This is a genomic window from Micromonospora sp. NPDC023966, from assembly GCF_040639095.1.
Classification (GTDB): Bacteria; Actinomycetota; Actinomycetes; order Mycobacteriales; family Micromonosporaceae; genus Micromonospora.
The window spans coordinates 112,190-166,331 of sequence record NZ_JBEZZJ010000011.1 but is presented as its reverse complement, the minus strand read 5'-3'; the positions used below and the strand labels follow the sequence as shown (position 1 = coordinate 166,331).

63 protein-coding genes and 1 riboswitch (2 of these 64 cut by a window edge) are annotated in these 54,142 nt (G+C 73.2%); of the genes, 13 read left to right on the top strand and 50 right to left on the bottom strand.

Going from position 1 to position 54,142, the window contains the following annotated elements; genetic code table 11:
* Window positions 1–18 carry the end of an ABC transporter ATP-binding protein gene (locus AB0F68_RS17310; RefSeq protein WP_357338919.1) on the top strand. It extends 729 nt beyond the left edge of the window, so only the last 18 of its 747 coding nucleotides appear in the window; the start codon falls outside the window, past its left edge; it ends in the stop codon at window positions 16–18.
* A gap of 5 nt (window positions 19–23) precedes the next feature.
* Here the strand turns inward: AB0F68_RS17310 and glmM are convergent, their stop codons facing one another.
* The 7 genes from glmM to AB0F68_RS17275 all read right to left on the bottom strand — a co-directional run bounded on the left by glmM (window position 24) and on the right by AB0F68_RS17275 (window position 5,430).
* Window positions 24–1,379, bottom strand: a complete 1,356-nt coding sequence (gene glmM, locus AB0F68_RS17305) for a phosphoglucosamine mutase (protein ID WP_357338908.1) — start codon at window positions 1,377–1,379, stop codon at window positions 24–26.
* Between the two features lie 117 nt (window positions 1,380–1,496).
* Entirely contained in the window at window positions 1,497–1,961 is a 465-nt protein-coding gene (gene rpsI, locus AB0F68_RS17300; protein ID WP_088991922.1) for a 30S ribosomal protein S9, read from the bottom strand.
* Between the two features lie 20 nt (window positions 1,962–1,981).
* A complete protein-coding gene (rplM, locus tag AB0F68_RS17295; RefSeq protein WP_357338898.1) occupies window positions 1,982–2,425 on the bottom strand; it encodes a 50S ribosomal protein L13 in 444 nt (147 codons plus the stop codon).
* Between the two features lie 193 nt (window positions 2,426–2,618).
* Complete coding sequence (locus AB0F68_RS17290; RefSeq protein WP_357338896.1) at window positions 2,619–3,989, bottom strand: nitrate/nitrite transporter; 1,371 nt, start codon at window positions 3,987–3,989, stop codon at window positions 2,619–2,621.
* A 123-nt stretch (window positions 3,990–4,112) separates the two neighbouring features.
* Entirely contained in the window at window positions 4,113–4,436 is a 324-nt protein-coding gene (locus AB0F68_RS17285; RefSeq protein ID WP_357338894.1) for a type II toxin-antitoxin system PemK/MazF family toxin, read from the bottom strand.
* A complete protein-coding gene (locus AB0F68_RS17280; RefSeq protein ID WP_357338873.1) occupies window positions 4,396–4,686 on the bottom strand; it encodes a DUF6364 family protein in 291 nt (96 codons plus the stop codon). Before AB0F68_RS17280 ends, AB0F68_RS17285 begins: the two co-directional genes overlap by 41 nt.
* Before the next feature lie 48 nt (window positions 4,687–4,734).
* Complete coding sequence (locus AB0F68_RS17275) at window positions 4,735–5,430, bottom strand: class I SAM-dependent methyltransferase (RefSeq protein WP_357338871.1); 696 nt, start codon at window positions 5,428–5,430, stop codon at window positions 4,735–4,737.
* A gap of 234 nt (window positions 5,431–5,664) precedes the next feature.
* On the opposite strand from AB0F68_RS17275, the gene AB0F68_RS17270 reads away from it, so the two are divergent.
* The 5 genes from AB0F68_RS17270 to AB0F68_RS17250 are packed head-to-tail and all read left to right on the top strand — an operon-like array spanning window position 5,665 to window position 13,108.
* A complete protein-coding gene (locus AB0F68_RS17270; protein ID WP_357338986.1) occupies window positions 5,665–7,683 on the top strand; it encodes a molybdopterin oxidoreductase family protein in 2,019 nt (672 codons plus the stop codon).
* A complete protein-coding gene (locus tag AB0F68_RS17265; RefSeq protein ID WP_357338869.1) occupies window positions 7,680–9,122 on the top strand; it encodes an FAD-dependent oxidoreductase in 1,443 nt (480 codons plus the stop codon). Before AB0F68_RS17270 ends, AB0F68_RS17265 begins: the two co-directional genes overlap by 4 nt.
* A 37-nt stretch (window positions 9,123–9,159) precedes the next feature.
* Entirely contained in the window at window positions 9,160–11,685 is a 2,526-nt protein-coding gene (gene nirB / locus AB0F68_RS17260) for a nitrite reductase large subunit NirB (protein WP_357338867.1), read from the top strand.
* A complete protein-coding gene (gene nirD / locus AB0F68_RS17255) occupies window positions 11,682–12,020 on the top strand; it encodes a nitrite reductase small subunit NirD (RefSeq protein WP_357338865.1) in 339 nt (112 codons plus the stop codon). Before nirB ends, nirD begins: the two co-directional genes overlap by 4 nt.
* The gene (locus AB0F68_RS17250; protein ID WP_357338862.1) at window positions 12,020–13,108 is read left to right on the top strand and encodes a uroporphyrinogen-III synthase; all 1,089 of its coding nucleotides are present in this window, start codon (window positions 12,020–12,022) and stop codon (window positions 13,106–13,108) included. Before nirD ends, AB0F68_RS17250 begins: the two co-directional genes overlap by 1 nt.
* Before the next feature lie 19 nt (window positions 13,109–13,127).
* Here AB0F68_RS17250 and AB0F68_RS17245 read toward each other — a convergent pair whose 3' ends face one another.
* The 4 genes from AB0F68_RS17245 to AB0F68_RS17230 all read right to left on the bottom strand — a co-directional run bounded on the left by AB0F68_RS17245 (window position 13,128) and on the right by AB0F68_RS17230 (window position 17,570).
* Window positions 13,128–13,745 (bottom strand): ATP/GTP-binding protein, encoded by a 618-nt coding sequence (locus AB0F68_RS17245; RefSeq protein ID WP_091318041.1) that lies wholly within the window; start codon window positions 13,743–13,745, stop codon window positions 13,128–13,130.
* Window positions 13,726–14,088: a DUF742 domain-containing protein gene (locus AB0F68_RS17240; RefSeq protein ID WP_091318039.1), complete on the bottom strand. Its 363-nt coding sequence runs from the start codon at window positions 14,086–14,088 to the stop codon at window positions 13,726–13,728. Before AB0F68_RS17240 ends, AB0F68_RS17245 begins: the two co-directional genes overlap by 20 nt.
* Before the next feature lie 66 nt (window positions 14,089–14,154).
* A complete protein-coding gene (locus tag AB0F68_RS17235; protein WP_091262735.1) occupies window positions 14,155–14,562 on the bottom strand; it encodes a roadblock/LC7 domain-containing protein in 408 nt (135 codons plus the stop codon).
* Window positions 14,559–17,570: a sensor histidine kinase gene (locus AB0F68_RS17230; protein ID WP_357338838.1), complete on the bottom strand. Its 3,012-nt coding sequence runs from the start codon at window positions 17,568–17,570 to the stop codon at window positions 14,559–14,561. The genes AB0F68_RS17235 and AB0F68_RS17230 overlap by 4 nt, the downstream gene beginning before the upstream one ends.
* A 449-nt stretch (window positions 17,571–18,019) precedes the next feature.
* On the opposite strand from AB0F68_RS17230, the gene AB0F68_RS17225 reads away from it, so the two are divergent.
* Window positions 18,020–19,201, top strand: a complete 1,182-nt coding sequence (locus tag AB0F68_RS17225; protein WP_357338835.1) for an ABC transporter substrate-binding protein — start codon at window positions 18,020–18,022, stop codon at window positions 19,199–19,201.
* Window positions 19,202–19,252: 51 nt separating this feature from the next.
* Here AB0F68_RS17225 and AB0F68_RS17220 read toward each other — a convergent pair whose 3' ends face one another.
* Complete coding sequence (locus AB0F68_RS17220; RefSeq protein ID WP_357338984.1) at window positions 19,253–20,050, bottom strand: ABC transporter permease; 798 nt, start codon at window positions 20,048–20,050, stop codon at window positions 19,253–19,255.
* 151 nt (window positions 20,051–20,201) lie between these two features.
* Complete coding sequence (locus AB0F68_RS17215; protein ID WP_357338833.1) at window positions 20,202–21,230, bottom strand: ABC transporter substrate-binding protein; 1,029 nt, start codon at window positions 21,228–21,230, stop codon at window positions 20,202–20,204.
* Window positions 21,231–21,516: 286 nt separating this feature from the next.
* On the opposite strand from AB0F68_RS17215, the gene AB0F68_RS17210 reads away from it, so the two are divergent.
* From AB0F68_RS17210 to AB0F68_RS17195, 4 genes are all read left to right on the top strand, one after another.
* Complete coding sequence (locus tag AB0F68_RS17210) at window positions 21,517–22,302, top strand: ABC transporter ATP-binding protein (RefSeq protein ID WP_357338831.1); 786 nt, start codon at window positions 21,517–21,519, stop codon at window positions 22,300–22,302.
* A gap of 2 nt (window positions 22,303–22,304) precedes the next feature.
* Entirely contained in the window at window positions 22,305–23,255 is a 951-nt protein-coding gene (locus tag AB0F68_RS17205; protein WP_357338826.1) for an LLM class F420-dependent oxidoreductase, read from the top strand.
* Window positions 23,252–23,560 (top strand): cupin, encoded by a 309-nt coding sequence (locus tag AB0F68_RS17200; protein ID WP_148793507.1) that lies wholly within the window; start codon window positions 23,252–23,254, stop codon window positions 23,558–23,560. The genes AB0F68_RS17205 and AB0F68_RS17200 overlap by 4 nt, the downstream gene beginning before the upstream one ends.
* Before the next feature lie 65 nt (window positions 23,561–23,625).
* Window positions 23,626–26,877: a hypothetical protein gene (locus AB0F68_RS17195; RefSeq protein WP_357338821.1), complete on the top strand. Its 3,252-nt coding sequence runs from the start codon at window positions 23,626–23,628 to the stop codon at window positions 26,875–26,877.
* Window positions 26,878–26,923: 46 nt separating this feature from the next.
* Here the strand turns inward: AB0F68_RS17195 and thiC are convergent, their stop codons facing one another.
* From thiC to AB0F68_RS17160, 7 genes are all read right to left on the bottom strand, one after another.
* Window positions 26,924–28,516: a phosphomethylpyrimidine synthase ThiC gene (thiC, locus tag AB0F68_RS17190; RefSeq protein WP_357338797.1), complete on the bottom strand. Its 1,593-nt coding sequence runs from the start codon at window positions 28,514–28,516 to the stop codon at window positions 26,924–26,926.
* A 17-nt stretch (window positions 28,517–28,533) separates the two neighbouring features.
* The gene (gene thiD, locus AB0F68_RS17185; protein ID WP_357338794.1) at window positions 28,534–29,322 is read right to left on the bottom strand and encodes a bifunctional hydroxymethylpyrimidine kinase/phosphomethylpyrimidine kinase; all 789 of its coding nucleotides are present in this window, start codon (window positions 29,320–29,322) and stop codon (window positions 28,534–28,536) included.
* Window positions 29,319–29,960, bottom strand: a complete 642-nt coding sequence (locus AB0F68_RS17180) for a thiamine phosphate synthase (protein ID WP_357338786.1) — start codon at window positions 29,958–29,960, stop codon at window positions 29,319–29,321. The genes thiD and AB0F68_RS17180 overlap by 4 nt, the downstream gene beginning before the upstream one ends.
* A 74-nt stretch (window positions 29,961–30,034) precedes the next feature.
* A complete protein-coding gene (locus AB0F68_RS17175) occupies window positions 30,035–30,814 on the bottom strand; it encodes a thiazole synthase (protein WP_357338783.1) in 780 nt (259 codons plus the stop codon).
* Window positions 30,811–31,011 (bottom strand): sulfur carrier protein ThiS, encoded by a 201-nt coding sequence (gene thiS, locus AB0F68_RS17170; protein WP_357338778.1) that lies wholly within the window; start codon window positions 31,009–31,011, stop codon window positions 30,811–30,813. Before thiS ends, AB0F68_RS17175 begins: the two co-directional genes overlap by 4 nt.
* Window positions 31,002–32,090, bottom strand: coding sequence for a glycine oxidase ThiO (gene thiO, locus AB0F68_RS17165; RefSeq protein ID WP_357338776.1), 1,089 nt, complete (start codon window positions 32,088–32,090; stop codon window positions 31,002–31,004). Before thiO ends, thiS begins: the two co-directional genes overlap by 10 nt.
* Window positions 32,084–32,710, bottom strand: coding sequence for a thiamine phosphate synthase (locus tag AB0F68_RS17160; RefSeq protein WP_357338774.1), 627 nt, complete (start codon window positions 32,708–32,710; stop codon window positions 32,084–32,086). Before AB0F68_RS17160 ends, thiO begins: the two co-directional genes overlap by 7 nt.
* Window positions 32,705–32,814, bottom strand: a riboswitch (TPP riboswitch). (Overlaps the previous gene by 6 nt.)
* Before the next feature lie 121 nt (window positions 32,815–32,935).
* Between AB0F68_RS17160 and AB0F68_RS17155 the strand changes: the two genes are divergently transcribed.
* Window positions 32,936–33,850, top strand: coding sequence for a DUF559 domain-containing protein (locus AB0F68_RS17155; RefSeq protein ID WP_357338751.1), 915 nt, complete (start codon window positions 32,936–32,938; stop codon window positions 33,848–33,850).
* Window positions 33,851–34,107: 257 nt separating this feature from the next.
* Here the strand turns inward: AB0F68_RS17155 and AB0F68_RS17150 are convergent, their stop codons facing one another.
* Genes AB0F68_RS17150 through AB0F68_RS17135 form a run of 4 tightly spaced genes read right to left on the bottom strand, consistent with a single transcriptional unit; the run spans window position 34,108 to window position 38,216 of the window.
* Complete coding sequence (locus tag AB0F68_RS17150) at window positions 34,108–35,070, bottom strand: aldo/keto reductase (RefSeq protein ID WP_357338749.1); 963 nt, start codon at window positions 35,068–35,070, stop codon at window positions 34,108–34,110.
* 25 nt (window positions 35,071–35,095) lie between these two features.
* Window positions 35,096–35,893 carry a nucleotidyltransferase domain-containing protein gene (locus AB0F68_RS17145; protein ID WP_357338747.1) on the bottom strand — a complete coding sequence of 266 codons (798 nt, stop codon included), beginning with the start codon at window positions 35,891–35,893 and terminating at the stop codon, window positions 35,096–35,098.
* A complete protein-coding gene (locus AB0F68_RS17140; protein ID WP_357338745.1) occupies window positions 35,890–37,569 on the bottom strand; it encodes an ATP-binding cassette domain-containing protein in 1,680 nt (559 codons plus the stop codon). The genes AB0F68_RS17145 and AB0F68_RS17140 overlap by 4 nt, the downstream gene beginning before the upstream one ends.
* A 41-nt stretch (window positions 37,570–37,610) precedes the next feature.
* Window positions 37,611–38,216, bottom strand: a complete 606-nt coding sequence (locus AB0F68_RS17135; protein ID WP_357338981.1) for a methyltransferase — start codon at window positions 38,214–38,216, stop codon at window positions 37,611–37,613.
* Between the two features lie 126 nt (window positions 38,217–38,342).
* On the opposite strand from AB0F68_RS17135, the gene AB0F68_RS17130 reads away from it, so the two are divergent.
* Window positions 38,343–39,524, top strand: a complete 1,182-nt coding sequence (locus AB0F68_RS17130) for a hypothetical protein (protein ID WP_357338743.1) — start codon at window positions 38,343–38,345, stop codon at window positions 39,522–39,524.
* Window positions 39,525–39,582: 58 nt separating this feature from the next.
* Here the strand turns inward: AB0F68_RS17130 and truA are convergent, their stop codons facing one another.
* The 26 genes from truA to rpsC all read right to left on the bottom strand — a co-directional run.
* Entirely contained in the window at window positions 39,583–40,416 is an 834-nt protein-coding gene (gene truA, locus AB0F68_RS17125) for a tRNA pseudouridine(38-40) synthase TruA (RefSeq protein ID WP_357338741.1), read from the bottom strand.
* Between the two features lie 73 nt (window positions 40,417–40,489).
* A complete protein-coding gene (rplQ, locus tag AB0F68_RS17120; RefSeq protein WP_357338736.1) occupies window positions 40,490–41,053 on the bottom strand; it encodes a 50S ribosomal protein L17 in 564 nt (187 codons plus the stop codon).
* A 34-nt stretch (window positions 41,054–41,087) separates the two neighbouring features.
* Window positions 41,088–42,110: a DNA-directed RNA polymerase subunit alpha gene (locus AB0F68_RS17115; protein WP_007073009.1), complete on the bottom strand. Its 1,023-nt coding sequence runs from the start codon at window positions 42,108–42,110 to the stop codon at window positions 41,088–41,090.
* 96 nt (window positions 42,111–42,206) lie between these two features.
* Window positions 42,207–42,833, bottom strand: a complete 627-nt coding sequence (gene rpsD, locus AB0F68_RS17110; RefSeq protein WP_151463663.1) for a 30S ribosomal protein S4 — start codon at window positions 42,831–42,833, stop codon at window positions 42,207–42,209.
* Window positions 42,834–42,846: 13 nt separating this feature from the next.
* Entirely contained in the window at window positions 42,847–43,254 is a 408-nt protein-coding gene (rpsK, locus tag AB0F68_RS17105; RefSeq protein ID WP_148430066.1) for a 30S ribosomal protein S11, read from the bottom strand.
* A gap of 18 nt (window positions 43,255–43,272) precedes the next feature.
* Entirely contained in the window at window positions 43,273–43,653 is a 381-nt protein-coding gene (gene rpsM, locus AB0F68_RS17100) for a 30S ribosomal protein S13 (protein WP_154228713.1), read from the bottom strand.
* 264 nt (window positions 43,654–43,917) lie between these two features.
* The gene (gene rpmJ, locus AB0F68_RS17095; protein ID WP_088982067.1) at window positions 43,918–44,031 is read right to left on the bottom strand and encodes a 50S ribosomal protein L36; all 114 of its coding nucleotides are present in this window, start codon (window positions 44,029–44,031) and stop codon (window positions 43,918–43,920) included.
* 93 nt (window positions 44,032–44,124) lie between these two features.
* Window positions 44,125–44,346 carry a translation initiation factor IF-1 gene (gene infA, locus AB0F68_RS17090; RefSeq protein ID WP_007073013.1) on the bottom strand — a complete coding sequence of 74 codons (222 nt, stop codon included), beginning with the start codon at window positions 44,344–44,346 and terminating at the stop codon, window positions 44,125–44,127.
* 340 nt (window positions 44,347–44,686) lie between these two features.
* Window positions 44,687–45,106: a DUF1707 domain-containing protein gene (locus AB0F68_RS17085; RefSeq protein WP_357338718.1), complete on the bottom strand. Its 420-nt coding sequence runs from the start codon at window positions 45,104–45,106 to the stop codon at window positions 44,687–44,689.
* Window positions 45,107–45,245: 139 nt separating this feature from the next.
* Entirely contained in the window at window positions 45,246–46,097 is an 852-nt protein-coding gene (map, locus tag AB0F68_RS17080) for a type I methionyl aminopeptidase (protein ID WP_357338716.1), read from the bottom strand.
* A 90-nt stretch (window positions 46,098–46,187) separates the two neighbouring features.
* Window positions 46,188–46,841, bottom strand: a complete 654-nt coding sequence (locus AB0F68_RS17075) for an adenylate kinase (protein ID WP_109946694.1) — start codon at window positions 46,839–46,841, stop codon at window positions 46,188–46,190.
* A complete protein-coding gene (gene secY / locus AB0F68_RS17070; protein WP_357338713.1) occupies window positions 46,842–48,167 on the bottom strand; it encodes a preprotein translocase subunit SecY in 1,326 nt (441 codons plus the stop codon).
* A gap of 235 nt (window positions 48,168–48,402) precedes the next feature.
* Entirely contained in the window at window positions 48,403–48,846 is a 444-nt protein-coding gene (rplO, locus tag AB0F68_RS17065; RefSeq protein ID WP_091262788.1) for a 50S ribosomal protein L15, read from the bottom strand.
* A complete protein-coding gene (gene rpmD / locus AB0F68_RS17060) occupies window positions 48,846–49,028 on the bottom strand; it encodes a 50S ribosomal protein L30 (protein ID WP_007073018.1) in 183 nt (60 codons plus the stop codon). Before rpmD ends, rplO begins: the two co-directional genes overlap by 1 nt.
* Window positions 49,028–49,642, bottom strand: a complete 615-nt coding sequence (gene rpsE / locus AB0F68_RS17055; RefSeq protein WP_091262790.1) for a 30S ribosomal protein S5 — start codon at window positions 49,640–49,642, stop codon at window positions 49,028–49,030. Before rpsE ends, rpmD begins: the two co-directional genes overlap by 1 nt.
* 33 nt (window positions 49,643–49,675) lie before the next feature.
* Window positions 49,676–50,065 (bottom strand): 50S ribosomal protein L18, encoded by a 390-nt coding sequence (rplR, locus tag AB0F68_RS17050; RefSeq protein ID WP_357338701.1) that lies wholly within the window; start codon window positions 50,063–50,065, stop codon window positions 49,676–49,678.
* Window positions 50,062–50,604 (bottom strand): 50S ribosomal protein L6, encoded by a 543-nt coding sequence (gene rplF, locus AB0F68_RS17045; protein ID WP_357275522.1) that lies wholly within the window; start codon window positions 50,602–50,604, stop codon window positions 50,062–50,064. Before rplF ends, rplR begins: the two co-directional genes overlap by 4 nt.
* Window positions 50,605–50,620: 16 nt before the next feature.
* Entirely contained in the window at window positions 50,621–51,028 is a 408-nt protein-coding gene (rpsH, locus tag AB0F68_RS17040) for a 30S ribosomal protein S8 (protein WP_013288624.1), read from the bottom strand.
* 96 nt (window positions 51,029–51,124) lie between these two features.
* Window positions 51,125–51,310, bottom strand: a complete 186-nt coding sequence (locus AB0F68_RS17035; protein ID WP_007465272.1) for a type Z 30S ribosomal protein S14 — start codon at window positions 51,308–51,310, stop codon at window positions 51,125–51,127.
* 1 nt (window position 51,311) lies between these two features.
* Entirely contained in the window at window positions 51,312–51,881 is a 570-nt protein-coding gene (gene rplE / locus AB0F68_RS17030; RefSeq protein WP_091317981.1) for a 50S ribosomal protein L5, read from the bottom strand.
* Entirely contained in the window at window positions 51,881–52,201 is a 321-nt protein-coding gene (gene rplX, locus AB0F68_RS17025) for a 50S ribosomal protein L24 (RefSeq protein WP_007465276.1), read from the bottom strand. The genes rplE and rplX overlap by 1 nt, the downstream gene beginning before the upstream one ends.
* Window positions 52,198–52,566: a 50S ribosomal protein L14 gene (gene rplN / locus AB0F68_RS17020; RefSeq protein ID WP_007465279.1), complete on the bottom strand. Its 369-nt coding sequence runs from the start codon at window positions 52,564–52,566 to the stop codon at window positions 52,198–52,200. Before rplN ends, rplX begins: the two co-directional genes overlap by 4 nt.
* A gap of 97 nt (window positions 52,567–52,663) precedes the next feature.
* A complete protein-coding gene (gene rpsQ / locus AB0F68_RS17015; protein WP_357338687.1) occupies window positions 52,664–52,945 on the bottom strand; it encodes a 30S ribosomal protein S17 in 282 nt (93 codons plus the stop codon).
* Window positions 52,942–53,178 carry a 50S ribosomal protein L29 gene (gene rpmC / locus AB0F68_RS17010; RefSeq protein ID WP_007073028.1) on the bottom strand — a complete coding sequence of 79 codons (237 nt, stop codon included), beginning with the start codon at window positions 53,176–53,178 and terminating at the stop codon, window positions 52,942–52,944. The genes rpsQ and rpmC overlap by 4 nt, the downstream gene beginning before the upstream one ends.
* On the bottom strand, window positions 53,178–53,603 hold the full coding sequence (gene rplP / locus AB0F68_RS17005) for a 50S ribosomal protein L16 (RefSeq protein WP_073834927.1): 426 nt from the start codon (window positions 53,601–53,603) through the stop codon (window positions 53,178–53,180). Before rplP ends, rpmC begins: the two co-directional genes overlap by 1 nt.
* Window positions 53,604–53,606: 3 nt before the next feature.
* Window positions 53,607–54,142: the 3' portion of a 30S ribosomal protein S3 gene (gene rpsC / locus AB0F68_RS17000; protein WP_107076466.1), read on the bottom strand. 334 nt of this gene lie beyond the right edge of the window; only the last 536 of its 870 coding nucleotides appear in the window; its start codon lies beyond the right edge, outside the window; the stop codon is at window positions 53,607–53,609.

The window sequence follows — 54,142 nt, the reverse complement described above, 5'->3', positions numbered from 1 at the left end:
ACGCGGCTGCGTCTGTAACCGGGTCAGGCCACCGGGCTGGCGCTGTGGACCTGATCCGCGATGCGCTCGGCGACGGCCCGGGCGGTCGCCTCGGTGGCGGCCTCGACCATGACACGCACCAGCGGCTCGGTGCCGGACGGGCGGAGCAGCACCCGGCCGGTCTCGCCCAGCTCTGCCTCGGCCCGCTCCACCTCGGCGCGGACGCCCGGTGCGGCGGCGCCGACCGTGCGGTCGCCGACCGGCACGTTGATCAGCACCTGGGGCAGCTTGGTGACCACGGCGGCCAGGTCGGCGAGGGACCTGCCGGTGGCGGCCATCCGCGACATCAGGTGCAGGCCGGTGAGCACGCCGTCGCCGGTGGTCGCGTACGCCGGCATCACGATGTGCCCGCTCTGCTCGCCGCCCAGCGCCAGCCCGGAGGCGCGCAGCTCCTCCAGCACGTACCGGTCGCCGACCTTGGTCTCGACCAGCCGGATGCCCTGCGCGGACATGGCCAGCCGCAGGCCGAGGTTGCTCATCACGGTGGCGACCAGGGTGTCCTGGGTCAGCTCGCCGGCCTCCCGCATGGCCAGGGCGAGGATCGCCATGACCTGGTCGCCGTCGACCTCCTCGCCGTCGGCGGTGACCGCGACGCAGCGGTCGGCGTCGCCGTCGTGGGCGATGCCGAGGTGCGCGCCGTGCTCGACGACGGCGGCGCGCAGCGCGTCGATGTGGTTGGAGCCGCAGTCGTCGTTGATGTTCAGGCCGTCCGGCTCGGCGTAGATGGCGATCACCTCGGCGCCGGCCTCCTGGTATGCCACCGGGGCGACCTCGGCGGCCGCGCCGTTGGCGCAGTCGACCACGACCTTGATCCCCTCCAGCCGGTGCGGCACGGTGCCGACCAGGTGCTGGACGTAGTGGTCGGCGCCGTCGAGCAGGTCGTGCACCCGGCCGACCCCGGCGCCGATCGGGCGCTCCCAGGCGGTGGTGGCGTTCGCCTCGACGGCGGCCTCGATCCGCATCTCGATCTCGTCGGGCAGCTTGTGCCCGCCGGCGGCGAAGAGCTTGATGCCGTTGTCCGGCATCGGATTGTGCGAGGCGGAGAGCATCACGCCCAGGTCTGCCTTGGCCTCGGCGGTGAGGAACGCGACCGCGGGGGTGGGCAGCACGCCGACCCGGACCACGTTGGCGCCGGCGCTGGTCAGCCCCGCGACCACGGCGGCCTCCAGCATCTCGCCGCTGGCCCTGGTGTCCCGGCCGACCACGGCGAGCGGCGGATGGCTCTTGTCGGTCTCGGCCAGTGTGTGGGCGGCGGCCACCGCCACCGCGAGCGCCAACTCCGGGGTGAGATCCGCGTTCGCCCGCCCGCGTACGCCGTCCGTGCCGAACAACCGGCCCATACCCGCCAACCTCCGATGAACTGCCGTTGAGAGGAGAAAAGCGGAACGGCCGGGCCACCTCCCCGGGAAGGGAGGCGGACCCGGCCGTCCGTCAGAAGTACAAGGCGCTGCTGGTGATCAGCGCTTCGAGTACTGGGGAGCCTTACGGGCCTTCTTGAGGCCGTACTTCTTGCTCTCCTTGACCCGGGCGTCACGGGTCAGGAAGCCGGCCTTCTTCAGGGCCGGGCGGTCGTCGGGCTCGCTGACGATCAGCGCCCGGGCGATGGCGAGCCGCAGCGCGCCGGCCTGGCCGGTGGTGCCGCCGCCCCGCAGGTTGGCGATCACGTCGAAGGCCTCGGGCTTCTCGGCGGTGACCAGCGGGTCCTTGATGAGCTGCTGGTGCACCTTGCTCGGGAAGTAGGCCTCGAGGTCGCGGCCGTTGCAGGTGATCTTGCCGCTGCCCGGGACGATGCGGACCCGGACGATGGCCTCCTTGCGCCGACCCACGGTCTGGATCGGGCGGTCGCCACGAGGCGCGCGGGCGACGGGCGCCGGCGCCTCGGTGGCCTCGGGGGCAACCTCGGTGGCGGTGATGTCGGTCATGCTGCTTCCTTCGCCCGCGCTCACTGCGCGATCTGCTTGATCTCGAACGGCACCGGCTGCTGCGCGGCGTGCGGGTGCTCGGCACCGGCGTAGACCTTCAGCTTCTTGAGAATCTGACGGCCCAGCTTGTTGTGCGGGAGCATGCCCTTCACGGCCAGCTCGATGGCCCGCTCGGGCCGCTTGGTCAGCAGCTCGTCGTAGCCGACCTGCTTCAGACCACCCGGGTAGCCGGAGTGGCGGTAAGCGATCTTGGTCTGCCGCTTGTTGCCGGTCAGCGCGACCTTGCCCGCGTTCACGATGACGACGAAGTCGCCCGTGTCGACGTGCGGCGCGAAAGTCGGCTTGTGCTTACCACGCAGCAGCGTGGCGGCGTGGGTCGCGAGGCGGCCCAGCACGACATCAGAGGCGTCGATGACGTGCCACTGACGCTCGATCTCACCCGGCTTCGGGCTGTACGTACGCACAGGTCTACCTTGTCTCGTCGTCGGTCTGGGGTCGCGCGCCGAGGTGACCAGGCGCGCACGAACGACCAAGCGTACCTGATGCGGCACGCCTAAGAATGTCGTACAACAGCAGGCAACGATACCCGGCCGCCCGGCGGCAGGTCAAAACGGGGTGTCACCCCGCGTGGCCTGCGCCTTTTCCCCATGGCGGAGGTCACACGCCGGACAGCTTACGCGGCCCCGGCCGCAGGTACACCACCCAGGTCACCAGAAAGCAGAGCGCGTACCAGCCGATGAAGGCCAGGTAGGCGGCGTCGGCGGTGCCGGCAGTCAGGAACGACTGCCGGAACGCCACGTTCACCAGCACCCCGCCCGAGGCGCCGACCGCCCCGGCGATGCCGATCAGCGCCCCGGAGAGCCGCCGGGCCCGCCGCTCGGCCCCCTCCCGGCCCCCGGTCAGCTCCGCCTCGGCCAAGGCCCGGGCCCGGAAGATCGCCGGGATCATCTTGTAGGTCGACCCGTTGCCGACCCCGGAGAAGACGAACAGCGCCAGGAACCCGGCCAGGTAGAGCGGGAAGGACCGGTCCCGGGCGGCGTACAGGACCAGCGCGGCGCCGAGGGCCATCGCCACGAAGTTCCAGAAGGTGACCCGGGCCCCGCCGAGCCGGTCGGCGAGGTGGCCGCCGAACGGCCGGATCAGCGAGCCGATCAGCGGCCCGAGGAAGGTCAGCCAGGCGGCGTCGACCGGGGTCGGGAACCGGTCGTGGAACTGGAGCTGGAGCACCTGGCCGAAGGCGAAACCGAAGCCGATGAACGAGCCGAAGGTGCCGATGTAGAGCAGGGACATCACCCAGGTGTGCGGGTCGCGGGCCGCCGCGCGCAGGGCGCCGGGCTCGTTGCGCGCCCCGGGGACGTTGTCCAGCCCGCGCGCCGCGGCGAGCGCCGCGAGCACGATCAGCGGCAGGTAGACCGCCGGCACCAGCCGGGGGTACGCGGCTCCGGCGCTGGCCAGCACCGCCAGCCCGACGAGCTGTACGGCCGGCACGCCGAGGTTGCCGCCGCCGGCGTTGAGCCCGAGCGCCCGGCCCTTGAGCCGCTCGGGGAAGAACAGGTTGATGTTGGCCATGGAGGAGGCGAAGTTGCCGCCGCCGACGCCGGTCAGGCAGGCCAGCACCATGAGCGTGGCGTACGACACGCCGGGCTCGATCAGCACCGCCATGGGCACGGCCGGCACCAGCAGCAGCAGCGCGCTCACGATGGTCCAGTTCCGCCCGCCGAACCGGGCCACGGCCAGCGTGTAGGGCAGCCGCAGCACCCCTCCCAGCGCGGCCGGCACGGCGGTGAGCAGGAACTTCCCGGCCGGGTCGAGGCCGTACTCGGGGCCCAGGAAGAGCACCATCACCGACCAGAGGCTCCACACGGAGAAGCCGACGTGCTCGACGAAGATCGAGACGTACAGGTTGCGGCGGGCGACCGGCGCGCCGGTCGTGGCCCAGAACTCCGGGTCCTCCGGACGCCATTCGGTGATCCGTCCCGAGCGCCCGGCGGCGGCCGGGGCCAGGGTGGGGGAAGCGAGCGTGCTCACGGCGACTCCTCCTCGTCGATGACGAGGGGGACGCTAGGAACGGGCGGTTTCCCGGCCGTGCCCGTCGCGGGTCGGTCCGGAAACGGAGATCGCACGTCCGCCGGAGGGCGGCGGTGAAACGCCTCAGATCTCCTGGAGGATGCGCAGCGCGCGGCCGACCCGCTGCATGGTCTCGGTGTCGGCCACGTCCACGCACTCGGTGAACCACTTCTTCATGGGCGAGGAGAGCCGGTCAGGCATCACCACGTAGCCGCCCATCCGCACGGCCAGGGGCGAATCACGCAGCAGTGACTCGTCGACCACCTCGACCACGATCACGATCGGCACGGCGGTGGAGTTGTAGACGTCGGAGCTGATGACCAGGCCGAGCCGTTCCCGGGCGCCGGAGATGCGCCAGATCTCTCCCCTACGCAACACGCGGGCGCCCGCCCCCGAACAGCGCGTCATCGACCAGTGCGACCTCCTGGGCGTCGGCCAGGGCGGCGGACTCCAGGTCCAGACCGGCGCGGGCGACCGCCTCGGCGTGCGCGGTGAAGACCTCGCGCAGCGCCTTCTCGCGGGCGGCCTGGTCCATCCAGGCGGAGAGGGAGAGCCCTTCCCGCTTGGCGAACCGGCGCGCCTCCTCGATCGTCTCGTCGGAGAACGACAGTGTCACCTTGGCGGTCATGCCGGACAGATTACCCATCGGTATGACCATCAGTCATCCCCGCTTGCGCCCGTCGCCGAACCGGACAGCCGGTCACGCTCAGGGACGGCGACCGCCGAACACCGCGAACCGCCACTCCTTGAAGAAGCAGTCCACGTCGACCAGCCCGGCCTCCGCGAGCCAGCGGCACTGGTCGGCCACCGGCGCCGGCCGGTCGCGCCGCATCCGCTCCCGGGCCCCGGCGATCTCCGCGGCGTCCGAACCCAACTCGGTGATCCGGGCCGTCCAGACCTCGTCGTAGCGCCGGTCCAGGGCCGGGGTCGGCCCGGCCACCTGCTCGGCGTTGACGAAGACGCCGCCCGGCGCCAGCGCCTCGGCCGCCCGCCGGTAGAGCGCCCGCTTGCCGTCGTCGTCGAGATGGTGGATGGCCAGCGCGGAGACCACCGCGTCGTAGCGGCCGGCGGGCAGCGGGTCGGCCAGGTCGGCCAGCACCGTGCGGTGCGGCACCCCGCGGGCGGCCAGGTGGCCGGTGGCCACCGCGAGCATGCCGGGCGCCGCGTCGACCAGGGTCAGCCGGACCCCTGGGATCGCCGCCGTCAGCAGCAGGGAGAGCAGGCCGGTGCCCGCGCCCAGGTCCAGCACCTCGGGGGTACGCCCCGCGGCGAGCGCCGCCCGCAGCGGCGGCGCGGCCACCTCGACCGCCGTGCCGTAGAAGGCGTCGAAGCAGGGCACCAGCCGGCGCCGGGCCGCGTCGTAGCTCCCCGCCACCGCGTCGAACGCGTCCGCCACACTCATCGCGCCTCCCAATATCCGAGATACTCGTCCCACATTCTAGGCCGTTCCGACCGGTCCGTCACTCCCGTGCGGTGTGAGGTGCTCTTGACAGGACCGAAACAGAAGGGACCCGGAGCGGAAACCGCCCCCCGGCACGCTTCCGACATGACAGACGGTGCACGCCTGGCGACGCGACCGGGGGTACGACCCCGGGAGGCGGCCACGCACTGCCCGTACTGCGCGCTCCAGTGCGGCATGGTGCTGCGCGACACCGGGGAGCGGATCGAGGTCGGGCCCCGGGACTTCCCCACCAACCGCGGCGGCCTCTGCCAGAAGGGCTGGACCGCCGCCGACCTGCTCGACCACCCGGACCGGCTGACCACCCCCCTGCTGCGTGGCCGGCCCGGGGGCGAGCTGCGCCCGGCGAGCTGGGACGAGGCCCTCGACCGGGTGACCGCCGGGCTGCGGGCGGTCCAGGAGCGGCACGGGCGGGACGCGGTCGCGGTCTTCGGCGGCGGCGGGCTGACCAACGAGAAGGCGTACGCGCTCGGCAAGTTCGCCCGCGTGGCGCTGGGCACCCGGCACATCGACTACAACGGACGCTGGTGCATGTCCTCGGCCGCGGCGGCCGGGATGCGTGCCTTCGGCGTCGACCGGGGGCTCCCGTTCCCCCTCGCCGACCTCGGCCGGGCGGACACCCTGCTGCTGGTCGGCGCGAACCCGGCCGAGACCATGCCGCCGCTGATGCGCCACGTCGCCGACCAGCGCGAGCGGGGCGGCCGGCTGATCGTGGTCGACCCCCGGCTCACCGCCACCGCCCGCCAGGCGGACCTGCACCTGCAACCGCTGCCCGGCACCGACCTGGCGGTGGCCAACGCGCTGCTGCACATCGCGCTCACCGAGGGCTGGCTCGACCGGGCGTACGTGGCCGACCGGACCACCGGCTTCGACGAGGTCCGGCGGACCGTGGCCGGCTGCTGGCCGGCCGAGGTGGAGCGCCTCTCCGGGGTGCCGGTGGCCGACCTGGAGGCGACCGCCCGGGCCCTGGCCACCGTGGACCGCGCGGTCATCCTCACCGCCCGGGGGGCGGAGCAGCACGCCAAGGGCGTGGACACGGTCACGGCGTTCATCAACCTGGCGCTCGCCCTGGGCCTGCCCGGCCGCCCCGGCTCCGGGTACGGCTGCCTCACCGGGCAGGGCAACGGGCAGGGCGGCCGGGAGCACGGGCAGAAGGCCGACCAGCTTCCCGGCTACCGGCGGATCGATGACCCGGCGGCCCGCGAGCACGTGGCCGGGGTGTGGGGGGTCGACCCCGCGGCGCTGCCCGGAGCCGGCGTTCCGGCCTACCAGCTCCTCGACTCGCTCGGCACCGCGCACGGCCCCCGGGCGCTGCTGGTCTTCGGCTCCAACCCGGTGGTGTCCGCGCCCCGCGCGGCCCGGATCGAGTCCCGGCTACGCGACCTGGACCTGCTGGTGGTGGCCGACTTCCTGCGCTCGGAGACCGCCGACCTGGCCGACGTGGTGCTGCCCGTCGCCCAGTGGGCCGAGGAGGACGGCACGATGACCAACCTGGAGGGTCGGGTGCTGCGCCGCCGCGCGCTGCGCGAGCCGCCCCCCGGGGTCCGCTCCGACCTCGCCGTCCTCGCCGGGCTGGCGGCCCGCCTCGACGCGCCCGGCGCGTTCCCTACCGACCCGGCGGCGGTCTTCGCCGAGCTGCGCCGCGCCTCGGCCGGCGGGCCGGCCGACTACGCCGGGGTGAGCTGGGACCGGATCGACGCGGACACCGGCGTCTTCTGGCCCTGCCCGGACGAGGACGGCCCCGACACCCCGCGCCTCTTCGCCGACCGGTTCCCCACCCCCGACGGTCGGGCCCGGTTCCGCGCGGTGACCCACCGGCCGGCCGCCGAGCCGGTCTGCGCCGAGTACCCGCTGCACTTCACCACCGGCCGGGTGCTCGCCCACTACCAGTCCGGCGCGCAGACCCGGCGGGTCGCCGCGCTGCGCAGGGCCGCCCCCGGCGGCTTCGTCGAGCTGCACCCCGACCTGGCCGGCCGGCTCGGCGTGGCCGAGGGCGAGGAGGTCCGGGTGGTCTCCCGCCGGGGCGAGCTGCGCGCGCCGGCCCGGCTCAGCGCGGCGATCCGGCCGGACACCGTCTTCGCGCCGTTCCACTGGCCGGGCGCGGCGCGGGCCAACTCCGTCACCAACGACGCCGTCGACCCGGTCTCCGGGATGCCCGAGTTCAAGATCTGCGCCGTCCGGGTGGAGAAGGCATGACCGAGCGAATCGTCATCGTGGGATACGGCATGGCGGGCGCCCGCCTCGCCGCCGAACTGCACGCCCGGGACGGGGACCGCAAGGTCACCGTGCTCGGGGCGGAACCGCACCGGGCGTACAACCGGATCATGCTCTCCACCCTCCTCGCCGGGAAGATCGACGAGCCGGACGTGGAGCTGGCCGAGGTCGCCGGGCAGGGCGCGGACGTGCGCACCGGCACGGCCGTCACCGCCATCGACCGGGCCGCCCGCGAGGTACGCACCGCCGACGGCGACCGGCACGGCTACGACCACCTGGTCCTGGCCACCGGCAGCCGGGCCCTGGTGCCCCCGCTGCCCGGGCTCGACCCGCTCCCCGACCGGGTGGTCCCGTTCCGCACCCTGGACGACTGCCGGCGGATCCTCGCCGCCGCCCGGGGCGCCCGCAGCGCGCTGGTGCTCGGCGGCGGGCTGCTCGGGCTGGAGGCGGCCCGCGGGCTCGCCGCCCGGGGCCTGGCCGTGACCGTGGTGCATCCGGTCGGGCACCTGATGGAACGGCAGCTCGACCAGCCGGCCGGAGCGGTTCTCGCCGGCACCCTCGCCGGGCTCGGGGTGCGCACCCGGCTGGGCGTCACGGCGACCGGGGTGGCCGCCGACGCCGACGGCGTCCGCCTCGACCTCGGCGACGGCGACTCGCTCGCGGCCGACCTGCTGGTCCTCTCCTGCGGCGTACGGCCGGAGACCGCGCTGGCCGCCGCCGCCGGGCTGGCCGTGGAGCGGGGCGTGGTGGTGGACGACCGGATGCGCACCAGCGACCGGCGGATCTCGGCCATCGGTGACTGCGCCCAGCACGACGGGACGCTGACCGGCCTGGTCGCCCCGGCGTGGGCGCAGGCCCGGGTGGTGGCCGAGGTGCTGACCGGCGACGACCCGCTGGTGCGCTACCGGCCGCGGCCGGTGGTGACCCGGCTCAAGGCGGCCGGCATCGACCTGGCCGCCATGGGCGACGCGGCCGGCGCGCCGGACGGGGGCGGGCCGGTCGAGGAGCTGACCTTCGCCGACCCGGCCCGGGGCACGTACGCCCGGCTGCGGATCCGCGACAAGCGGCTGACCGGGGCGATCCTGCTCGGCGACAACCCGGCGGTCGGCACGGTGGTGCAGCTCTTCGACCGGGGCGCGCCGGTGCCGGTGGACCGGCGGTCGCTGCTGCTCGGGCGGGCGTTCGGCGCCGCCCCGGCCACCCCCGCCGCGTCCCCGGCGCTGATGCCGGACGCGGCCACGGTGTGCCAGTGCAACGACGTCAGCAAGGGCGCCCTGGTGGCGTGCTGGCGCGCCGGCGCCCGGACCGTCGCGGAACTGTCCGCGGCGACCCGGGCGGCCACCGGCTGCGGCGGCTGCCGCGACGCGGTGGCCGGCATCGCCGGGTGGCTCGCCGAGGTCGATCCGGTGGCGGCGCGATGAGGCATTTCAGCGGGAGCACCACTGTGGAGGTGACGGGATGAGTGGCGGCAGGTTGGTGGTCGTCGGCAACGGCATGGTCGGGCAGCGCTTCGTCGAGGCGTTGCGGGCCCGGGACCAGGAGCGACGCTGGCAGGTCACGGTGCTCGGCGAGGAGCGGCGGCCGGCGTACGACCGGGTGCGGCTCTCGGCCTTCTTCGACGGCGTGAGCGCCGAGGAACTGAACCTGCACACCCCCGACGACGGGGTGGAGCTGCGGCTGGGCGAGCCGGCGCTGGCCGTCGACCGGGCGCGGCGGGTGGTGCGGACCGCGTCCGGCGAGCACCCGTACGACGCGCTGGTGCTGGCCACCGGCTCGTCCGCGTTCGTGCCCCCGGTCGACGGCACCGGCCTGCCGGGGGTCTTCGTCTACCGGACGCTGGACGACCTGGCGGCGATCCGGGCGCACGCCGAGGGCCGGCGCACCGGGGCGGTGATCGGCGGCGGGCTGCTCGGCCTGGAGGCGGCGAACGCGCTGCGCCTGCTGGGCCTGGACACCAGCGTGGTCGAGTTCGCGCCCCGGCTGATGCCGGTGCAGGTGGACGAGGCGGGCGGGGCCATGCTCCGCCGCTACGTCGAGGAACTGGGCGTCACGACGTACCTCGGGGTGGCCACCAGCGCGCTGCGCCCCGGCCCGGACGGGACGGTCGGCGCGCTGGAACTCTCCGACGGGCGCACCGTCGAGGCGGACCTGGTCGTGGTGGCCGCCGGCATCCGGCCCCGGGACGAGCTGGCCCGGGCGGCCGGGCTGCCGCTCGGCCCGCGCGGCGGGGTGCTGGTCGACGCGGGCTGCCGGACGGCGGACGAGCGGATCTGGGCGGTCGGCGAGTGCGCCGCCGTGGACGGCACCTGCCACGGCCTGGTGGCCCCCGGCTACGCGACCGCCGAGGTGGTCGCCGACCGGTTGCTCGGCGGGGCGGCCACCTTCCCCGGCGCGGACACCGCCACCAAGCTCAAGCTGCTCGGCGTGGACGTGGCCTCGTTCGGCGACGCGCACGGCGTCACCCCCGGCTGCCTCGACGTCACCTTCACCGACCCGGCCACCCGGGCGTACGCGAAGCTGGTCCTCTCCGACGACGCGAGGACGCTGCTCGGCGGCGTGCTGGTGGGCGACGCGAGCGCCTACCCGACGCTGCGGGCGAGTGTCGGCGGGCCGCTGCCCGCTCCCCCGCTGGCGCTGCTGGCCCCGGCCGGCGGCGCGGGCGCCGGGGCCGGGGCACTGCCGGCCGCCGCGCAGGTCTGTTCCTGCAACGCGGTGACCCGGGGCGACCTGGACGCGGCGATCGCCGCTGGGGCGACCGACGTGCCGGCGTTGAAGGCGTGCACCCGGGCCGGGACGAGCTGCGGCTCCTGCGTACCGATGCTGAAGCAGCTCCTCGACGCGGCCGGGGTGCGGCAGTCCACCGCGCTCTGCGAGCACTTCGACGCCAGCCGGCAGGAGCTGTTCGACATCGTCCGGGTCCGGGGCATCCGCACCTTCTCCCGGCTCATCGCCGAGCACGGGCGCGGGCGTGGCTGCGACATCTGCAAACCGGTGGTGGCCTCGATCCTCGCCTCGCTCGGCGCCGGGCACGTGCTCGACGGCGAGCAGGCGTCCCTCCAGGACACCAACGACCACTTCCTGGCCAACCTGCAACGCGACGGCAGCTACTCCGTGGTGCCGCGGATTCCCGGTGGCGAGATCACCCCGGAGAAGCTGATCGTGATCGGCGAGGTGGCCCGGGACTTCCGGCTCTACACCAAGATCACCGGTGGGCAGCGGATCGACCTGTTCGGCGCCCGGGTCGAGCAGCTCCCGCAGATCTGGCGCCGGCTGGTGGACGCCGGCTTCGAGTCCGGCCACGCGTACGGGAAGGCGCTGCGCACGGTGAAGTCCTGCGTCGGCGAGACCTGGTGCCGGTACGGCGTGCAGGACTCGGTCGGGCTGGCCGTCGCGCTGGAATTGCGCTACCGGGGCCTGCGCGCCCCGCACAAGCTGAAGTCGGCGGTCTCCGGCTGCGCCCGGGAATGCGCCGAGGCGCGCAGCAAGGACTTCGGCGTCATCGCCACCGAGACCGGCTGGAACCTCTACGTCGGCGGCAACGGCGGCTTCCGGCCCCGGCACGCCGACCTGTTCGCCACCGACCTGTCGACGGAAGCGCTGATCCGGCTGATCGACAGGTTCCTGATGTACTACATCCGCACCGCCGACCGGTTGCAGCGCACCGCCGCCTGGATCGAGGCGATGGACGGCGGCCTCGACCACCTCCGGTCGGTGATCGTGGACGACTCGCTCGGGCTCTGCGCCGAACTCGACGCGGCCATGGCCCGGCACGTCGCCGCGTACTCCGACGAGTGGCGGGACGTGCTGGAGGACCCGGAGCGGCTGCGCCGCTTCACCTCCTTCGTCAACGCCCCCGACGTGCCCGACCCGTCCATCACCTTCGCGGTGGAACGCGGCCAACCGGTGCCCGCCCGCGGCGCCCCGCCGGGCGCCGACGGTCACCGCCCGCCGGTCGCGCTGGGCCTGCCGGAGGTACGGCGATGAAGACGCTGGACTGGACGGCGGTCTGCCCGCTGGACCGACTGGACCCGGACCGGGGCGTGGCCGCCCTGGTCGACGGGGTCCAGGTGGCCCTCTTCCGCACCGGCGGCGAGCTGTACGCGGTCGACAACCTCGACCCGGTCGGCGGCGCGCAGGTGATGTCCCGGGGGATCGTGGGCAGCCGGGCCGGCCTGCCGACGCTCGCCTCCCCGCTGCACAAGCAGGTCTACGACCTGACCACCGGGCGCTGCCTGGACCTCCCGGGCGTGGCGCTGCGGCGGCACGAGGCGCGCTGCCGGGACGGACTGGTCGAGGTGCGGTTGCGACAGGAGGGCTGATGCGGGAGGAGCTGGCCGGCTTCACCATCGGGGTCACCGCGGACCGGCGGCGCGACGAGCTGGCCGCGCTGCTCCAGCGGCGCGGCGCGCGGGTGGTGCTCGCCCCGGCGCTGCGGATCGTGCCGCTGGCCGACGACACCGACCTGCGCGAGGCCACCCGGGCCTGCCTGGAGCACCCGCCGGACGTGCTGATGGCCAACACCGGCATCGGGATGCGCGGCTGGCTGGAGGCGGCCGAGGGCTGGGGGCTGGCCGAGCCGCTGCGCGGCGTGCTGACCCGGTCGTACGTGGTGACCCGCGGCCCCAAGGCGACCGGGGCGATCCGGGCCGCCGGGCTGCGCGAACACTGGTCCCCCGCCTCCGAGAGCTGCGACGAGGTGGTCGAGCACCTGGTCCGGCGCGGGGTGGCCGGCCAGGTCATCGCGTTGCAACTGCACGGTGAGCGGCAGCCGGAGTGCACCGAGGCGCTGGAGTCGGCCGGGGCCACCGTCATCGAGGTGCCCGTCTACCGCTGGGCGCCGCCGACCGACCCGGCGCCGCTGCACCGGCTGATCGACCTGGTCGCCGGGCGGCTGGTCGACGCCGTCACGTTCACCTCCGCCCCGGCGGCCGAGGCGCTGCTGCGGGCGGCCGGTGACCGGACCGAGACGGTGCTGGCGGCCCTGCGCGGGGACGTGCTGGCCAGCTGCGTCGGGGCGGTCACCGCCGAGCCCCTGGTGCGGCGGGGGGTGCCGGTGAGCGCGCCGAACCGGGCCCGGCTCGGCGCGCTGGTCCGGACGATCGTCGACGAGCTGCCCCGCCGGACGGTGACCGTGAAGGCCGGTGGGCACCTGCTGACCCTGCGCGGCCACGCCGCGGTGGTGGACGGCGAGCTGCGCCCGCTCGCGCCGGCCCCGATGGCGGTGCTGCGGGCGCTGGCCGCCTCACCGGGGAAGGTGCTGTCCCGCACCGCCCTGCTGCGTACCCTGCCCCGGGGCGCGGACGAGCACGCGGTGGAGATGGCGGTCGCCCGCCTGCGGGTCGGGCTCGACGCCCCCCACGTGGTGCAGACCGTGGTCAAGCGCGGCTACCGGCTGCGGGTGGACTGACCCGCCGCCGGGCGGCCCGTCAGCCGACCGGGGTCGCGAAGCCGTGCTCGGCCTGGAGCCGGAGCATGGCGTGCTCGACCACGGTCACCAGCACCTGCTTGACCGACTCGCGCCGGCGGGCGTCGCACATCACCAGCGGCACGTCCGGCGAGATCGCCAGCGCCTCGCGGACCTCCTCCAGCTCGTAGTGCGGCGCGTCGTCGAACCGGTTCAGCGCCACCACGTACGGCAGGTTGCGGTTCTCGAAGTAGTCCAGCGGCGCGAAGGCGTCGGTGATCCGGCGGGTGTCCACCAGCACGGCCGCGCCCACCGCTCCCCGGATGATCTCGTCCCACATGAACCAGAAGCGGGTCTGGCCCGGCGTGCCGAAGAGATAGAGGATCAGGTCCTCGGCCATGGTGATCCGGCCGAAGTCCATGGCGACCGTGGTGGTCTCCTTGCCCGGCACCTTCGACGGGTCGTCGATGCCGACGCCCGCGGCGGTCATCAGCGCCTCGGTGGTCAGCGGCTGGATCTCGGAGATCGCGCCCACCAGGGTGGTCTTGCCCACCCCGAAGCCGCCCGCGATGACGATCTTCGCGGAGATGATCTCCCGGCTGCGGCTCGCCCCGGCGGGGTCATAGTTCGCGAAGTCCACTTAGCACCCTTCCAAGCAGGTTCATCCGCGCCGCGAACCCCGTCGCGGGAGCGGCAGTGTGTAGCGTCAGCAGGCCCTCGGCCACCAGGTCGGCGACCAGCACCCGGGTGACGCCCAGCGGCATCCGGGTGTACGCGGCGATCTCCGCCAGCGACTGTGCCCGGCCCTCGCAGACCGAGGCGATGCGGTACTTGTCGTGGCCGGCGAACCGCGCCTCGGCCGACTGGGTGGGCGTGCACGACAGCACCGCCTCGAGCGCGATGTTCTGCAACGGCTCGGTGCGGCCACGGGTGACCGCGTACGGCCGCACCAGCGCGCCACGCGGATCTCGTCGTGGTTCCATCTCGCGATCACCTCCCCTCGTACGGAGCCGGACGGGCTCCGGATCACCAGGTCACCGGGCGGCCGGTCAGGGCCGGACGGCGTCCCTCGGCAGCGGGACCAGCGCCTGGCCGACCCGTTCCACCAGCAGTGCCATCTCGTAGCCCACCTGGCCGACGTCGCAGCTCCGCGCGGCCAGCACGGCCATCGAGGAGCCGTCGCTGATGGACATGAGGAAGAGGTATCCACTGTCCATCTCGATGACGGTCTGGAGCACTCCGCCGGCGCTGAACATGCGGGCGGCGCCCTCGGTCAGGCTCACCACGCCGGAGGTGATCGCGGCGAGCTGGTCGGCCCGATCCCCCGGCAGGTCGCGGGAGGAGGCGAGCAGCAGCCCGTCCGCGGACACCGCCACCACGTGGGCGATGCCCGCCACGCTGTCGGCGAAGTTGGTGAGCAGCCAACCCATGTCCTGCATGGCCGCTGGCCTGTTCATCGGTTCGTCTCCTTGGTCGAGGTGCTGTTCAGGTCCGCGCCGGCCGTCCGGCCCCGCTGCACACCGCGGTGGTAGGCCGACAGCAGACCGCGTACTTCGTCCGGGGTGCGCCGGGCGCTGGCCCGGCTGCCCTTCGGCTCGATGCCGCCGGGCACGAGCTGGGCCTGCGGCACCCGCTTGGGCAGGCCGGAACGGGTGGTGCCGCCGTTGGCGGGTTCCGCGGCCCGGCTGGCCCGCGACCACCCCTCGTCGGCCGCCGTCCGCCAGGCCGACGGGTCGACCGGCGGCGGCGTCGGTGCCGGCGCGGGGACGGCCGCGGCGGGCGGCGACGGGACCGCCGGCGGGACGTAGGGCGGTGGTGTGGTCAGCCCCGCCGCCTGGACGCCCGGGGTGCGGGTCGGCAGCGGCGGCGGCAGCGGCGACGCGCCGGCGGGCTGCGCGGTCGCGGCGGGCTGCGCCGGTGCCGGCGGCGGCTCGTCGTCGAACCGGGGGCGGGTGAAGATCGTGGTCTCGTCCTCGCCGTGCGAGCGGAACCAGACCGCCTCCATCTCCCGGAAGATCGGCGCCTCGGCCGCGCGGGCGACCACCGGGGCCGCCGGGGCGGGCTCGACCGCCGGGGCCGCGGCGGCCGGCTGGTAGGCCGGCGGGGCCGGGGTGGTGGTCGCCGCCGCCTCCCCGCCGGGCGTCCGCTTGGGCAGCGCGGGGCGCGCCGCGGTCGACCCGCCCGTGGACCAGCCGGCGCCGGAGACCGGTGCCGGGGCGGCGGGGGCCGGCGGCGCGGCGGGGGCCGGGACGGTGGGCAGCGCGCCGGTCACGCCGCCGAACTGCACGGCCGGCGCGGTGTCCCGCGCCTCGGCCGGCGCCTGCCAGCGGGCGGGGGGCGGGGTGGCCGTGCTGCGCCACTGGTCGGCCAGGGTGGCCGTGCCGGCCCGACCGGCGCCGGCCAGCGCGTCGGGGGCGCCCACCTGGCTGAGCGGGGACTGCTCGACGGCGAGCGGCTGGCGCGGGCGGGTCAGCGGGGCCTGGCCCCGGTTCGCCGGCAGCACCACGGTGGGGTTCGGCAGGGTGACCTGCGCGACCGTGCCGCCCTCCACGTTGCGGCGCAGCTCGACCCGGATCCCGTAGCGGGAGGCGAGCCGGCTCACCACGGCCAGACCCATCAGCCGGAACGCGGCCACGTCGACCGTGGGCGGGGCGGCCAGCCGGCGGTTGAGCGAGTCGAGCTGCTCGTCGCTGAGGCCGAGGCCGCGGTCCTCGACCTGGATCAGCACGTAGTCACGGATCCGGCGGCCGTCGGCGACCACGATGGTGTTCGGCGGCGAGAACCGGGTGGCGTTGTCGAGCAGCTCGGCGACCAGGCGGACCACGTCGTTGACCGCGTGCGCGGCGACCGAGATGTCGGTGTCGACGGTGCCGAACTCGATCCGGTTGTAGAGCTCCACCTCGGACTGGGCGGCGCGCAGCACGTCGACCAGCAGCGCGTCGTCGCGGCGCGGCACGGCCGAGTCGGCCCCGGCCAGCACCAGCAGGTTCTCGTCGTTGCGGCGCATCCGGGTGGCCAGGTGGTCCAGCTCGAAGAGCTGGGCCAGCCGCTTCGGGTCCTCCTCGCCGCGCTCGATCGCGTCCAGCTCGCCGATCATCCGGTCGACCAGGCTCTGCGAGCGGCGGGCCAGGTTGAGGAACATCGCCGAGACGCTGGTCCGCAGCGCGGCCTGCTCGGCCGCCACCCGGACCGCCTCCCGGTGGACCACGTTGAAGGCGGCGGCCACCTGGCCGACCTCGTCGCGGTTGGTCAGCTTGATCGGGTCCCGGACCTGCTGGACGATCTCGTCCACGCCGCCGTCGCCGATGTCGTTGACGGTCTGCAGCCGGCTCACCGCGTCGGGAAGGTCGTGGTTCGCCACGGCCAGCGCGCCCTCGCGCAGCCGGCGCAGCGAGTCGTTGAGCGAGCGGGCCAGCACCACGGCCAGCGTCACGGCGATGGCCAGGGTGAGCAGCACCAGCAGGCTCTCCACGATCGCCTGCCGGATGACGTCGGTACGCACCGCGTCGGCGTCGGCGAGCAACTGGTCCTGGAGCTGGATCTCGGCCCACCGCATCAGGTCGCCGACCGAGCCGATGGCCGCGGCGGCCTCGTCCCGGGTGACCAGCGGGACCTGCCCGACCGAGCGGGAGACGTCGTTGGCCGTCCGGTCGGCGAGCTCCACGGCGTCACCGGAGACGGTGCGGTCCACCAGGGCCCGCTGGGCCGGCTCGGCGGCCCGGGAGAAGGAGAGCAGGGCCTCCTGCTGGCCGGTCAGCGTGGCGATGAAGGAGGAGAACTGCTCCTCGTCCATCCGACCGCTGGAAAGCGCGGTGTAGGCGACCGCCTCCTCATCGGCGACCTCGGCCTTGGCGTGGGCGAAGGCGGCCACCGCGCGGCGGGCGTCGGCGAGGCCCTCCGCGCCGGGCTGCTGGGCCAGCGTGTCGCCGTACGCGACGAGGTCGTCGAGGATGATCCCGTAGCGCAGGCTCGCCTCGGAGACCGGCATCTGCTGCCGGTCCAGCACCTCCTGGCGGGTGCCGTTGAGGGTGCCCAGGTGCTCGTCGATCACCTTGAGCCGGTCGCGCACCGAGCTCGGCACCTCGCCGAGCCTCCCCTGCTCGTCCCGGTACGCCGTGATCCGCTCGTCGGTGCGGCGTACCCGCAGGTTGTAGTCGTCCGGCTTCTGGTTCGGCGCGGCCAGGAAGGCGGCCGCCGCCATCCGCTCCTTGTGCAGGTCCTGCGTGAGTGCCGAGACGTCGATCGACAGCGCGGTCAGCGACCGGATTCGATTGGCCTCGTACGCGCCCTCGCCGACCGAGACGAGTCGGATAGTTGCCAGTGCGATGACGGCCGCCACCGGAACGACCAGGATGAGGGCGAGCTTGGAGCGGATCCGCGCGTCACGCAGCCGAGGCAGGCGCCGTCGCCGGTTCCGCTGATCGGCGGCGGGGCTCTCGGGCAGGGTCGTAGGTCCGGTGCTCACGACATCGCCTCCGTCGTTTCTTCCACGCTTGACCCGCCGACCCGTGCCTGGTGCAGCGGCCAGCGCCACGCGCGGCACGGCCGCGATTTCATCAGACGTGATCCTGTTTGGGAAGCGGCGATGAGGCAGGAAACGGTCGGGCCCGACTCAACCCGTGACCCGATCACCTAATACCTTCTTTTCTCCAGCCCCCTGAACAGGGCATGTAACTCCAGAGTGGTCAGTCGTATCTGTGCAGTAATTGTCGGTTAACGTTCCGTGTCCCCAACATGTGGGACGCGCGTCCCGAAACGACTGCCGACATCCCCGCTTGACCACAGGGCCCGGCATTGGCAAGGTTTTGCAGGCTTCGCGCACACCGTACGGCACCCCAATCCCGTTCCTCCAGTGAGGACGGACGAGCGCGGCGGTGATCGGGCGCTGGCCTGTGCCGCACCTGGAGGACTGAGTTGAGCCCCATCCGCTCCGCGAGCGCCGCGATGCTCGCATCGGCCGTGCTGGCCACCACGCTCACCGGCTGCGAAATCGGCGGGGAGCCGCAAAACACCAGCCCGATCGTGATCGCCGCGGACCTCGAACTTTCCGGCGCCTCCGCGCCGATCGGCAAGGTGTACCAACGGGCCCTGGAACTGAAGGTCCAGCAGTTGAACTCCTCCGGCGCGCTGGGTGGCCGGAAGATCGAACTCAGGGTGAAGGACAACCGCTCCGACGCCGCGGAATCGTTGCGGAACATCAACGATTTCAGCAGTGACTCGCGGGTAACCGCCATCATCATGGGCGGCTGCAACGAATGTGCGGTCGGCGCCGTCCGCACGATCGGCGAGAAGGGTATTCCCACCGTCGCGCTCGCCTCCTCCGGCGAGGTCACGGAACCGGTCGCCGACCGCCGCTTTGTCTTCAAGCTGGCCCCCAATGCGGCCGACAGCGCCGCCGCCCTCACCACCGAGTTGACCCGCCGCAACATCCGCAAGGTGGCCGTGCTGCACAGCGCCGACAAGTACGGCCAGGAGGGGCTGGCCGCGTTGAACAGCGAGTTCACCAAGGCCGGCATCCGGCTCACCCGCGCCGAGTCCGTGCGGACCACCGACACGGAGGTCAGCACCCAGATCGGCGACCTGATCGCCAAGAAGCCCGAGGCGCTGGTCGTCTGGACCCCGCCGGAGCAGGCGTCGCTGGCCGCGACCACGGCCCGGCAGAGCCGCTTCACCGGCGCTCTCTTCTTCGACGCCTCGGCGGCCGGCGACCTCTTCCTGGGCGCGTCGGCCCGGTCCACCGAGCGGGCCACGCTGATCTTCACCCAGACCATGGTGATCGACGACGTCATCGCCACCACCCCGGCCAAGGCCGCCCGGCGGCAGTGGTTCCAGGAGTACACCGCCCGGTTCGGCGGCTACAACGGCTACTCCTCGTTCGCCGCGGACGCCGTCCAGCTCATCGCCGACGCCGAACTGCGGGCCGGCGGGGAGCCCGGCGAGGTCGACCGCGACGCGCTGCGCGACGTGCTGGAGACCTCGCAGCTCGACGGCCTCTCGGGGCCGATCCGGATGACCCCGGACAACCACTCCGGCCTGATGCCGCAGGCGCTCACCACGCTCGTCGCCCGCGGCGGCCGCTGGCGGCTGGCCGGCTAGTCGTGCCGGGTCCCGGCAGGAAGCGGATCGCTTCCTGCCGGGAGCGGCCGCTCAGCGGGCCGAGGTGGTGGCGCGCACCCAGGGCAGGGCGAGGCGCTCGACCACGCTGAGCGCCGAGTAGAGCAGGATGCTCATCACCGCCACCAGCACGATCGCCGCCCACGCCGTCGCGGTGTCGCCGGCGCCGTTGTACTGGAGGATCTGGTAGCCCAGCCCCGGCCGGTCCGAGTAGAACTCCCCGATCACCCCGCCGATCGCGGCCAGCGGCATGGCCACCTTCAACCCGACGAAGATCTGCGGCAGCGCGGCCGGGAAGCGGACCTTCCGGAACGCCTGCCACCAGGACGCGTTCAATGAGCGGCCCAGCTCGGCCAGGTCCGCGGGAGTGGTGGTCAACCCGGTCGCCGTGGAAAGCACGATCGGGAAGAAGCAGAGCAGGAACACCATGGTCAGGATGGGCTTCTGCCCCCAGCCCACCGAGATCACCAGCAGCGGGCCGAACGCGATCTTCGGCACCGCGTTGACCGCCACGAGCAGCGGGGCGAACATCCGCTCCACCCGGCTGGACGCGGCCAGCGCCATGCCGATCAGCACCCCGGCGAGCGACGAGAGCAGGAAGCCGAGCAGGGTCATCCAGGTGGTGATGCCCAGTGCCGGCAGCAGCACGTCGGTGGTGCCGACCAGCGAACGCCACACCGCCTGCGGCGGGGGCAGCGCGGCCGGGTGGACCAGGTGCAGCCCCGACGTGACCAGCCACCAGGCGGCCACCGCGATGACCAGCCCGAGCGCCGGCAGGCCCACCGCCGCCGGGCGTACGACGAGCCGGCGCGGCGCGGTGGCGGGCTCCACCTGCTCCCCCGGCGCGGGCGCCCCGGTGCGGGTCCCGGTCAACTGCGTCAACGTGTCCTCCTCTCTGCGCCGGCCTACGACCGGCACGCGAAGGGGGTGCGCCCCGCCGGGTGTCCCGGCGGGCCGCACCCCCGTTGCCCGAGCCGACCGGTCAGGCCTTCGGCGCGAGGTTGAAGTCGATGATCTGGTCGGGGGTGAGGTTCTGCTTGAGCGCGCCCGCCCCCTGGAGCAGGGCGATGGTCTTGGCGACCCGTTCGTTGTCCACGGTGCCGATGGCGGTGCCGGAGTTGCTGGAACGGACGTACGCGGCCATCAGCTGGAGCTCGGCGGCGGCTGCCGCCGGGTTGGCGGCGGGCACGTTCTTCTTCAGGATCTCGCCCGCCTCGTCCGGGTGGGCCAGCGAGTAATCCAGGCCCTTGAGCAGCGCCGTGGTGAAGCGCTTGACCATCTCCGGCTTCTCCTTGGCGATCTTGCTGGACGTGACCAGCACGTTGCCGTAGAGGTCCTGCATCACGTTGCTGTAGGGCAGCACGACCGGCGTCTTCTTGGTCACCGTCTGGATGGTGGGCTGGCCGACCACGAACTGGCCGATACCGTCGACCGCGCCCGAGCCGAGCAACCCGATCAGGCCCTGCGCGTCACCGTTGACCCAGGTCACCTTGCTGGCGTCGATGCCGGCCAGCTTGGCGTACGTCGGGAAGAGCATGCGCACGACGGAGGTGGGGGTGTCGGCGAGCTTCTTGCCCTCAAGGTCCTTCGGGGTGGCGATGTTCTTGCCCTCGACCGTGGCGATGGCGGCCATGGTGCGCTGCTGGATCGCCGCCACGGCGACGAAGTCCTTGGCCTGACCGTTGGCGAGGAGGAGGATGGCGCCGGTCAGGTCGACCGGGGCGAAGTCCGCCTGCCCACCGGCGACCTGGACCACCCCACCGGTGCCCTGGCCGGGCTTGATGTCGACGTCGAAGCCGGCCTCCTTGAAGAAGCCCTTCTCCTTCGCCACCCAGGCGTAGGAGTCACGGCCGAAGTTGCCGAACGAGGTGAGGTAGGTCACCTTCTCCAGCGCCGCACCGTTGCCGCTCTTGGCATCCTCCGACTTGTCCGAGTCGCTGCTGCAGCCGCCGACGAGGGCGAGGGCGGTGGCCAGTGCCGCGGCGGCGACCGTACGGGTCAGCCTTCTCATCAGTGCACCATGTCCTTTCCGACCAGGACATGTTCGCCCGGTCGGGTCGTGGGTCCGACGGTGTCGGCGGGAGGGGCGGCCGACGGGATCGTCGTGAGGGGACTCTTCGCGCGCAACAGCGTACGAGAAGGCCGATGACGCCCGGCAGACGTGCGCGTTGCGGAACGGAAACGAAGTTGCCTGACGGAAAGGAGACTGCCGTCCACCCCGGACGGTGCTATAGGGACCACTTGCCGCTACGCTGGCCCGGCTCGCGTTCGCGACGTTGGAAGGGAGGCAGCGGGAGATGATCCGCCTTTCCGGGGTGTCCCGCACCTTCGACGGCCGCTCCGGCCGGGTCGAGGCGCTGCGCGGCATCGACCTCGACGTCGCGGAGGGCGAGTTCGTCGCCGTCCTCGGCCGCTCCGGGTGCGGCAAGTCCACGCTGCTCCGCATGATCGCCGGCCTGCTCCCGGTGACCGAGGGCGAGATCACCGTGGCCGGCACGCCGATCACGAAGCCCCGCCGGGACATCGCCATGCTGTTCCAGCGGCCGGCGCTGCTGCCCTGGCGCACGGTGCTGGACAACGTCCTGCTGCCCGTGGAGATCTTCGGCTGGAGCCGGGCGAAGCACCGCGACCGGGCCCGCGGCCTGCTGGAGATGGCCGGGCTGGCCGGCTTCGAGAAGCGCCTCCCCCACGAGCTCTCCGGCGGCATGCAGCAGCGGGTCTCGCTCTGCCGGTCGCTGATCGGCGAGCCCCGGGTGATGCTCATGGACGAACCCTTCTCCGCGCTCGACGCTCTCACCCGGGAGGAACTCTCCGGCGAACTCCAGCGGGTGCACATGGAGACGAAGGCGACCATCGTCTTCGTCACCCACTCGATCGACGAGGCGGTGCTGCTCGCCGACCGGGTGGTCGTGCTCAGCCCGCGCCCCGGCCGGATCCGTGAGGTGGTCGAGGTCGCCGTGCCGCGGCCCCGCACCCTGGGCCGCCACGCGCACCTGGCCGAGGTGGCCCGGATCAGCGCCGAACTGCACGAACTACTCATGGAGCGCGACGCCACCGGCGGCGTCGTCGCGGGAGGACTCTGACCATGCGGGTGTCCGTCTTCACCGAGCCGCACCGCGGGGCGAGCTACGACGACCAGCTCCGGTTCGCCCGGCTGGTCGAGGAGACCGGCTTCGACGGCTTCTTCCGGGCCGACCACTACCGCGCCATGGGCGACGAGCCCGGGCTGCCCGGCCCCACCGACGCCTGGCTGACGCTCGCCGCGCTGGCCCGGGAGACCTCCCGGATCCGGCTCGGCACCCTGGTCACCTCGGCCACCTTCCGGCTGCCCGGGCCGCTGGCCGTGATGGTCGCCCAGGTCGACCAGATGAGCGGCGGCCGTGTCGAGCTGGGCATCGGTGCCGGCTGGTACGAGCGCGAGCACACCGCCTACGGCATCCCGTTCCCGCCGGTCACCGAGCGGTTCGACCGGCTGGCCGAGCAGTTGGAGATCGTCACCGGGCTGTGGCGCACCCCGCCCGGCGAGACCTACAGCTTCACCGGGGACCACTACCGGCTGGTTGACGCGCCCGCGCTGCCCAAGCCGGTGCAGCAGCCCGGCCCGCCGGTGATCGTCGGCGGCCGGGGCCCGAAGCGCACCCCCGAGCTGGCCGCCCGGTACGCCGACGAGTTCAACATGCCGTTCAAGACCGTCGCCGAGACGGCCGGCGCGTACGAGCGGGTCCGCGAGGCGTGCGACCGGACCGGGCGTACCGGGTCGGGGCGGGCGCCGCTGGTGCTCTCCGCCGGGATCGTGGTGGCGATCGGGCGTACCGACGCGGAGGCGCAGCGCCGCGCCGCGCCGCTGCACGTCAAGAGCGCGCTCCCGCCGGAGGACCCGGTGGTCGGCTCCCCCGCCCAGCTCGTCGACCGGCTCGGCGAGTTCGCCGCGATCGGGGCCGGCCGGGTGCACCTGCGTCTTATCGACTTCGCCGACCTCGACCACGTGGAGCTCATCGCCGCCGAGGTGCTCCCCCAACTGGACGGACCACGATGACCGACCTCTCCGCCGACCTCGAACTCGGCCCGGTGGGCCAGGAGATCGTCTTCGAGAACGACAAGGTGCGCGTCTGGCACATCCGGCTGGAGCCGGGCGAGCGGCAGCCGCTGCACCGGCACGACCACCCGTACCTGGTGGTGGCGATCCAGGGCGCGAAGAACGTGGTGCAGACGATCGACGGCACCACGATCGACGCCGACGAGCCGACCGGCGGGGTGGTCTACCGCGACCCGGGCGCCGTGCACATGCTGACCAACGTCGGCGACACCACGTACCTGGCCCGTCTCGTCGAGTTGAAGTAGCCACGCCGACACCAACCTCGGCGAGTAAGTAGCGGCCGGCCGCACCGGGCCGTAACGTGCCCGACATGGCCTTTCGGACGTGGGGCAGGCTGCTGCTCACTGCACTCGGGGTGAGCGTGCTGGCCGGGGCCGGCCAGTTGGGCATCGCGTACGGCTTCGGCGTCGTACGCCTCGACGGCGCGTTCGTCGACGGCTCGGTCAACCGGTGGCCCGCCCAGCTCGCCTGGGTCGGCTGGTTCGCCGCGGTCGCCACGGTCGCCGGGGCCGTCCTCACCGAACGCCTCGCCCGCCGGGACACTTCCCCGGCCGGCACCACCGAGCTGCTCTCCATCGCCGGCGTCAGCGCGCTGGGCGCGATCGTGGTCGCCCCGCTCTGCATGCAGCCGGCCCGCGCCGCCGAGCTGGGCGGCACCGTCGACCCGGTGTGGGCGGTCGGCATCTGCGCGATCCTCGGCGCGGTGGTCGGGGCGGGCGCGGCGATCGCCGTGCTGCTCAAGCCGCCGTTCGGCTGGAGCATCGCGCTCACCGCCGCGGCCGTCTGGTTGCTCGCCCTGGTCTCCGCCGCGCCGTCGGTGGCGTCCACCGGCACGCTGACCACCGTACGCCTCGGCGTCCTCGAACCGTCCTGGCTGGACCCGGCCGCGGCCGAGCGCCTGGCCATGCTGCTGCTGCCCACGCTGGCCCTGCTCGTCGGCGCGGCGGTCGGCGCGCTGGCCCGCCGGGCCGGTCACCTGCCGCTGGTCGGTGGTGCGGCCGGGGCGGCCGGCCCGGTCCTGCTGGCCTTCGCCTACCTGACCGCCGGCCCCGGCACGGCGGCCGACCGCTACCAGCTCGCGCCCTACTACGGTGCGCTGATCGCGGTCGCCGCCGGAGCGCTCGGGTCGACCGCCACCACGGTCCTGCCCCGACCGGTGAGCACGGCCGACGGGCCGGACGCCATCGAGCCGACCGACATCCTCCAGGCGCTGCCGGCGTCGCCGGCCACTCCCGGCCCGGCCGACCCGGCTCCCGCCGCCCCGCTGACGGTACGCCCCGCCGGGGCACCCCGCCCCGCGCACTGGGACTGGCCGGAGGCCGGCGGGCTCACCCCGGTGCCGGCCGGACTCACCCGCCAGCCCCTCGGTCGCCCCGCCGTCGAGCCACCGGCGGACCGGGACGAGCCGACCCCGGGGCACGGCTCGGGTCCCGCCGGTGAGCCCGCGGCGACCGGACCGGGCTCGACCCGGCACCGGCTCGACGCGCCGCAGCCGGTGGCCGGGGGATCTTCCCCCATCGCGACCGACCGGGCCCGGGCGGCCGAGGAGACCGATCGGCGGGAACCGGACACGGAGTCCGCCTGGGCGTTCGGCGACCCTGTGCCGGACGAGCCGGCCACCGGGCGGAACGACGAGGAGCCGACCCGGAACCTGCCGATGCCCGGGTCGCTCCCGCCGGGACGGCGGACCTCGGCCATCGACGTGCTCGCCGCCGGCCGCCCGACCCCGCCGGCCGAGCCGGACCCGGTCCCGCGTCCCGCCACGACGACGGAGCCCGCGCACCCAGCCGCATCGCACGCCGAGTCCACCCCGACGACCGACCGGAGCGAAGCCCCGTCCGTCGCCCCCGCCCCCACGCGGGACCGGACGGCAGGCTCGGAACCGGCGCGGGACCGGACGGCAGGCTCGGAACCGGCGCGGGATCGGACGGCGGCGGCGGAACGCGAGGTGTCGGAGACAACCCCCGCCGGGCCGGCCACGGAGGCGGCCCCGACGCGGACGACGCGATCCCGGCGGAGCCGGACCACCGCACCGGCGGCCCAGCCGGCGGATGCGGCGTCCCCGACGACGCGCTCGGCGGACGGCGTGCCCGCGAAGGCCGAGGCGCTCGACGGTGCGCTCCGGACGACCAGTTCGGCGGACGACGCACCCTCGAAGGCCCGGCCGCGCACCGGTGCCCTCCCCAACGCCCGGGCGGTGGACGACACGCCCTCCACAGCACAACCGGCGGACAGCACACCCCCGGCGAGTGCGGCGGAGGCAGCGGCCGTCGAATCCGCCCCGGCTCCGGCCGGCCGCGCCAAGCGCGCCCGCAAGCCGCGCACCACCCGGACCGCCACGGACCGGGCCGCCGCCGAGCCGACCACCACCACATCGGACGACGCCGAGGCGGCCGCGACCACGCCGGACCACACCGCCGAGCCGGCCGGCCAGACGCCGGACCACACCGTCGAGCGAACCGGAAGCAAGCCCGACCGCACCGTCGAGCGAGCCGGAAGCAAGCCCGAGCACACCGTCGAGGCAGCCGGAAGCAAGCCGGAGCGCACCGTCGAGCCGACTGGAAGCAAGCCGGACCGCACCGTGGAGCCGTCCGGAAGCAAGCCGCCCGCCGGCCAGGTGACCGCTGCCGCAGCGGCCGCCGCCACTGAGCACACCCCGGGCGACGCGCCGGCCGCAGCGGTATCGGAGGCGTCGGTCCCGGCCGCCCCGGCACCGGTCGCGGACCCGGCGGGCGACCCGAGCGGCGGCAGCACGCCGGCCGCCGGCGAGCGGCGCAACTTCTTCTTCGCCCCCGAGCCGGCGCCGGCCGACCTGCCCGAGCCCCCGGCGTCGCCCCGGCCGCGAATCCCCATCTTCGAGGACGTGACCCCGGGCAACGTCCGGCCGGCCTGGCCGATCGCCCCCGCCCCGAACTGGCCGGTCACCCCGCGCGGCGGCACCGAGCCGGCCGAACCGGGCGGCCCGACCGCCGGCCCGGACGGCGACCGCGCCGGCACCCGGACTCCCGAGGCCACCCGGCCCGAGCCGGCGCCGCGCCCCCGGCACCGGGCCCTGCCCGACCTGGGCCGGAGCACCGGCTGGGACGCCCTCGCCAATGCCCGCCCCGCCGGGCCGACCGCCCCGCCGCCCGCCGGCCGGGCTCCGGAAACCACCGGTCCGGCCCCGGAGGCCACCGGCCTGACCGGCCGCGCCGTGGAAGCCACCGGATCGGCCGGTCAGGCCCCGGAAGCCACCGGCCCGGCCGGCCAGGCCCCGGAAACCACCGGCCCGGTCCTCCCGGCCTGGGACGGTCCGGCCCCGGAGAAGGCACTTGGCGGCCGGCACGCCGACGTGTCCGAGGCCGACGAGGCCCAGGAGGCGGCCGGCGGGAAGGGCAAGGCCCGGCGCGGCCTGTTCCGGCGTAACCGGGGCAAGGGTGGCGAGCCCGGCGAGGCCGACCGCGAGTCCGAGCCGCTCGCGGCGCAGGACGAGGAGTTCGTCGACTGGGTCGCCGGCCTCGCCTCGGACGACAACGCGGACGACGCCCGGTCGCTGCGTACCGGCCGGCACCACCGCGACTGAGCCCGCCGGGGGCCGGGTCGACCAGCGGCCCGGCCCTCGGCGGCGCTCAGGCCAGCGGCAGGTAGACCCGGGAGCCGCCGGCCACGAACTCCTCGGACTTGTCCTTCATGCCGCGCGCCGCGTAGTCCTTCAACTCCTGCGTGATCTTCATGGAGCAGAACTTCGGCCCGCACATCGAGCAGAAGTGGGCGGTCTTCGCCGGCTCGGCCGGGAGCGTCGCGTCGTGGTACGACCGGGCGGTCCCCGGGTCCAGCGCCAGGTTGAACTGGTCCTCCCAGCGGAACTCGAACCGGGCCTTGGAGAGGGCGTCGTCCCAGGCCTGCGCCCCCGGGTGCCCCTTGGCCAGGTCGGCCGCGTGCGCCGCGATCTTGTAGGCGATCACGCCCGCCTTCACGTCGTCCCGGTCCGGCAGGCCGAGGTGCTCCTTCGGGGTGACGTAACAGAGCATCGCGGTGCCGAACATGCCGATCATCGCGGCGCCGATCGCCGAGGTGATGTGGTCGTACGCGGGCGCGATGTCGGTGGTCAGCGGGCCGAGCGTGTAGAACGGGGCCTCGTGGCACCACTCCTGCTGGAGGTCCACGTTCTCCTTGATCTTGTGCATCGGCACGTGCCCGGGGCCCTCGATCATCACCTGGACGTCGTGCGCCCAGGCGACCTTCGTCAGCTCACCCAGGGTGCGCAGCTCGGCGAACTGCGCCTCGTCGTTGGCGTCCGCGATCGAGCCCGGCCGCAGCCCGTCACCGAGCGAGAAGGTCACGTCGTAGCGGGCGAGCAGCGCGCACAGCTCCTCGAAGTGGGTGTAGAGGAAGTTCTCCTCGTGGTGCGCCAGGCACCACGCCGCCATGATCGAGCCGCCCCGGGAGACGATCCCGGTCACCCGGTCCACCGCCAGCGGCACGTACGGCAGCAGCACCCCGGCGTGCACGGTCATGTAGTCGACGCCCTGCTCGGCCTGCTCGACCACGGTCTCGCGGAACACCTCCCAGCTCAGCTTCACCGGGTCGCCGCCGACCTTCTCCAGCGCCTGGTAGATCGGCACGGTGCCGATCGGCACCGGCGAGTTCCGCACGATCGCCTCGCGCGTCTCGTGGATCCGCTTGCCGGTGGACAGGTCCATCACGGTGTCCGCACCCCATCGGGTGGCCCAGGTCAGCTTCTCCACCTCCTCGGCGACCGAGGAGGTCACCGCCGAGGTGCCGATGTTGGCGTTGACCTTGACCAGGAACGCCTTGCCGATGATCGCCGGTTCGCACTCCGGGTGGTTGACGTTGAGCGGCAGCACCGCCCGCCCGGCCGCGATCTCGTCCCGGACGAACTCCGGCGCGACCCCCTCCCGGATCGCCACGAACTCCATCTCCGGCGTGACGATCCCGGCCCGGGCGTACCCGAGCTGGGTCGGCCGCTTCCCGGCGACGCCGGCCAGCGGGGTGCCGGCGCCGCGCACGGGGGCGACGTCCCCGCGGGCGGCGATCCACGGCCCGCGCAGCGGCGGCAGTCCCACCTCCGGTTCCGAGCCGGGGCCGGAGGTGTCGTAGAGCCGGACCGGCGGATTGTCCCCGGTCAGCTCCACCTCGGCGAACGGCACCCGGATGTCCGGCCGTGACCCCTCGACGTAGACCTTGCGACGTGCGTGCATGACAGCCTCCCTGTCGCTCAAGCGGACCAGCCGAAGTGGTCCAGCGGGCCGCGTCCCGCGCCCAGCTCCCAGTCCCGCGCGCCGGTCAGCGCGCGGGTCACGTACTCCTTGGCGGCGGCCACCGCGACCGGCACCGGGTCGCCCGCCGCCAGCCGGACGGCGATCGCCGCCGAGAACGAGCAGCCGGTGCCGTGGTTGTGCCGGGTCGGCACGCGGGGCGCGCGCAGCAGCGTGGTCGACCCGCCACCGGCCAGCACGTCCACCGACTCGCCGGCCGCGTCCACGTCGCCGCCGGTCACCACCACGTGCGCCGGGCCGCCGGCGGCCAGCACCTCGGCCGCCGCGACCATCTCCTCGACCGTGGTCACCGGGCGTCCGGTGAGGGCCGCGGCCTCCGCGCAGTTCGGCGTCGCCACCTCGGCGTACGGGAGCAGCCGCTCGACCGCCGTCACCACGCCGAGCCGGTGCCCGCTGGTGGCGACCAGCACCGGGTCGACGACCAGGCGGGGCAGCCGGCCCGCCTCCGCCGCCTCGGCCACCGCGTCGGCGGCCGCCGGGGTGCCGAGCATGCCGGTCTTCACGGCGCGCACGTCGAAGTCGCCGAGCACGCTGTCGAGCTGGTCGCGCACGGTCTGCGGGGGCAGTGGCAGGACGGCGTCCACGCCGCGGGTGTTCTGCGCGGTGACCGCGGTGATCACGCTGGTCCCGTACGCGCCGAGGGCGGCGAAGACCTTGAGGTCGGCCTGGATGCCGGCGCCGCCGCCGGAGTCGGATCCGGCGATGGTGAGGATGGTCTTCGGCGTCACTGGTTTTCCTCGGTGATTGCGGTTGGGGGCTGCGGCCGACCGTGCCCGGCCCGACCAGCCGCTTCGTGGGCCGCTGTGAGCGTGGCGGCGAGCTCGGTGGGGTCGTCGGCGCGCATGATCGCGCCGAGCACCGCCACGCCCGCCGCTCCTGCCGCGACGCACTCCCGGATCTGTTCCGGGGTCTCGATGCCGCCGAGTGCGAGCACCGGCACCGGGCTGGCCGCGACCAGCTCGCGCAGCCCGTCGGGGTGCAGGGGTGGCCCGTAGCCGGGCTTGCTCCTCGTCGGGAAGACCGGCGAGAGCGTCACGTAGTCCTCGGTGGTGAGTCGGGCCAGCTCCGTGGCGTCGTGGCAGGAGCGGCCGACCAGCCCGACAACCGGCGGCGGGTACGGGCCGGCGGCCGGCAGGTGGACGGCGTCGCCGTCGAGCGGGTCGGGCCCGGCGACGATCAGCCTGCCGCCGGCGTCGGCGAGGATCGCGCGCAGCTCGGCGGCCAGGGCGGCCCGCTCGGCCCGGGACAGGTCCTTCTCCCGCAGCACCACCCAGCGCACTCCCCCGACCACGGCCGCCTCGACGACCTCGGTGAGGGGGCGCCGTGCCTGCCACCGGTCGGTGACCAGCACCACGCCCGACGGCACGCCATCGCCCGCGAGGGGTCCTCTCTCGCCAGGATCCGCGGAGCGGACCGCGCTCCCGCTGCCGAGCGGCGGTGTCACAGGTCCGGCCTTCCCTCGTCGGGGGTGGAGGCGAGGGCGTGGAAGCGGCGGGCGATCCGGCCCGCCCCGTGGGCCAGCCGGCCCGCCTCGACGGCGTGCCGCATGGCGGTGGCCATCGCCACCGGATCGGCGGCCCGGGTGACGGCGCTGGCCAGCAGCACGGCGTCGCAGCCCAGCTCCATGGCGAGCGCGGCGTCGGAGGCGGTGCCGATCCCGGCGTCGAGGATCACCGGCACGTCCACGCTCTGCCGGATCAACCGGATGTGGTGCGGGTTGCTCACGCCCAGCCCCGAGCCGATCGGCGCGCCGGCCGGCATCACCGCCGCGCAGCCGACGTCGGCCAGCCGCCGGGCCAGGATCGGATCGTCCGAGGTGTACGGCAGCACGGTGAACCCGTCGGCCACCAGCTCCTCGGCGGCGCGCAGCAGCTCCACCCCGTCGGGCAGCAGCGTGCGCTCGTCGCCGATCACCTCCAGCTTCACCCAGTCGGTGTCGAACGCCTCCCGGGCCAGCTGCGCCACCTTCACGGCCTCGGACGCGGTGTAGCAGCCGGCCGTGTTCGGCAGCAGCCGTACGCCGCACCGGTCCAGCAGGTCGAGCAGGCCGCCGGCGGCGCCCGGGGCGGTGTCCACCCGGCGCAGCGCCAGGGTGACCAGCTCGGTGCCGGAGGCGCGGATCGCCTGCTCCAGCACGTGCAGGTTGGCCGCGCCACCGGTGCCGAGGATGAGCCGGGAGCCGAAGCCGACCCCACCGACCTCGAAGGGCATCCGGCTCACCCGCCCTGGGCGGCGCTGAGCACCTCGACCCGGTCGCCGTCGCGCAGCACGGTCGACGACCAGCCGCCGCGCGGCACCACCTCGCCGTTCACCGCGACCGCCAGGCCGCGCTCCTGGGCGGTGACGGCGCGGACCACGTCGGCGACGGTCGCACCGCCGGGCAGGTCCCGGCCCGCTCCGTTGACGATCAGTTCCACCTGGGCTCCTTCCCGAACCGGTCCGGGGTGAAGGGGGCGAGCAGCGGGTCCGGCTCGCCGGTGACGATCAGCTCGGTGACCAGGTCGGCGGTGACCGGGGTGAGCACGATGCCGTGCCGGTGGTGTCCGGTGGCCACGAGCACGCCGGGCCGGCCGGGCAGCGGCCCGATGATCGGCGCGTTGTCCGGCGTGCCGGGGCGCAGTCCGGCGGTCGCCTCGACCAGGTCGTACTCGGCCAGCTCCGGGACCAGGTCGACGGCGGCGCGGAGCAGCCGGAGCACCCCGCCGGCGGTGACCTCGGTGTCGGCGCGCTCCTCGACGGTCGCCCCGACCACCACCTCCCCGCTGTCCCGGGGCACCAGATAGATCGACTCGCCGTCGGCGTACCCCCGGATCACGTGCCGGAAGTCCGGCGCGCCGCGACCGGGCGCGCGGAGCCGGAGCACCTGGCCCTTGACCGGCCGGACCGGCAGCCCGGTCAGCGCGGCGGCGCCGCAGCCGACCGCGACCACGGTGACCCCGGCGTCCACCTCGGACAGCGCGCCGACCCGGGCCGGGCGCAGCACCGCGCCGGCCCGCTCGGCCGCCGCCCGCAGCGCGACGACCAGCCGGCGCGGGTCGACCTGGTGGTCGCCGGGGGCGACCGCGCCGCCGCGCACCCGCGGGGCCAGCGCCGGCTCGCGGTCGCGCAGCTCGGAGGGGCGCAGCGGCGTGATCGGCAGCCCCAACCCCTGCTGGTACGACCAGAGCCGCCGCGCCTCGGCCAGGTCGTCGGCGGTGAGCCCGACCACCAGGGTCCCGTCGGCGCGATACCCGACCTCCGCTCCGGCCGCCTCGGCCAGGTCGACGGCGAAGCGAGGCCAGCGGGCGGCGGAGTCGGCGAGCAGCCCGGTCAGCTCCTGCTCGCCGAAGTACGCCTCGGCGACCGGAGAGAGCATCCCGGCGGCGACGTGCGAGGCCCCGGTCCCCGGGGCGGGGTCGTGCACCACCACGCGCAGCCCACGCGACGCGCACCGCCACGCGATCGCCAGCCCGACCGGTCCCGCCCCCACGATGGCGACGTCCGGTCGGGTCAGCACGTCAGGGCCTCGATCAGCGCGGCGGTCGTGCGTGCCGGAACGGGACTGGCCGAGATCGCCCCCACCACCGCCACCCCGTACGCCCCGGCGGCCCGCAGCGCCGGCACCGACGCGGCGGTCACCCCGCCGATGGCGATCACCGGCACGTCCACCGCGCCGACGACCGCGCGTACCCCGGCGGGGCCGATCGGGTCGGGCAGGCCGGCCTTGGTGGTGGTGGCGTGGCAGGGGCCCACGCCCAGGTAGCTGGCCCCGGCGGCGACCGCGGCGGCGGCACCGCCCGGCTCCCGCGCGGTCGCGCCGAGCACGGCGTCGGCGCCGAGCACCCGGCGGGCGGCCGCCACCGGCAGGTCCTCCGCGCCGACGTGGCCGCCCGCGGCGTCCACCGCCAGCGCCACGTGCAGCCGGTCGTTGACCAGGCAGGTCGCCCCGTACGGCCGGCACAGCCCGACCACCAGGCGGGCCAGCTCGTACGCCTCCCGGTCGGTGGCGTCGTCCTCCACCCGGACCTGGACGACCAGCTCGGCGCGGGCCACCGGCAGGGCGGCACGCAGCACGGCCAGCGGGTCGCGCCCCGGCCGGGTGTCGGTGATCAGATGCAGTCGTCCCAGGGACGGCACGGCAACTCTCCTCCCTGCGCCGGCATTACCCGGATCAGGTTCGACGGTCGGGGGCTTCCAGCCCCCCTCTCAGCCCGGTGGCACCGGGCTCCCGTGGGTCACTTGCGGGCCTACCGTACGACGTGCGTCCGGATCCGCCAAGGGGCGGGTGGGGAATTTCCCACGGACCGTCCGGGGTGGAGGACGGGACAGCCGGTGATCTCCCGGTCACGTCATGCTGTCCGGATGCCCTCGCCCGCCCGCGTCCCCCGCCGGCTGTCCTTCCTTCCCTTTCGGGGCAGCGTCGCCGTCGCCGAAGGCCTCCTCACCTGGGCGATGCTCCACGGTCCGGCCTGGCGGCGACTCCTGCCCGACGTCTACGTGCACCGCGACGGCCACCGCCCGGACGACCATCGCATGTGGTGCGAGGCGGTGGCACTGCGTCTGCCGGCGGGCGCCGCCGTCGCCGGGCGCAGCGCCGCGTACCTGTGGGGTGCCGACCTGCTCCCCCGGGACGCGCCGGTCACCGTGCTGCTGCCGCGGGCCGCCCGGATGCGGCCGCATCCCCGCGTGCACCTCGTCCGCTCGGTGCTGCCGGACGTCGACCGCACCCGCTTCGCCGGGCTGCCGGTCACCACGGCCCTGCGCACCGCCTTCGACCTCGGCCGGCAGGGTCCACGCGTGGACGCGCTCGTCGCCGTCGAGGCGCTGCTGCACCGCCGCGTCGTCAAGCTGCCCGCCCTCCGGGCTTACGCGGCGGCGCACCCCGGTTGGCCCGGCGGGGCGCTGCTGCGGGAGGTGCTGGCGCTGGCGGAGCCGCTGAGCGAGTCGCCGATGGAGACCCGCCTCCGCCTGCTCCTCCTCGACGCCGGCCTGGGACCGCTCACCGCCCAGCACGACGTGCGCGACGCCCGGGGTCGCTTCGTCGCGCGGGTCGACCTGGCCTGGCCGGCGCTCCGCGTCGCCGTCGAGTACGACGGCGACCATCACCGGGAGCGGGCCCACTTCCGCCAGGACGTGGCCCGCCTCAACGCCCTCCGCGCGGCCGGCTGGCTGGTCCTCCGCTTCACCGCCGATGACGTGCTCCGCCACCCCCGCGCCACCGTCGCCCTGGTCCGCCAGGCCCTCACCGAACGCGCCACCACCCCCGTGGCACGCTGACCGCAGCCCGTCGGTGGAACACCATGTAGGTCAAACTGCCCCGGAGACCTACATGACGTTCCACCCACCACGCCGCACCCGCACTCCGGGCGCCGCACACCGGGCAACCGCCGCCAACTCGTCGGTGGAACGCCATGGAGGTCAAACCACGCCGGATACCTACATGGCGTTCCACCGAGTGGGGCGAGACTGAAGGCTGGACAGCAGGCTGCCCCGGCAGCCGAGAAGGGTGCCGGGGCAGCGGAGGCGCGGGTGGGTCAGAGGAGGGCGTCGAGGGCGTCCAGGTCCTCGTCGGTGGGCTGCCAGGTGCCCGCCTCGGCGTTGGCGCGTACCTGCTCGGGGGTGGTGGCGCCGGCGATCACCGAGCTCACCGCCGGCCGGGCGGCGAGCCCGCCGATGGCCACCTGGAGCATGCTGATTCCGCGCTCGGCCGCGTACGCCTCGATGGCCTCGATGGTGTCCCAGTCGGCGGCGGCCAGGCGCTCGGCGTACCGGCCGCCGCCGGAGAGCCGACTGCCGGCGGGCGGGGCCTCGTTGCGCTTGTACTTGCCGGTGAGCAGGCCGTTCGCCAGGGGGAAGAACGGCAGCATGCCCAGGCCGAACCGCTCGCACGCGGGAATCACCTCGGCCTCCACGCTCCGCTGGAGCAGCGAGTAGTGGTTCTGCGCGGAGATGAAGCGGGTGCGGCCCTGCGAGGAGGCGGTCCAGTCGGCGTCGGCGATCTGCCAGCCGGCGAAGTTCGAGTTGCCGAGGTAGCGCACCTTGCCGGCGGTCACCAGGTCGTCCAGCGCGGCGAGGGTCTCGTCGATCGGGGTGCCCGGGTCGGGCTCGTGCATCTGGTACAGGTCGATGTGGTCGGTGCCGAGGCGGCGCAGCGACGCCTCGACCGCCCGGGCGATGTAGCGGCGGGCACCCCGGGCGCCGTGGTCCGGCCCGTTCAACCCGTGCATGTCCATGCCGAACTTGGTGGCGACCACCACGTCGTCCCGGTGGCCCTTGAGCGCCTGCCCGAGCAGTTCCTCGGAGCCGCCCTGCGGCTCACCGTAGATGTCGGCGGTGTCGAAGAAGTTGATCCCGGCGTCGAGCGCGGCGTCCACCACCGCGCGGGTGCCGTCGAGGTCGAGCTTGCGGCCGAAGTTGTTGCAGCCGATGCCGACGACGGACACCACGAGCCCGGAGTCGCCCAACCGGCGGTAGGTCATCTCAGTCACGAGATCCACCCTATGCCGCCCGCCACCGGCCCACTCAGCCGAGCGCCTCGGCCACCAGCCGCCGGGCGTCGGCCAGGGTCCGCGCCAGCTCCTCCGGGGTACGCCCCACCGCGCCGAGCAGCGCCTGCGCCCGCCGCGCGAAGTCGGGTGGCGTGCCCGGCAGCCGCCCGGCCGAGGCGATCATGCCCTTCTCGTTGACCAGCCAGCGCCCGGCCCGGCCGTGCAGTGCCTGGACCAGCACCCCGACCACGCGGAACAGGCAGCCGGCCACGTACCCGGCGTCGCCGGCCGCCGCTCCCTTGGCCGCCCCGTCGAGCAGGAAGCCCGCCTCCCAGCCGCCGGCCACCAGGGCCTCCCCCAGCGCCGGCGGGTACGCCTGTGCCCGCGCCCGCAGCGCGGTCAGCTCCCCGGTCGGGTCGCCGAGCACCCGGCCCAGCGCCACCTCACCGGCGTACGCGTGGGAGTAGAAGCCGAGCGGGTGCCCGGCCTGCGTCCCGACGGTGTAGCGGCCGGCCCGGCACTCCGCCCAGACCGCGTGCACCCGGTCCAGGTCGCGGTAGATCCAGTCCACCGGCACCCCGCCGACGCGCAGCCAGCCGCCGCCGTCCACCCAGGGTCCCCAGCCGCCCGGTGCGGTGAGCGTCACCTCCCCGTCGGCGACCGAGCCGGCCAGCGCCCGCAGGGCGGCCACGTCCAGCGCACCCCGGTAGTAGAGGCCCAGGTCCCAGTCGGAGTCCGGCCGGTGCTCGCCCCGGGCCCGGCTACCGCCGAGCGCCACCGCGACCACGCCCTCGACCGCGCAGAGCCGGTCGACCAGCCCGGCGTCGATCACCGCACGTCCCAGACCGGCTCCGGGGTCTCCACCACCTCGCCGTCACCGCGGAACAGCACGAACCGGTCGAAGGATCGGGTGAACCACCGGTCGTGGGTGACCGCCACCACCGTCCCGGCGAACGCGGCCAGCCCCGCTTCGAGGGCCTCGGCGGAGGCCAGGTCGAGGTTGTCGGTGGGCTCGTCGAGCAGCAGCAGGGTCGCCCCGGACAGCTCCAGCAGCAGCACCAGAAACCGCGCCTGCTGGCCGCCGGAGAGGGTGCCGAAGCGCTGGTCGCCCTGCGCGGCCAGCTCGTACCGGGACAGCGCCGCCATGGCCGCGTGCCGGTCCATGCCGGCCCGGTGGTCGTCGCCCCGCCACAGGATGTCGACCAGCGTCTTCGCCATCAGCTCCGGCCGGTCGTGGGTCTGCGAGAAGTGACCGGGGCGGACCCGGGCGCCGAGGCGTACCTGGCCGTCGTGCGCGACGGGGGCGAGCGCGGCGGCGCCGTCGACCGGGGTGTTGGCCGGGTCCGGGTCGGTGCCGCCGCAGGCGAGCAGGCGCAGGAAATGCGACTTCCCGGTGCCGTTCGCGCCGAGCACCGCGACCCGGTCGCCGTACCAGAGTTCCAGGTCGAAGGGATAGGTCAGGCCGTCGAGTTCGAGCTGCTCGGCGATCACCGCGCGCTTGCCGGTCCGCCCGCCGGTCAGGCGCATCCGGATGTCCTGGTCCTTCGGGGGTACGGGCGGCGGCCCGGCCTCCTCGAACTTGCGCAACCGGGTCTGCGCGGCCTGGTAGCGGGAGGCCAGCCCGTCGTTGTACGCGGCCTTCTGCTTGTACATGAGCATCAGCTCGCGCAGCTTCTGGTGCTCCTCGTCCCAGCGGCGGCGGAGCTCGTCGAGGCGGGCGTGCCGGGCCACCCGGGCCTCGTGCCAGCTGGCGAAGCCGCCCGGGTGCACCCAGGCGCTGCCGCCCTCCACGGCGACCACCCGGTCGGCGGTCTGGGCCAGCAGCTCCCGGTCGTGCGAGACGTAGAGCACCGATTTGCCGGACTCCCGCAGCCGGGCCTCCAGCCAGCGCTTGCCGGGCACGTCGAGGAAGTTGTCCGGCTCGTCGAGGAGGAGCACCTCGTCCGGGCCGCGGAGCAGCATTTCCAGCGCGAACCGCTTCTGCTGGCCGCCGGAGAGGGTCCGCACCGGGCGGTCCCGGGCGGCGTCCCAGGGCAGGTCGAGGACGATGGTGGCGACGGTGTCGAAGAGCACCTCGGCGTCGTACCCGCCGACCTCGCCCCAGGCGGCCAGCGCGTCGGCGTACGCGAGCTGGGCCTTGCCGGCGGCGCTGCTGTACTTGCCGCGGACCTCGGCCGCCCGCATGGCCGCCTCGGTCTCGGCGAGACGGTGGCCGGCGTCACGCAGCGCTGGCGGGGCGAGCGACAGCGCCATGTCGGCGAGGGTCGACTCGTCCCCGATCATGCCGATGAACTGGCGCATCACGCCGAGCCCACCGGCGCGGGCGACGGCGCCGGTCTTCACCGGCAGGTCGCCGGCGACCATGCGCAGCAGCGTGGTCTTGCCGGCGCCGTTGGGGCCGACGAGCGCCACCTTGGCGCCCTCACCGACCCGGAACGACACCTCGGCGAAGAGCTCCCGGCCGTCCGGGAGGATGTGCCCGACCCCTGCCACGTCCACGTATCCCACGCGGGCATCCTGCCCGAGGGGCGGGCACGGGCGACACCCGATTACCGGGTGACCCGGAGCACCCGGTAGCCCTTCTGGCTGGCGTGCCGCTCGACCTGCCAGCCCTGCTCGACCAGCCAGCGGTGCAGCGAGTCGCCGCCGAGGTGCCGCGCGACGACCAGCCAGGCCACCCCGTCCGGGGTGAGCCGGGGCAGCCAGCGCAGCAGCAGGTCGTGCAGTTCCCCCTTGCCGATGTGGATCGGCGGGTTGGACCAGATCTGGGCGAAGGAGACGTCGGCCGGTACGCCGTCCGGCGCGACGACCCGGACCCGCTCGGCGGCCCCGACCCGGGCGGCGTTGGCGGCGGTGAGTTCGCGGGCGCGCTGGTTGACGTCGACCGCCCAGACGGTGGCGGCCGGCGCGGTGGTGGCCAGTACGCAGGTGATCGGGCCGAAGCCGCAGCCGATGTCGAGCAGCGCACCGGTGACATCGCCGGCCGGCAGCTCGGCCTTGCGCAGCAGCACCGCCGTGCCGGGGTCGAGCCGGTCGGCGGAGAAGACCCCGGTGGCCGAGGTGAGGGTGTAGTCGCGCCCGGCGACGGAGAACTCGACCTCGCGCGGCCGCGCGGCCGTCGTGGGCTCAGGGGTGAAGTAGTGGTCGCCGGTCACGACGGGCATTGTCGCACCGTCCGGGAACGGCGCCCGCGACGGTGCGGCGCGCAGGACGCGACGCCACTCCGCCAGATTTTCCCGATATTACCCCCGAAAGGGACAATAGCCCCTACTCTAGCCAACATGGTGTATCGGTACGAGTCCGATGAGGACGCCTTCCTGGAGTACCCGAGGCCCGGGTCGGACCCGTCCGTGCCCGGCGCTGCGGCGGCCCCGCCGGCGGGTCCCTCGCCGTCCCGCTTCCCCACCCCGTCGCTGCCTCCGCCGGTCCGGCCCACCCGACCGGTCCACGACGCCGCCCGGGCGCCGGCCCCGGCGCCCCCGGCACCGGCACCCAGCCGGCCGGCCCCGCCCCGGGAGCCCGCTCCCGTGCCGCAGCCCACGCCGGCCGTGCCGCCGCCCGCGCCACCGGCGCCGCAGCCGACCCCGGCCGCCGCGCCCCGGCCGGCGACGTCGCCCCCGCCCGACCCCATCGTCCGGACCACCGATCCGCTGGATCTGTCCCGGCCCCGCCGGGCCGAACGCCGGCGCGGCGGCCGGGCCTGGCAGGTGCTGATCGGCGGCGCCGCCGTGCTGATGCTGCTCGCCCTCACCGGGCTCGCCGTCGCCGCCCTGCTGGAGGACCGGACCGCCACACCGCAGGCCGGCCAGCAGAGCAGCCAGCCGGTGGTGGAGCAGTCCGCCGCTGCCGACGGGACCGACCTGGACTCCCGGGACACCGACCAGGCGGCGCTCACCGCCAAGGAGGTCTTCCCCGGCCAGCAACTGGTGGTGACCGACGGGCAGCCGGCCTACCGGGTGCTCAAGACGCACTCCAGCGGCAGCTGTGCGGTCGCGGCCACCGGCGAGATCGCCGACCTGCTGGTCCGCCTCGGCTGCAACCAGGTGGTCCGGGCCACCCTCCGCTCCCCCGACGGCGACCACCTGCTCACCGCCGGCCTGTTCAACCTGACCGACGTGGCGAGCGCCCAGCGGGCGCGCGACCGGATCCGGCCGATGCTGGACGAACGGCAGGGCCGGTTCCAGGGCATGGCGGCGGGCGAGGACACCGAGGTGGTGGCGAAGGCCGCCGCCCGGGTCGGCTGGCAGGTCCGCGGCCACTACCTCGCCTACTGCGTGGTCACCCGGGCCGACGGGGAACGGATCGGCTCCGACGACGCCAAGGCACGCGAGATCATGTACGACATGATCGAGGTCTACCTGAACCGGAACGTGCTGGAGCGCCGGGCCGACGGCGGGGTGGCCAGCCAGCCGACCGACGGCCCGACCGACGGCCCCGCCGGCCAGGACGGCGCCGCCAACTGAGCCCGACCACCACGGCCCGTCGTCCCCCGTCCGGGGGCGGCGGGCCGTTCCACTGTGCTCAGCCCTCGGCGACCGGCACCCGGAGGCGGCGGGTGAGGTCGGCGCGACGGGAGTATTCGGCGGGGTCGGCCGGGTAGCCCACCTCGACCAGGGTCAGCCCGTGCGCGGGCGCCACGGTCACCTCGCTGGAGCGTTCCCGGCGGCTCAGCAGGCCGGCCGGCCACTCGACGGGCCGGCGGCCGTCCCCGGCGACCAGCATGGCGCCGACCAGGCTGCGCACCATGTTCTGGCAGAACGCGTCGGCCTGCACCGTGGCGACCAGGATCCCGTCCGGGTCGCGCCGCCAGTCCAGCCGGGTCACCTCGCGCAGCGTGGTGGCGTTCTCCTTGCGCCGGCAGTACGCGGCGAAGTCGTGCTCCCCCACCAGCCCGGCCGCGGCGGCGTTCAGCGCCGCCAGGTCCAGCGGCTTCGGCCAGGCCAGGGTGTCGGTGCGGCGCAGCGGCTCGGCGCCCCACGGCGCGTCGGTCACCCGGTACTCGTAGCGGCGGAAGGTCGCCGAGAAGCGGGCGTCGAAGTCGGCCGGCACCTCGGTCATGGCACGGACCCGCACGTCGGGCGGGAGCAGCCGGGCGAGCCGGCGCAGCAGCTTCCCGTCGTGCTGCCGCCACACCTCGGTCGGCAGGTCGAGGTGGCAGACCTGCCCGGTGGCGTGCACGCCGGCGTCGGTGCGGCCGGCCACGGTCAGCCCGGTCGCGGTGCCCGCGCCGAGGACCAGGTCCAGCGTCTGCATGAGCACCCCGGCCACCGTGCGCCGGGTGGGCTGGGCGGCCCAGCCGGAGAAATCGGTGCCGTCGTACGAGACGTCCAGCCGCAGCCGGGTCCGCTCGTCCACCTCGTACCTCCTCATGCCGTCGGGCCCGGCACCCCGCGCGGGGGTACCGGGCCCGACGATGCAGCCTGTGTGCTCAGGCCTTGTCGTTCTCGGCGGCCTCGTCGCTGTCCTCGCGGGCGGCGGCGGTGTCACCGGAGGCCGAGACCGGAGCGTCGGCGTCCTGGTCGGCGGCCTCGCTGGAGCGCGGGGTCTCCTCCTCCGGAGCCAGAGCCTCGACCTTGTCCTGCTGGGCGGCCTTGCGGGCGGCGGTCTTCTTGTTCGCCTTCGGCTCGGCGACCTGAAGCTCCTCCACCAGCTCGATGATCGCCATCGGAGCGGCGTCACCCTTGCGCGGGCCGGTCTTCACGATCCGGGTGTAGCCACCGTTGCGGTTGGCGTACCGGGGCGCGATCTGGTCGAACAGCGCGTAGACCACGTCCTTGTCCTTGACGACGCCCAGCACCCGACGCCGCGCGGCGAGGTCGCCGCGCTTGGCCTTGGTGATGAGCTGCTCGGCCAGCGGACGCAGCCGCCGGGCCTTCGTCTCGGTGGTCTGGATCTTGCCGTGCTGGAACAGCGCGGTGGCCAGGTTGGCCAGCATCAGCCGCTCGTGCGCGGGGCTGCCGCCGAGGCGGGGGCCCTTGGTGGGCGTGGGCATGCTTGGTGCTCCTCAGGTATGGCGGCAGCGCGGACTAGAGCTGCTCGGTCTCGCGGTAGTCGTCGGTGTCGTAGTCGGCCTCGCCGAAGGCGTCCACGACGTGCGCCGGGTCGAAGTTCGGAGCCGAGTCCTTCAGCCCCAGGCCCATCCCGGCGAGCTTCATCTTGACCTCGTCGATCGACTTCTGCCCGAAGTTGCGGATGTCGAGGAGGTCGGCCTCGGTACGCCCGATCAGCTCACCAACGGAGTTGATGCCCTCGCGCTTGAGGCAGTTGTAGGAGCGGACGGTCAGGTCCAGCTCCTCGATCGGCAGAGCCAGGTCGGCCGCGAGCTGGGCGTCCTGCGGGGACGGCCCGATGTCGATGCCCTCGGCGGTCTCGTCCAGCTCCCGGGCCAGCCCGAACAGCTCCACCAGCGTCGAGCCGGCCGAGGCCAGCGCGGTACGCGGGCCCATCGACGGCTTGGTCTCGACGTCGATGATCAGCCGGTCGAAGTCGGTCCGCTGCTCGACGCGGGTCGCCTCGACGCGGTAGGTCACCTTGAGCACCGGCGAGTAGATCGAGTCGACCGGGATCCGGCCGATCTCGGCGCCCGCCTGCTTGTTCTGCGCCGCCGTGACGTAGCCACGACCCCGCTCGACGGTCAGCTCCATGTCGAGCCGGCCCTTGCCGTTCAGGGTGGCGAGCTTCAGGTCCGGGTTGTGCACCGAGACACCGGCCGGGGGCTGGATGTCACCGGCGGTCACGTCGCCGGGGCCCTGCTTGCGCAGGTACATGCTGACCGGCTCGTCGTGCTCGGAGCTGACGCAGAGCTCCTTGATGTTCATGACGAGCTCGACCACGTCCTCCTTGACGCCGGGGATCGTGGTGAACTCGTGCAGGACACCGTCGATCTTGATCGAGGTGACCGCCGCACCCGGGATGGACGACAGCAGCGTGCGCCGCAGCGAGTTGCCCAGGGTGTAGCCGAAGCCCGGCTCCAGCGGCTCGATGGTGAACCGGGAGCGGGTCTCGTTGATCGACTCTTCGGAGAGAGACGGTCGCTGGCTGATGAGCATCTTTTCTCTTCTCTTCCGGGGCGCCCGCTATATGACGCCCACGACACAAACTGTTCCGGTGGCCCGCCCCGGAGGGCGGGCCACCGCAACGAGCCCTTACTTGGAGTAGAGCTCGACGATCAGCTGCTCCTGGACCTGGGTGTCGATCACCTGGCGGGCCGGGAGCGAGTGCACGAGGATCTTCATCTGGCTGGGGATCGCCTCGAGCCAGGCCGGAACCGACCGCGAACCGGCCTGAGCCTGCGCCACCAGGAACGGGGTGAGCTGCTTGCTCTTCTCCCGGACCTCGATGATGTCGTGCTCCTTGACCCGGTACGACGGGATGTCGACCTTCTTGCCGTTCACCGTGAAGTGACCGTGCTTGACCAGCTGGCGGGCCATGTCCCGGGAACCGGCGTAGCCGGCCCGGTAGACCACGTTGTCCAGCCGCGACTCGAGGATCTGCAGGAGGACCTCACCGGTCTTGGCCTGCTTGCCCACGGCCTCCTCGTAGTAACCGCGGAACTGCTTCTCCAGCACGCCGTAGACCCGGCGAGCCTTCTGCTTCTCACGGAGCTGGAGCAGGTACTCCGTCTCCTTGGTGCGGCCGCGGCCGTGCTGCCCGGGCGGGAACGGCCGGGACTCGAACGGGCACTTCGGACCATCGCACTTGCTGCCCTTGAGGAACAGCTTCATCTTCTCCCGCCGGCAACGGCGGCAGTCAGCACCGGTGTAACGAGCCATCTCTCTCTACCTCTCAGACCCGACGACGCTTCGGCGGACGGCACCCGTTGTGCGGCTGCGGGGTGACGTCGGAGATCTGCCCGACCTCCAGCCCGGCGGCCTGCAGCGAACGGATGGCGGTCTCCCGGCCGGAGCCGGGGCCCTTGACGAACACGTCGACCTTGCGCATGCCGTGATCCATGGCCCGGCGCGCGGCGGCCTCGGCGGCCAGCTGCGCGGCGAACGGGGTCGACTTGCGCGAGCCCTTGAAGCCCACCTGGCCCGAGGAGGCCCAGGAGATGACCGCACCGGTCGGGTCCGTGATGGACACGATGGTGTTGTTGAAGGTGCTCTTGATGTGCGCCTGCCCGTGGGCGACGTTCTTGCGTTCCTTGCGCCGGACCTTCTTGACGGCGGCTCCGGCACGAGCCTTCGGTGGCATAAGTCTGTGCGCTCCTAGTTACTTCTTGCCGGGCTTCTTCTTGCCGGCGACGGTCCGCTTCGGGCCCTTCCGGGTCCGCGCGTTGGTCTTGGTCCGCTGGCCACGGACGGGCAGGCCCCGGCGGTGCCGGATACCCGCGTAGCAGCCGATCTCGACCTTGCGGCGGATGTCTGCGGCGACCTCGCGGCGAAGGTCACCTTCAACCTGGTAGTTGGCCTCGATGTGGTCGCGGAGCTGCACGAGCTCCTCGTCCGTGAGGTCCCGAGCGCGCTTCTCCGGCGAGATGCCGGTGGCGGCGAGCGTCTCCAGGGCACGGGTGCGACCGACCCCGAAAATGTAGGTGAGCGCGATCTCCATCCGCTTGTCGCGGGGGAGGTCCACGCCGACTAGACGTGCCATGTGCGGGCGTACTCCTCGTGATGTTGTGGCGGAGGTGTGGACCCGTCCCACCCCGCTACCGACCGCCCCTGTCCTTCCGGCGCGTTCAGCGCCGGCGACCGGGATCGGTCGCTGCCCAAGCGGGCCCCGGCCTCCGACCGGGGGTCAACCACGAGGGGGTACGCGCTGCGTACCGCTCGCGGCTGGGACGAGCTGTGATGTGTGTGTCGCGATCTGCCACCCGGGCCGGTTCCGCCGCCGCTCGTCACGGTCGGCGGGACAGGCTCAGCCCTGGCGCTGCTTGTGGCGCGGGTCAGAACAAATGATCATGACCCGGCCGTGCCGGCGGATCACCCGGCACTTGTTGCAGATCCTCTTGACGCTCGGCTTGACCTTCACGGTTGCCTTACTTCCCATCTGGCCCGGAGACGCGACGAGGCGCGACCCGGACGTCGAAGACGGACACGGGGACGTTCCCGGCCGTCGTCAGGATTACTTGTAGCGGTAGACGATGCGCCCGCGGGTCAGGTCGTACGGCGAGAGTTCGACGACGACCCGGTCCTCCGGCAGGATGCGGATGTAGTGCTGCCGCATCTTGCCGCTGATGTGAGCCAGCACCTTGTGGCCGTTCGCGAGCTCCACCCGGAACATGGCGTTCGGCAGGGGCTCGATGACCCGACCCTCGATCTCAATGGCTCCGTCTTTTTTCGGCATGTCCTCCGCTGTCCTGACGTCGGTTACTCCGGACGGCCCACAACGTCTTACACGGGCTCCGGCGGAAATCGCCGAGCCCGAGCCAGCCGCGGCTCCGACTCCCACCGAAGCGCAGGGTGGGCATGCCGGAGTGGACGCTGTGCGCCGATCTGAAAGTGTACGCCCGCCTGCGCGCCGTCGCCAAACCGACCACCCGGCCGGTCGCCCGGGCGGGCGAAATCCGGCTCCCGCTGTGACCGCCGCCACCAGACGGCCGGTCAGCACCCCCGACGCCGGTCCCGGCGACGCCGGGGACCCGGGTGCCAGGGGTGGCCGCCACCGGCCAGCCCCACCGACTGCATCAGTAGCAGCGCGCCCCACGGACCGAGCACCCAGGCCGGCCAGAAATGGGCCACGTCCCGGGAGCCGATCGAGACGAGCAGCCAGATCGGGACCAGGATCCCGGCGACCCGGAGCCACGGGGTCCAGAGGCCGAGCAGCCAGCGCCCGCTCCGCCGGTCTCGACCACCGGCCCGCCCTCGGCCACCGGGGGCGGGGCCGGCGGAGCGGGCGCCACCGCGGCGCGCTGCGCCGGCGCCGGGCCGGGCAGGTCGGCGACCACCTCGTCCAGGTCGGCGTACGTCTTCGCACCGTACGCGCGGACCAGCCGCGCGTCGTACTCGTGCAGGTCGAGCCGGCCCTCCTCCAGGGCCACCCGGAGCCGCTCCGCCGTGGCCTCCCGGTCGGCGTCGGCCGCCCGCATCCCGCTCCGCCCGTCCATGACGGCAAGCATGACACCACCCCGCCAGCCGCGGGGTACCGGCGATCTCCGCCGCTCTCCGCCTTCCGGCGTCCGTGTGCCAGCGGGCAGGAACGATCCGGACGATCGGGCCGGAACCTCGCGGGCGGGCGCTTCGGCGTCAGACGGCCGGAGAGTCCGCCGACTGGCGGGCGGTGACCAGCTCGCCGAGCCGGGCGCGGCCGCCGTCCTCGGCGGTCAGCACCCAGACGCCGTCGTCCAGCAGCGCCATCGAGTGCTCGACGTGCACCGCCATCGACCGGTCGCGGGTCACCACGGTCCAGCCGTCGGACAGTTCGACGGTGCGCGGCGAGCCCATGGTGATCATCGGCTCGATGGCCAGCGCCAGGCCGGGCACGAGGCGCGGGCCCTTGCCCGGGCGCCCGTGGTTGAGCACGTGCGGGTCCTGGTGCATCTCGGTGCCGATGCCGTGCCCGCCGTAGCCGTCGACGATGCCGTACCGGCCGCCCTGACGGACCGCGGTCTCCACCGCGTGGGAGATGTCGGTGAGCCGGCCCTTGCCGCTGGCCGCGCCCCGCGCCGCGGCGGCGATGCCGGCCCACATGGCGTCCTCGGCGACCGCGGCCATCTTCAGCAGGGCCGGGTCGACCTCGCCGACGCCGACCGTGACGGCCGCGTCGCCGTGCCAGCCGTTGAGCACCGCGCCGCAGTCGATCGAGATCAGGTCGCCCTCGCGGAGCACCTGCGACGACGACGGGATGGCGTGCACCACCTGCTCGTTGACCGACGAGCAGATCGACGCCGGGAAGCCGTGGTAGCCCTTGAACGACGGGACCGCGCCGGCCTCCCGGATGGTCGCCTCGGCGATCGCGTCGAGATCGGCGGTGGTCACGCCGGGGGCCACCGCCTCCCGCATCCGGCGCAGCGCGCGGGCGACCACCAGACCGGCAGCCCGCATCAGCTCGATCTGCTCGGGGGTCTTCAGCTGGATGTCCAGCTGGGGACGACGCATGGGGGCGATACCTTTCGTTGCGCGGAACAGCGGGGCACGTCGCACGTACCCCGCTGGTCGCACTCTATCCGCCGGGGCTCCGGCGGGACGTCAGCCGCCGTACGAGCGGAGGGCGTCGATGGCGCGGACGGTGACGTCCTCCACCGGCCCGGTCGCGTCGATGCCGACGAGCTTGCCCTGGGCGCCGTAGTAGTCGACCAGCGGCGCGGTCTTCTCGGCGTACTCCCGAAGCCGCGCCGCGATGGTCTCCGGCTTGTCGTCGTCGCGCTGAAACAGCTCGGCGCCGCAACGGTCGCAGACGCCCTCGCGGGTGGTGGCGTCGAACTCGACGTGCCAGATCTTGCCGCAGCCCCGGCAGGTACGCCGGCCGGAGAGCCGCCGGATCACCTCGTCGTCGTCGACGACCAGCTCCAGCACCAGGTCCAGCGCGGTGCCGAGGTCGGCGAGGAGCTTGTCCAGCGCGGCGGCCTGCGGCGTCGTACGCGGGAAGCCGTCGAGGAGGAAGCCCTCGCTGGCGTCCGGCTCGGCGAGCCGGTCCCGCACCATGTTGATGGTGACCTCGTCCGGGACCAGCTTGCCGGCGTCCATGTAGCGCTTCGCCTCGACTCCCAGGGGCGTGCCCTGGGAGACGTTGGCCCGGAAGATGTCACCGGTCGAGATCTTGGGCACCGAGAGGTGCGCGGCGATGAACTCCGCCTGCGTGCCCTTGCCCGCGCCCGGCGGGCCAACCAGAACGAGTCGCATCTACCGCAGGAACCCTTCGTAGTTCCGCTGCATGAGTTGGCTCTCGATCTGCTTTACGGTCTCCAGACCGACGCCGACCATGATGAGCACAGCGGTGCCGCCGAACGGGAAGTTCTGGAACTGCTGGTTGTCCAGCCAGATGAAGAAGAAGTTCGGCAGGATCGCGACGATGCCCAGGTAGAGCGCGCCCGGCAGGGTGATCCGGCTGAGGATGAAGTCGAGGTACTCGGCGGTCGGCTTGCCGGGGCGGATGCCCGGCACGAAGCCGCCGTACTTCTTCATGTTGTCCGCGACCTCGGTCGGGTTGAACGTGATCGACACGTAGAAGTAGGTGAAGAAGATGATCAGCAGGAAGTAGATCGCGATGTGCTCCGGCGCGCTCGCCTTCACGATGTGGTTCTGGATCCAGGCCTGGGTCTTCCCCGGGTTGTTCTGGTCGAAGAACTGGAGCGCGAGCTGCGGCAGGTAGAGCAGCGACGAGCCGAAGATGACCGGGATGACGCCGGCCTGGTTCACCTTGAGCGGGATGTAGGTGGAGGTGCCGCCGTACATCCGCCGGCCGATCATGCGCTTGGCGTACTGCACCGGGATCCGGCGCTGGGCCTGCTCGATGAAGGTGACCGCGGTGATGACCAGCAGGACCAGGGCGATGACGAGGAAGAACATCCCCCAGCCCTTGGTGGTCTTGATCTTCCAGCCCTCGCTGGGCAGCCGGGCCGCGATCGACGTGAAGATCAGCACGGACATGCCGTTGCCGACGCCCCGGTCGGTGATCAGCTCACCGAGCCACATCACCATGCCGGTGCCGGCGGTCATCGTCATGACCAGGATGGTCAGCGTCAGCCAGTCCGGGATGCCGGTGCCCCGCGGGACGATCGGGAACTGGTCGCACTGGTTGTTGAAGAGCTGACCCGAGCGCGCCAGCGCCACGAACGCCGAGGACTGGAGGATGCCCAGGCCCAGCGTCAGGTAGCGGGTGTACTGGGTGATCTTCGCCTGGCCGGCCTGGCCCTCCTTGCGGAGCTGCTCCAGGCGCGGAATGACCACCGTCAGCAGCTGCAGGATGATCGACGCGGTGATGTAGGGCATGATGCCCAGCGCGAAGACCGACAGCTGCAGCAGCGCGCCACCGGAGAAGAGATCCAGCAGGTTCAGCACGCCGGTGCTGCCCTGAATGGTGTCGAGGCACTTCTGCACGTTGCCGTACGACACACCCGGGCTGGGCAGCGTGGCGCCCAACCGGTAGACCGCGATGATGCCTACTGTGAACAGCAGCTTCTTGCGCAGGTCAGGCGTACGGAACGCACTGAGAAAGGCGGACAGCAACTTCTTCCTCCTGCGCGACGCGGGCCGCCGGTGGTGATCCCTGGCGGGGCGGGGTGGGTGCCGGGCGGAGCGCCCGATATCCATAGCTGGGAAGGGACTCTAACAGCCCGATCCCGGTCCGGGCAGATGTGCCCGGCTACATAAACCGAATACGATGTTACCCGGCGCACATTCGCCGGTTAGACCATGGCGCCCGCCCAGTTGCGGACAACTGAGCGGGCGCCACGAACGTGCCTTACAGCTCGGTGACCGAGCCGCCGGCCGCGGTGATCTTCTCCTTGGCCGACGCGCTGAACGCGTGCGCCGACACCTGGAGAGCCACACCGCCGAGGTCGCCGGTGCCGAGCACCTTGACCGGCTGGCCCTTGCGGACCGCGCCGGCCTCGGCCAGCTCGACGGGGCCGACCTGGCCGCCGTTCGGGAAGAGCTCGGCGAGCCGGTCCAGGTTGACCACCTGGAAGACCACCTTGAACTTGTTCTTGAAGCCCTTCAGCTTCGGCAGGCGCATGTGGATGGGCATCTGCCCACCCTCGAACGCCGCCGAGATGTTCTTCCGGGCCTTGGAACCCTTGGTACCGCGACCGGCGGTCTTGCCCTTGGAGCCCTCACCGCGACCCACGCGGGTCTTGTCGGTCTTGGCTCCGGGCGCCGGACGGAGGTGGTGCACCTTGATCGTCATTACTCGACCTCCTCGACCTTCACGAGGTGGTTGACCGCGAAGATCATGCCCCGGATCTCCGGCCGATCCTCCTTGACCACCACGTCGTTGATCCGCTTGAGACCGAGCGAACGCAGCGAGTCACGCTGGTTCTGCTTGGTCCCGATCTCGGACCGGACCTGGGTGACCTTCAGGCGTGCCATCAGGACGCCACCCCCGCCCGCGACGCCAGCATGGCGGCCGGCGCGACGTCCTCGACCGGCAGACCACGACGGGCCGCGACCTGCTCCGGCGACTCGAGCGCCTTCAGGGCCGCCACCGTGGCGTGCACGATGTTGATCGGGTTCGACGAGCCGAGGCTCTTGGAGAGCACGTCGTGGATGCCCGCGCACTCCAGCACGGCACGCACCGGACCGCCGGCGATGACACCCGTACCGGCCGAGGCCGGCTTGAGCAGCACCACACCGGCCGCGTCCTCGCCCTGCACCGGGTGCGGAATCGACTGGCCGATCCGCGGCACCTTGAAGAAGTGCTTCTTGGCCTCCTCGACACCCTTGGCGATCGCCGCGGGCACCTCCTTGGCCTTTCCGTAGCCCACACCGACGGTGCCGTCGCCGTCGCCCACGATCACGAGGGCGGTGAAGCTGAAGCGACGACCACCCTTCACGACCTTGGCGACGCGGTTGATCGCGACGACCCGCTCGAGGTGCGGGGTCTTCTCGACGGGCGCGTTTCCGCGGCCGCCCTCACGGCGGTTGTCGCGGCGACCACCCTCGTTGCCACCGGACCCGCCGCCACGGCGCTGTTGACCTGGCATCAGCAGCCTTCCTTCTCTCTCGTGACGGGGTTTCTAGAACTCGAGCCCGGCTTCGCGGGCGGCAGCGGCAAGCGCGGCGACTCGCCCCGCGTACCGGTTGCCACCGCGGTCGAAGACGACCTTCGAGACGCCGGCGGCCTTGGCCCGCTCGGCGAGCAGAGCGCCGACCTTGCCGGCCAGGGCGCTCTTGTCGCCCTCGGCGCCGCGCAGCGCGGCGTCCATGGTCGAGGCCGACACCAGGGTGTGACCCTTGGTGTCGTCGACGATCTGGGCGACGATGTGCCGCAGGGACCGGGTGACGACCAGGCGGGGACGCTCGGTGGTGCCGCTGACGTTCTTGCGGACCCGGAAGTGCCGGCGCGCACGCCCGACGGCCCGCTTGGCGGCGACGCCGCGGCGGCGCTTGAGCAGCGTGGCGCTCACTTCTTACCTGCCTTTCCAGCCTTGCGGCGGATGACCTCGCCCTGGTACTTCACGCCCTTGCCCTTGTAGGGCTCCGGCGGGCGGATCTTCCGGATGTTGGCGGCGACCTCGCCGACCTGCTGCTTGTCGATGCCGGCCACGTGGAACAGCGTCGGCCGCTCCACCGTGAAGGTGATGCCCTCCGGGGCCGGGACCAGCACCGGGTGCGAGAACCCGAGCGCGAACTCGAGGTCCTTGCCCTTGGCGGTCACGCGGTAACCGGTACCGGCGATCTCGAGGCTCTTGCGGTAGCCCTCGGTCACGCCGACGATCATGTTGGCCACCAGCGTACGGCTCAGGCCGTGCAGCTCCTTGGCCTTGCGCTCGTCGTTGGGCCGGTTGACGTGCAGCGCGCCGTCCTCGCCCCGCTCCGCCGTGATCGGCTCGGCCAGTACGTGGCTCAGCTCGCCCTTGGGGCCCTTGACCTTGACGGTCTGGCCCTCGATGGTGATGTCGACGCCGGCTGGCACCGGGATCGACTTACGTCCAATACGCGACATTTCTACCTGTCTCCCGTTACCAGACGAAGGCGAGGACTTCCCCGCCAACGCTCCGCTTGCGGGCCTGCCGGTCGGTGAGCAGCCCCTGGGACGTCGAAATGATCGCCACGCCCAGCCCGCCGAGCACCCGCGGGAGCCCGTCCGACTTGGCGTACACCCGGAGACCGGGCTTGGACACACGCTTGATGCCGGCCAGGCTCCGCTCCCGGTTCTGGCCGTACTTCAGCTCGACGACCAGTCGCTTGCCGACGGCGCCCTCCTCGGGCTCCTCGACCGACCAGGTGGCGATGTAACCCTCGGCCTTGAGGACCTCGGCGATGTTCGCCTTGATCTTCGAGTAGGGCATCGTCACCCGGTCGTGGTACGCCTGGTTGGCGTTACGCAGACGCGTGAGCATGTCTGCGATCGGGTCGGTCATCGTCATGAAATTCGTCAACCTTTCTCGCCGGGGTTCCCCGGGCCAGGCCCGGGGCCTACGGCGAAGAGACAGTTCAGCTGACGCGCGAAGCGCGCCGGGCTATTACCAGGAAGCCTTGGACACGCCGGGCAGCTCACCGCGGTGGGCCATCTCCCGGATGCACACCCGGCAGAGACCGAACTTGCGGTAGACCGCCTTCGGACGCCCGCACCGCTGGCAGCGGGTGTACGCGCGAACCGAGAACTTCGGCTTCGCGGCCGCCTTGATGATCAGCGCCTTCTTGGCCATCTCAGTTCTCCTTGAACGGGAAGCCCAGGAGCTTGAGCAGCGCCCGGCCCTCGTCGTCGGTCGTGGCGGTCGTGACCACCGTGATGTCCATGCCCCGCTGGCGATCGATCTTGTCCTGGTCGATCTCGTGGAACACCGACTGCTCGGTCAGACCGAACGTGTAGTTGCCGTGGCCGTCGAGCTTGCGCCCGTCCAGGCCGCGGAAGTCACGGATACGCGGCAGCGCGATGGAGAGCAGCCGGTCCAGGAACTCCCACATCCGGTCGCCGCGCAGGGTGACCTTCGCGCCGATCGGCATGCCCTCGCGGAGCTTGAACTGCGCGATGGACTTGGTCGCCCGCCGCACCAGCGGCTTCTGGCCGGTGATCGTGGCCAGGTCGCGGACGGCGCCGTCGATCAGCTTGGCGTCCCGAGCGGCCTCGCCGACGCCCATGTTGACGACGATCTTGACGAGCCCGGGCACCTGCATGGGGTTGCCGTAGCTGTACTGCTCCTGCAGCTTCGCCACGACCTCGTTGCGGTACCGCTCCTTGAGGCGCGGCAGGGTCTTGGTTTCGGTAGCCGTGGTCATCAGAGGTCCTTACCGGTGCTACGCGCGATGCGGACCTTCTGGCCGTTGTCGTCGATCCGGTAACCGACCCGGGTCGGCTTGCCGTCGGAGTCCAGGACCTGCACGTTCGAGACGTGGATCGGGGCCTCCTGGGTGACGATGCCACCGGTCTTGGCGCCACGCTGGGTGGTGCTGATGCGGGTGTGCTTCTTGACCCGGTTCACGCCCTCGACCAGGACCTTGTCCTGCCGCGGGTAGGCCGCGATGACCTTACCCTTGGCACCCTTGTCCTTGCCGGCGATGACGACGACCGTGTCGCCCTTCTTGACCTTCACGGTCACAACACCTCCGGCGCGAGAGAGATGATCTTCATGAACCGCTTGTCCCGCAGCTCGCGGCCCACCGGGCCGAAGATGCGGGTACCGCGCGGGTCCCCACCGTCCTTGATGATGACGGCGGCGTTCTCGTCGAAGCGGATGTACGAGCCGTCCGGCCGCCGCCTCTCCTTGGCGGTGCGAACGACGACGGCCTTGACGACGTCGCCCTTCTTCACACCGGCACCGGGGATCGCGTCCTTGACCGTGGCCACGATGACGTCGCCGATGCTCGCGTAGCGCCGACCGGAGCCACCGAGAACCCGGATGCACAGGATCTCCCGTGCACCCGTGTTGTCGGCGACGCGCAGTCGCGACTCCTGCTGAATCACGTCTATCTCCTATGTCTGCCGGTTCTCCGGCCGCCGGGGGCGGCCGGAGCCTGGCGGAACCTGCGCCCGACCGAACCCGGCCGAGCTCGAGCCTTCGCTACTTGGCCTTCTCGAGGATCTCCACGAGCCGCCACCGCTTGGTGGCGGAAAGCGGCCGGGTCTCCATGATCAGGACCCGGTCGCCGATGCCGGCCGAGTTCTGCTCGTCGTGGACCTTCAGCTTGCTGGTCCGGCGCATGATCTTGCCGTACAGCGCGTGCTTGACCCGGTCCTCGACCTCGACCACGACGGTCTTGTCCATCTTGTCGCTGACCACGAGGCCCTCACGCACCTTGCGGCGGGCCCGCGCGGCGGCGGTGGTGGTGGTGTTCTCACTCATGATGCAGTCACCTCAGTCGGCGCGGCCGAGAGACCCAGCTCACGCTCACGCATGATCGTGTAGATCCGGGCGATCTCCCGACGGATGACCTGCAGCCGCCGGTTGTTGTCCAGCTGCCCGGTTGCGGCCTGCACGCGGAGGTTGAACAGCTCCGCCTTCGCCTCGCGCAGCTTCGTGACCAGCTCCTCCTCGGAGAGCTCACGCAGCTCGGAGGCCTTGACGCCCGCTGCCATCAGGATTCACCCACTTCGCGCGTAACAATGCGGCACTTCATCGGGAGCTTGTGGATCGCGCGACGCATCGCCTCTCGCGCGATCTGCTCGTTGGGGAAGGACATCTCGAAGAGAACCCGCCCCGGCTTGACGTTGGCGACCCACCACTCGGGCGAACCCTTACCGGAACCCATCCGGGTTTCCGCCGGCTTCTTGGTGAGGGCCTGGTCCGGGAAGATCGTGATCCAGACCTTGCCGCCACGCTTGATGTGACGGGTCATCGCGATACGCGCCGACTCGATCTGGCGGTTGGTCACGTACGCCGGCTCGAGAGCCTGGATCCCGAACTCGCCGAACACCACCCGGTTACCACCCTTGGACGCGCCGTGGCGGTCCGGGTGGTGCGGCTTGCGGAAGCCCTTCGGGGGCTTGCGCGGCATCAGCATCTGTCAGCCCTCCTGCTGCGTTTCTGCCGGCTGAGTGGCGGCCGCGGCGACGGCGCCGGCGTCAACCGGCTCGCCGCTCGGCGTCTCGGCCTGCTGCGCGATGGTGGTCGCGGCAGCCCGGCCGGCCTCGGTGCCACCGGCGGTCGTGCCCGACGAACCCGACCGGCCACGGCGCGGCCGCTCGGGGCGGTCGCCGCGGTCACGGCGCGGGCGGGACGGACCGGCCTCGGCCGGAGCCTCCCGGCCCGGGACGGCGTCGCCCTTGTAGATCCAGACCTTCACGCCGATCCGGCCGAAGGTGGTACGAGCCTCGAAGAAGCCGTACTCGATGTTGGCCCGCAGCGTGTGCAGCGGGACCCGGCCCTCGCGGTAGAACTCGGTCCGGCTCATCTCGGCGCCGCCGAGGCGGCCCGAGACCTGAACCCGGATGCCCTTGCAGACCGGGTTCTTCATCGCGGACTGCATCGCCTTGCGCATGGCCCGACGGAAGCTGACCCGGCTGGACAGCTGCTCGGCGACGCCCTGGGCGACCAGCTGCG

Coding starts and splice junctions, on each gene's coding strand:
- AB0F68_RS17270 (WP_357338986.1), top strand. CDS start 5,665: ATGGTGCTGCGCGACACCGGGGAGCGGATCGAGGTCGGGCCCCGGGAC.
- rpsH (WP_013288624.1), bottom strand. CDS start 51,028: ATGACGATGACCGACCCGATCGCAGACATGCTCACGCGTCTGCGTAAC.
- rplF (WP_357275522.1), bottom strand. CDS start 50,604: ATGTCGCGTATTGGACGTAAGTCGATCCCGGTGCCAGCCGGCGTCGAC.
- AB0F68_RS17285 (WP_357338894.1), bottom strand. CDS start 4,436: ATGACGCGCTGTTCGGGGGCGGGCGCCCGCGTGTTGCGTAGGGGAGAG.
- rpsQ (WP_357338687.1), bottom strand. CDS start 52,945: ATGAGTGAGAACACCACCACCACCGCCGCCGCGCGGGCCCGCCGCAAG.
- AB0F68_RS17195 (WP_357338821.1), top strand. CDS start 23,626: ATGGCCTTTCGGACGTGGGGCAGGCTGCTGCTCACTGCACTCGGGGTG.
- infA (WP_007073013.1), bottom strand. CDS start 44,346: ATGCCGAAAAAAGACGGAGCCATTGAGATCGAGGGTCGGGTCATCGAG.
- rpmC (WP_007073028.1), bottom strand. CDS start 53,178: ATGGCAGCGGGCGTCAAGGCCTCCGAGCTGCGTGAGCTCTCCGAGGAG.
- rplP (WP_073834927.1), bottom strand. CDS start 53,603: ATGCTGATGCCGCGCAAGCCCCCGAAGGGCTTCCGCAAGCCGCACCAC.
- rpsK (WP_148430066.1), bottom strand. CDS start 43,254: ATGCCACCGAAGGCTCGTGCCGGAGCCGCCGTCAAGAAGGTCCGGCGC.
- AB0F68_RS17240 (WP_091318039.1), bottom strand. CDS start 14,088: ATGGAACCACGACGAGATCCGCGTGGCGCGCTGGTGCGGCCGTACGCG.
- glmM (WP_357338908.1), bottom strand. CDS start 1,379: ATGGGCCGGTTGTTCGGCACGGACGGCGTACGCGGGCGGGCGAACGCG.
- AB0F68_RS17075 (WP_109946694.1), bottom strand. CDS start 46,841: ATGCGACTCGTTCTGGTTGGCCCGCCGGGCGCGGGCAAGGGCACGCAG.
- AB0F68_RS17130 (WP_357338743.1), top strand. CDS start 38,343: ATGGTGTATCGGTACGAGTCCGATGAGGACGCCTTCCTGGAGTACCCG.
- rplO (WP_091262788.1), bottom strand. CDS start 48,846: ATGACGATCAAGGTGCACCACCTCCGTCCGGCGCCCGGAGCCAAGACC.
- rplE (WP_091317981.1), bottom strand. CDS start 51,881: ATGACCACGGCTACCGAAACCAAGACCCTGCCGCGCCTCAAGGAGCGG.
- AB0F68_RS17155 (WP_357338751.1), top strand. CDS start 32,936: ATGCCCTCGCCCGCCCGCGTCCCCCGCCGGCTGTCCTTCCTTCCCTTT.
- rpsE (WP_091262790.1), bottom strand. CDS start 49,642: ATGCCAGGTCAACAGCGCCGTGGCGGCGGGTCCGGTGGCAACGAGGGT.
- AB0F68_RS17280 (WP_357338873.1), bottom strand. CDS start 4,686: ATGGTCATACCGATGGGTAATCTGTCCGGCATGACCGCCAAGGTGACA.
- AB0F68_RS17235 (WP_091262735.1), bottom strand. CDS start 14,562: ATGAACAGGCCAGCGGCCATGCAGGACATGGGTTGGCTGCTCACCAAC.
- nirD (WP_357338865.1), top strand. CDS start 11,682: ATGAAGACGCTGGACTGGACGGCGGTCTGCCCGCTGGACCGACTGGAC.
- rpsD (WP_151463663.1), bottom strand. CDS start 42,833: ATGGCTCGTTACACCGGTGCTGACTGCCGCCGTTGCCGGCGGGAGAAG.
- AB0F68_RS17210 (WP_357338831.1), top strand. CDS start 21,517: ATGATCCGCCTTTCCGGGGTGTCCCGCACCTTCGACGGCCGCTCCGGC.
- AB0F68_RS17215 (WP_357338833.1), bottom strand. CDS start 21,230: ATGAGAAGGCTGACCCGTACGGTCGCCGCCGCGGCACTGGCCACCGCC.
- AB0F68_RS17275 (WP_357338871.1), bottom strand. CDS start 5,430: ATGAGTGTGGCGGACGCGTTCGACGCGGTGGCGGGGAGCTACGACGCG.
- AB0F68_RS17250 (WP_357338862.1), top strand. CDS start 12,020: ATGCGGGAGGAGCTGGCCGGCTTCACCATCGGGGTCACCGCGGACCGG.
- rplQ (WP_357338736.1), bottom strand. CDS start 41,053: ATGCCCACGCCCACCAAGGGCCCCCGCCTCGGCGGCAGCCCCGCGCAC.
- rpmD (WP_007073018.1), bottom strand. CDS start 49,028: ATGGCACGCCTGAAGGTCACCCAGGTCCGGTCCGAGATCGGGACCAAG.
- AB0F68_RS17265 (WP_357338869.1), top strand. CDS start 7,680: ATGACCGAGCGAATCGTCATCGTGGGATACGGCATGGCGGGCGCCCGC.
- AB0F68_RS17205 (WP_357338826.1), top strand. CDS start 22,305: ATGCGGGTGTCCGTCTTCACCGAGCCGCACCGCGGGGCGAGCTACGAC.
- nirB (WP_357338867.1), top strand. CDS start 9,160: ATGAGTGGCGGCAGGTTGGTGGTCGTCGGCAACGGCATGGTCGGGCAG.
- thiC (WP_357338797.1), bottom strand. CDS start 28,516: ATGCACGCACGTCGCAAGGTCTACGTCGAGGGGTCACGGCCGGACATC.
- rpsI (WP_088991922.1), bottom strand. CDS start 1,961: ATGACCGACATCACCGCCACCGAGGTTGCCCCCGAGGCCACCGAGGCG.
- map (WP_357338716.1), bottom strand. CDS start 46,097: ATGCGTCGTCCCCAGCTGGACATCCAGCTGAAGACCCCCGAGCAGATC.
- AB0F68_RS17035 (WP_007465272.1), bottom strand. CDS start 51,310: ATGGCCAAGAAGGCGCTGATCATCAAGGCGGCCGCGAAGCCGAAGTTC.
- AB0F68_RS17115 (WP_007073009.1), bottom strand. CDS start 42,110: ATGCTCATCAGCCAGCGACCGTCTCTCTCCGAAGAGTCGATCAACGAG.
- AB0F68_RS17085 (WP_357338718.1), bottom strand. CDS start 45,106: ATGGACGGGCGGAGCGGGATGCGGGCGGCCGACGCCGACCGGGAGGCC.
- AB0F68_RS17200 (WP_148793507.1), top strand. CDS start 23,252: ATGACCGACCTCTCCGCCGACCTCGAACTCGGCCCGGTGGGCCAGGAG.
- rpsM (WP_154228713.1), bottom strand. CDS start 43,653: ATGGCACGTCTAGTCGGCGTGGACCTCCCCCGCGACAAGCGGATGGAG.